At 52.8% G+C, this 57671-nt stretch carries 57 protein-coding genes and 2 pseudogenes (1 of these 59 running past the window's edge); 18 read left to right on the top strand and 41 right to left on the bottom strand.

All coding sequences use genetic code 11. The features are described 5' to 3' along the window. From tynA to INF58_RS06580, 3 genes are all read left to right on the top strand, one after another. Positions 1 to 903: the 3' portion of a primary-amine oxidase gene (gene tynA, locus INF58_RS06590; protein ID WP_193527306.1), read on the top strand. It extends 1374 nt beyond the left edge of the window; only the last 903 of its 2277 coding nucleotides appear in the window; its start codon lies off the left edge, out of view; its stop codon occupies positions 901 to 903. A 165-nt stretch (positions 904 to 1068) separates the two neighbouring features. Then, the gene (locus INF58_RS06585; RefSeq protein WP_193527305.1) at positions 1069 to 3042 is read left to right on the top strand and encodes an alkyl/aryl-sulfatase; all 1974 of its coding nucleotides are present in this window, start codon (positions 1069 to 1071) and stop codon (positions 3040 to 3042) included. A 52-nt stretch (positions 3043 to 3094) separates the two neighbouring features. Further along, positions 3095 to 4201 (top strand): GGDEF domain-containing protein, encoded by a 1107-nt coding sequence (locus INF58_RS06580; RefSeq protein WP_193527304.1) that lies wholly within the window; start codon positions 3095 to 3097, stop codon positions 4199 to 4201. A 70-nt stretch (positions 4202 to 4271) separates the two neighbouring features. On the opposite strand, the gene INF58_RS06575 is transcribed toward INF58_RS06580, so the two are convergent. After that, entirely contained in the window at positions 4272 to 5771 is a 1500-nt protein-coding gene (locus INF58_RS06575; protein WP_193527303.1) for an aldehyde dehydrogenase family protein, read from the bottom strand. A gap of 241 nt (positions 5772 to 6012) precedes the next feature. Here INF58_RS06575 and feaR point away from each other — a divergent pair, with 241 nt between their 5' ends. Continuing rightward, positions 6013 to 6921, top strand: a complete 909-nt coding sequence (gene feaR / locus INF58_RS06570) for a transcriptional regulator FeaR (protein WP_193527302.1) — start codon at positions 6013 to 6015, stop codon at positions 6919 to 6921. Here feaR and INF58_RS06565 read toward each other — a convergent pair whose 3' ends face one another. The 3 genes from INF58_RS06565 to INF58_RS06555 are packed head-to-tail and all read right to left on the bottom strand — an operon-like array spanning position 6922 to position 10074. Continuing rightward, entirely contained in the window at positions 6922 to 7239 is a 318-nt protein-coding gene (locus INF58_RS06565) for a YdbL family protein (RefSeq protein ID WP_063451434.1), read from the bottom strand. Between the two features lie 7 nt (positions 7240 to 7246). Further along, positions 7247 to 7438 carry a YnbE family lipoprotein gene (locus INF58_RS06560; protein WP_003857369.1) on the bottom strand — a complete coding sequence of 64 codons (192 nt, stop codon included), beginning with the start codon at positions 7436 to 7438 and terminating at the stop codon, positions 7247 to 7249. After that, positions 7435 to 10074: a YdbH family protein gene (locus INF58_RS06555; RefSeq protein ID WP_193527301.1), complete on the bottom strand. Its 2640-nt coding sequence runs from the start codon at positions 10072 to 10074 to the stop codon at positions 7435 to 7437. Before INF58_RS06555 ends, INF58_RS06560 begins: the two co-directional genes overlap by 4 nt. A 210-nt stretch (positions 10075 to 10284) precedes the next feature. On the opposite strand from INF58_RS06555, the gene INF58_RS06550 reads away from it, so the two are divergent. Further along, positions 10285 to 11274 (top strand): 2-hydroxyacid dehydrogenase, encoded by a 990-nt coding sequence (locus INF58_RS06550; protein WP_063866805.1) that lies wholly within the window; start codon positions 10285 to 10287, stop codon positions 11272 to 11274. A 271-nt stretch (positions 11275 to 11545) separates the two neighbouring features. Further along, positions 11546 to 12382 (top strand): alpha/beta fold hydrolase, encoded by an 837-nt coding sequence (locus INF58_RS06545; RefSeq protein WP_112792258.1) that lies wholly within the window; start codon positions 11546 to 11548, stop codon positions 12380 to 12382. 96 nt (positions 12383 to 12478) lie between these two features. Here INF58_RS06545 and INF58_RS06540 read toward each other — a convergent pair whose 3' ends face one another. Beyond that, on the bottom strand, positions 12479 to 12652 hold the full coding sequence (locus INF58_RS06540) for a GnsA/GnsB family addiction module toxin (RefSeq protein ID WP_064718041.1): 174 nt from the start codon (positions 12650 to 12652) through the stop codon (positions 12479 to 12481). Between the two features lie 294 nt (positions 12653 to 12946). Beyond that, positions 12947 to 13225 carry a DUF1471 domain-containing protein gene (locus tag INF58_RS06535; protein ID WP_063451437.1) on the bottom strand — a complete coding sequence of 93 codons (279 nt, stop codon included), beginning with the start codon at positions 13223 to 13225 and terminating at the stop codon, positions 12947 to 12949. 251 nt (positions 13226 to 13476) lie between these two features. Between INF58_RS06535 and INF58_RS06530 the strand changes: the two genes are divergently transcribed. Then, on the top strand, positions 13477 to 14067 hold the full coding sequence (locus tag INF58_RS06530; RefSeq protein ID WP_102750664.1) for a DUF4142 domain-containing protein: 591 nt from the start codon (positions 13477 to 13479) through the stop codon (positions 14065 to 14067). Positions 14068 to 14145: 78 nt separating this feature from the next. On the opposite strand, the gene INF58_RS06525 is transcribed toward INF58_RS06530, so the two are convergent. Both INF58_RS06525 and INF58_RS06520 read right to left on the bottom strand, forming a co-directional pair. Then, positions 14146 to 16242, bottom strand: coding sequence for a pyrroloquinoline quinone-dependent dehydrogenase (locus tag INF58_RS06525; RefSeq protein WP_193527300.1), 2097 nt, complete (start codon positions 16240 to 16242; stop codon positions 14146 to 14148). 10 nt (positions 16243 to 16252) lie between these two features. After that, a complete protein-coding gene (locus INF58_RS06520; RefSeq protein ID WP_063866809.1) occupies positions 16253 to 16618 on the bottom strand; it encodes a hypothetical protein in 366 nt (121 codons plus the stop codon). Positions 16619 to 16997: 379 nt separating this feature from the next. Between INF58_RS06520 and INF58_RS06515 the strand changes: the two genes are divergently transcribed. The 3 genes from INF58_RS06515 (at position 16998) to INF58_RS06505 (ending at position 22076) form a co-directional block, all read left to right on the top strand. Continuing rightward, positions 16998 to 17408 (top strand): GNAT family N-acetyltransferase, encoded by a 411-nt coding sequence (locus INF58_RS06515; protein WP_193527299.1) that lies wholly within the window; start codon positions 16998 to 17000, stop codon positions 17406 to 17408. Between the two features lie 73 nt (positions 17409 to 17481). Next, the gene (locus INF58_RS06510; protein WP_193527298.1) at positions 17482 to 18447 is read left to right on the top strand and encodes a magnesium and cobalt transport protein CorA; all 966 of its coding nucleotides are present in this window, start codon (positions 17482 to 17484) and stop codon (positions 18445 to 18447) included. A gap of 320 nt (positions 18448 to 18767) precedes the next feature. Further along, positions 18768 to 22076 carry an autotransporter domain-containing protein gene (locus INF58_RS06505; protein ID WP_193527297.1) on the top strand — a complete coding sequence of 1103 codons (3309 nt, stop codon included), beginning with the start codon at positions 18768 to 18770 and terminating at the stop codon, positions 22074 to 22076. 86 nt (positions 22077 to 22162) lie between these two features. Here INF58_RS06505 and INF58_RS06500 read toward each other — a convergent pair whose 3' ends face one another. The 3 genes and pseudogenes from INF58_RS06500 to INF58_RS06490 form a co-directional block, all read right to left on the bottom strand. Next, entirely contained in the window at positions 22163 to 22924 is a 762-nt protein-coding gene (locus tag INF58_RS06500) for an OBAP family protein (protein ID WP_107535275.1), read from the bottom strand. Between the two features lie 222 nt (positions 22925 to 23146). Next, positions 23147 to 23398 (bottom strand): annotated as a pseudogene (locus INF58_RS06495) (integrase); the annotation flags it as partial. A gap of 167 nt (positions 23399 to 23565) precedes the next feature. After that, the gene (locus INF58_RS06490; protein WP_193527296.1) at positions 23566 to 24450 is read right to left on the bottom strand and encodes a LysR family transcriptional regulator; all 885 of its coding nucleotides are present in this window, start codon (positions 24448 to 24450) and stop codon (positions 23566 to 23568) included. Positions 24451 to 24648: 198 nt separating this feature from the next. Between INF58_RS06490 and INF58_RS06485 the strand changes: the two genes are divergently transcribed. Continuing rightward, positions 24649 to 25629, top strand: coding sequence for a nitronate monooxygenase family protein (locus tag INF58_RS06485; RefSeq protein ID WP_193527295.1), 981 nt, complete (start codon positions 24649 to 24651; stop codon positions 25627 to 25629). A gap of 108 nt (positions 25630 to 25737) precedes the next feature. Here the strand turns inward: INF58_RS06485 and INF58_RS06480 are convergent, their stop codons facing one another. Beyond that, on the bottom strand, positions 25738 to 27006 hold the full coding sequence (locus INF58_RS06480) for a Y-family DNA polymerase (RefSeq protein WP_193527294.1): 1269 nt from the start codon (positions 27004 to 27006) through the stop codon (positions 25738 to 25740). Position 27007: 1 nt separating this feature from the next. Further along, positions 27008 to 27427, bottom strand: a complete 420-nt coding sequence (locus INF58_RS06475; RefSeq protein ID WP_063866815.1) for a translesion error-prone DNA polymerase V autoproteolytic subunit — start codon at positions 27425 to 27427, stop codon at positions 27008 to 27010. Positions 27428 to 27753: 326 nt separating this feature from the next. Between INF58_RS06475 and INF58_RS06470 the strand changes: the two genes are divergently transcribed. Together INF58_RS06470 and INF58_RS06465 are read left to right on the top strand one after the other, a co-directional pair. Continuing rightward, positions 27754 to 27993 carry a DinI family protein gene (locus INF58_RS06470; protein ID WP_006808847.1) on the top strand — a complete coding sequence of 80 codons (240 nt, stop codon included), beginning with the start codon at positions 27754 to 27756 and terminating at the stop codon, positions 27991 to 27993. Between the two features lie 826 nt (positions 27994 to 28819). Beyond that, positions 28820 to 29491, top strand: a complete 672-nt coding sequence (locus INF58_RS06465) for an SOS response-associated peptidase (protein ID WP_063866816.1) — start codon at positions 28820 to 28822, stop codon at positions 29489 to 29491. Between the two features lie 195 nt (positions 29492 to 29686). Here the strand turns inward: INF58_RS06465 and INF58_RS06460 are convergent, their stop codons facing one another. Then, entirely contained in the window at positions 29687 to 29989 is a 303-nt protein-coding gene (locus INF58_RS06460; RefSeq protein ID WP_255510363.1) for a M3 family metallopeptidase, read from the bottom strand. A gap of 322 nt (positions 29990 to 30311) precedes the next feature. Here INF58_RS06460 and INF58_RS06455 point away from each other — a divergent pair, with 322 nt between their 5' ends. Then, a complete protein-coding gene (locus INF58_RS06455; protein ID WP_193527293.1) occupies positions 30312 to 31001 on the top strand; it encodes an SOS response-associated peptidase in 690 nt (229 codons plus the stop codon). 37 nt (positions 31002 to 31038) lie between these two features. Here the strand turns inward: INF58_RS06455 and cspF are convergent, their stop codons facing one another. After that, positions 31039 to 31251, bottom strand: a complete 213-nt coding sequence (gene cspF / locus INF58_RS06450; protein WP_227415033.1) for a cold shock-like protein CspF — start codon at positions 31249 to 31251, stop codon at positions 31039 to 31041. 282 nt (positions 31252 to 31533) lie between these two features. Here cspF and INF58_RS06445 point away from each other — a divergent pair, with 282 nt between their 5' ends. Next, positions 31534 to 31752: a cold shock domain-containing protein gene (locus INF58_RS06445; RefSeq protein ID WP_022651253.1), complete on the top strand. Its 219-nt coding sequence runs from the start codon at positions 31534 to 31536 to the stop codon at positions 31750 to 31752. Positions 31753 to 31998: 246 nt separating this feature from the next. Here INF58_RS06445 and INF58_RS20920 read toward each other — a convergent pair whose 3' ends face one another. Further along, a complete protein-coding gene (locus INF58_RS20920) occupies positions 31999 to 32163 on the bottom strand; it encodes a YnfU family zinc-binding protein (RefSeq protein ID WP_370552644.1) in 165 nt (54 codons plus the stop codon). A gap of 149 nt (positions 32164 to 32312) precedes the next feature. On the opposite strand from INF58_RS20920, the gene INF58_RS06440 reads away from it, so the two are divergent. From INF58_RS06440 to INF58_RS21080, 3 genes are all read left to right on the top strand, one after another. Continuing rightward, entirely contained in the window at positions 32313 to 32540 is a 228-nt protein-coding gene (locus tag INF58_RS06440) for a hypothetical protein (protein ID WP_032645629.1), read from the top strand. Between the two features lie 204 nt (positions 32541 to 32744). Beyond that, positions 32745 to 33083 carry a hypothetical protein gene (locus INF58_RS06435; protein ID WP_022651254.1) on the top strand — a complete coding sequence of 113 codons (339 nt, stop codon included), beginning with the start codon at positions 32745 to 32747 and terminating at the stop codon, positions 33081 to 33083. Between the two features lie 302 nt (positions 33084 to 33385). Beyond that, positions 33386 to 33493, top strand: a complete 108-nt coding sequence (locus INF58_RS21080) for a YnaM/YnfT family protein (protein ID WP_350188533.1) — start codon at positions 33386 to 33388, stop codon at positions 33491 to 33493. A gap of 4 nt (positions 33494 to 33497) precedes the next feature. On the opposite strand, the pseudogene INF58_RS06430 reads toward INF58_RS21080, so the two are convergent. The 25 genes and pseudogenes from INF58_RS06430 to INF58_RS06310 form a co-directional block, all read right to left on the bottom strand. Next, positions 33498 to 33752: pseudogene (locus INF58_RS06430) on the bottom strand (helix-turn-helix domain-containing protein); the annotation flags it as partial. Between the two features lie 11 nt (positions 33753 to 33763). After that, positions 33764 to 35089, bottom strand: a complete 1326-nt coding sequence (locus INF58_RS06425; protein WP_193527291.1) for a phage tail protein — start codon at positions 35087 to 35089, stop codon at positions 33764 to 33766. A gap of 63 nt (positions 35090 to 35152) precedes the next feature. Further along, entirely contained in the window at positions 35153 to 36124 is a 972-nt protein-coding gene (locus INF58_RS06420) for a DUF6453 family protein (protein ID WP_193527290.1), read from the bottom strand. 4 nt (positions 36125 to 36128) lie between these two features. Next, entirely contained in the window at positions 36129 to 39737 is a 3609-nt protein-coding gene (locus INF58_RS06415; RefSeq protein ID WP_193527289.1) for a host specificity protein J, read from the bottom strand. A 55-nt stretch (positions 39738 to 39792) separates the two neighbouring features. After that, positions 39793 to 40386, bottom strand: a complete 594-nt coding sequence (locus tag INF58_RS06410; protein ID WP_193527288.1) for a tail assembly protein — start codon at positions 40384 to 40386, stop codon at positions 39793 to 39795. Next, positions 40374 to 41105 carry a C40 family peptidase gene (locus INF58_RS06405; protein WP_193527287.1) on the bottom strand — a complete coding sequence of 244 codons (732 nt, stop codon included), beginning with the start codon at positions 41103 to 41105 and terminating at the stop codon, positions 40374 to 40376. The genes INF58_RS06410 and INF58_RS06405 overlap by 13 nt, the downstream gene beginning before the upstream one ends. 12 nt (positions 41106 to 41117) lie before the next feature. Further along, positions 41118 to 41888: a phage minor tail protein L gene (locus INF58_RS06400; protein WP_193527286.1), complete on the bottom strand. Its 771-nt coding sequence runs from the start codon at positions 41886 to 41888 to the stop codon at positions 41118 to 41120. Beyond that, positions 41888 to 42238 (bottom strand): phage tail protein, encoded by a 351-nt coding sequence (locus tag INF58_RS06395; RefSeq protein WP_193527285.1) that lies wholly within the window; start codon positions 42236 to 42238, stop codon positions 41888 to 41890. Before INF58_RS06395 ends, INF58_RS06400 begins: the two co-directional genes overlap by 1 nt. 32 nt (positions 42239 to 42270) lie before the next feature. Further along, entirely contained in the window at positions 42271 to 45216 is a 2946-nt protein-coding gene (locus INF58_RS06390) for a phage tail tape measure protein (protein WP_193527284.1), read from the bottom strand. A 37-nt stretch (positions 45217 to 45253) separates the two neighbouring features. Continuing rightward, entirely contained in the window at positions 45254 to 45502 is a 249-nt protein-coding gene (locus INF58_RS06385; protein WP_060460419.1) for a DUF1799 domain-containing protein, read from the bottom strand. A 62-nt stretch (positions 45503 to 45564) separates the two neighbouring features. Continuing rightward, the gene (locus tag INF58_RS06380) at positions 45565 to 45915 is read right to left on the bottom strand and encodes a phage tail assembly chaperone (RefSeq protein WP_193527283.1); all 351 of its coding nucleotides are present in this window, start codon (positions 45913 to 45915) and stop codon (positions 45565 to 45567) included. A gap of 44 nt (positions 45916 to 45959) precedes the next feature. Continuing rightward, complete coding sequence (locus tag INF58_RS06375; RefSeq protein ID WP_193527282.1) at positions 45960 to 46640, bottom strand: phage tail protein; 681 nt, start codon at positions 46638 to 46640, stop codon at positions 45960 to 45962. 65 nt (positions 46641 to 46705) lie between these two features. Then, positions 46706 to 47116 (bottom strand): DUF4128 domain-containing protein, encoded by a 411-nt coding sequence (locus INF58_RS06370; protein ID WP_193527281.1) that lies wholly within the window; start codon positions 47114 to 47116, stop codon positions 46706 to 46708. Beyond that, positions 47113 to 47697 (bottom strand): hypothetical protein, encoded by a 585-nt coding sequence (locus tag INF58_RS06365; protein ID WP_193527280.1) that lies wholly within the window; start codon positions 47695 to 47697, stop codon positions 47113 to 47115. Before INF58_RS06365 ends, INF58_RS06370 begins: the two co-directional genes overlap by 4 nt. Position 47698: 1 nt before the next feature. After that, positions 47699 to 48049 (bottom strand): hypothetical protein, encoded by a 351-nt coding sequence (locus INF58_RS06360; protein ID WP_193527279.1) that lies wholly within the window; start codon positions 48047 to 48049, stop codon positions 47699 to 47701. 3 nt (positions 48050 to 48052) lie between these two features. Beyond that, positions 48053 to 48313, bottom strand: coding sequence for a hypothetical protein (locus tag INF58_RS06355; protein ID WP_032654540.1), 261 nt, complete (start codon positions 48311 to 48313; stop codon positions 48053 to 48055). A gap of 1 nt (position 48314) precedes the next feature. Further along, the gene (locus tag INF58_RS06350; protein WP_193527278.1) at positions 48315 to 48797 is read right to left on the bottom strand and encodes a DnaT-like ssDNA-binding protein; all 483 of its coding nucleotides are present in this window, start codon (positions 48795 to 48797) and stop codon (positions 48315 to 48317) included. Then, positions 48794 to 49390, bottom strand: coding sequence for a hypothetical protein (locus INF58_RS06345; RefSeq protein WP_193527277.1), 597 nt, complete (start codon positions 49388 to 49390; stop codon positions 48794 to 48796). The genes INF58_RS06350 and INF58_RS06345 overlap by 4 nt, the downstream gene beginning before the upstream one ends. Continuing rightward, positions 49372 to 50829 (bottom strand): glycosyltransferase family 2 protein, encoded by a 1458-nt coding sequence (locus INF58_RS06340; RefSeq protein ID WP_193527276.1) that lies wholly within the window; start codon positions 50827 to 50829, stop codon positions 49372 to 49374. The genes INF58_RS06345 and INF58_RS06340 overlap by 19 nt, the downstream gene beginning before the upstream one ends. Positions 50830 to 50971: 142 nt before the next feature. Continuing rightward, positions 50972 to 51919 (bottom strand): major capsid protein, encoded by a 948-nt coding sequence (locus INF58_RS06335; protein WP_193527275.1) that lies wholly within the window; start codon positions 51917 to 51919, stop codon positions 50972 to 50974. A gap of 12 nt (positions 51920 to 51931) precedes the next feature. Beyond that, the gene (locus tag INF58_RS06330) at positions 51932 to 52702 is read right to left on the bottom strand and encodes a hypothetical protein (RefSeq protein WP_193527274.1); all 771 of its coding nucleotides are present in this window, start codon (positions 52700 to 52702) and stop codon (positions 51932 to 51934) included. 86 nt (positions 52703 to 52788) lie between these two features. After that, entirely contained in the window at positions 52789 to 53880 is a 1092-nt protein-coding gene (locus INF58_RS06325; protein WP_193527273.1) for a phage minor head protein, read from the bottom strand. 1 nt (position 53881) lies between these two features. Next, positions 53882 to 55270, bottom strand: a complete 1389-nt coding sequence (locus INF58_RS06320; RefSeq protein ID WP_131636760.1) for a DUF4055 domain-containing protein — start codon at positions 55268 to 55270, stop codon at positions 53882 to 53884. A 1-nt stretch (position 55271) separates the two neighbouring features. Next, the gene (locus INF58_RS06315) at positions 55272 to 56579 is read right to left on the bottom strand and encodes a terminase large subunit domain-containing protein (RefSeq protein WP_193527272.1); all 1308 of its coding nucleotides are present in this window, start codon (positions 56577 to 56579) and stop codon (positions 55272 to 55274) included. Then, entirely contained in the window at positions 56557 to 57543 is a 987-nt protein-coding gene (locus INF58_RS06310) for a terminase small subunit (protein WP_193527271.1), read from the bottom strand. The genes INF58_RS06315 and INF58_RS06310 overlap by 23 nt, the downstream gene beginning before the upstream one ends. Between the last annotated feature and the right edge of the window lie 128 nt (positions 57544 to 57671).

Here is a 57671-nt window from a genome sequence, read left to right as displayed (position 1 = left end):
ATTTTTGAGCGTTACGCCGGGCCAGAATATAAGCACCAGGAGTTAGGTAAACCCAACGTCAGCACCGAACGCCGCGAGCTGGTCGTGCGCTGGGTCAGCACCGTGGGTAACTACGATTACATCTTCGACTGGGTGTTCCATGAAAACGGCACCATCGGCATTGATGCGGGTGCCACGGGCATTGAAGCGGTAAAAGGCGTACAGACAAAAACGATGCATGACGCCACCGCGAAAGATGACACGAAATACGGGACGCTGATCGACCATAACATTGTCGGTACCACGCACCAGCACATCTATAATTTCCGTCTGGATATGGACGTGGATGGTATTAACAACAAGCTGGTGGCCATGGATCCGGAAGTCAAACCAAACGCCGCTGGCGGCCCGCGCACCAGTACCATGCAGGTTAATCAGTATGATATTGATACCGAACAGCAGGCCGCCCAGAAGTTCGACCCGGGCACCATCCGCCTGCTGAGCAACACCCGCAAAGAGAACCGCATGGGCAACCCGGTTTCGTATCAGATTATCCCTTACGCGGGGGGCACCCACCCGGTGGCGACGGGCGCGAAGTTTGCTCCGGACGAGTGGATTTACCACCGCCTGAGCTTTATGGATAAACAGCTGTGGGTGACCCGTTACCATCCTGACGAAATGTACCCTGAAGGGAAATACCCGAACCGTTCCACCCACGATACGGGCCTCGGGCAGTACAGCAAAGATAACGAGTCGCTCAACGACCAGGATAACGTCATCTGGATGACTACCGGCACTACCCACGTCGCCCGCGCCGAAGAGTGGCCGATCATGCCGACGGAATGGGTGCACACGTTGCTCAAGCCGTGGAACTTTTTTGACGAGACGCCAACGCTCGGCAAGAAAAAAGCCGAGCAAAAATAAGCAACCGCCGGGCGCAATGCCCGGCTTTTCATCCGCTTACTTGCTGAATCCCCCTCCCGAATTATAGTTAATGTTACTTCGCTTAATCCTTTTGCAACTCTTGAAACATTTTGCAGCAACCGAAGTTTCCACAAACGACGCGAAACACCATCGAGAGGTTTTAGGATGAAAATCAATCAGATAGTCAGAGGACTGGTGCTGGCAGGATGTGTTGCATCCGCAAGTTCAGCCTGGGCAGCCGAAGCACCCAAGGACGCAACCGCAGCAACGCAACAGGCCAACAACGCACTCTTCAACCAGCTCCCTTTCTCCGATAACACCGATTTTACGAACGCCCACAAAGGGTTTATTGCCCCTCTTCCTCAGGAAATGATCAAAGGTGAACAAGGCAACACCGTCTGGGATCCGAAGCAGTACGCCTTTATCAAAGAAGGCGATAAAGCGCCCGATTCGGTTAACCCGAGCTTATGGCGTCAGTCCCAGTTGATTAACATCAGCGGCCTGTTTGAAGTCACCCAGGGCGTCTACCAGATCCGTAATCTCGACCTGTCAAACATGACCATAATCGAAGGTAAAGAAGGCATTACCGTCGTTGACCCGCTGGTTTCAGCGGAAACGGCCAAAGTCGGGATGGATCTTTACTATAAAAATCGCGGCAAGAAACCTGTCGTCGCCGTGATTTACACCCACAGCCACGTTGACCACTACGGCGGCGTGCGCGGCGTGGTGGACGAAGCCGACGTGAAGGCCGGCAAGGTCAAAGTCTACGCGCCAGCCGGATTTATGGAGGCCGCCGTCGCGGAAAATATCATGGCGGGTAACGTCATGAGCCGCCGCGCCAGCTATATGTACGGCAACCTGCTGAAGCCGGATGCGAAAGGCCAGGTCGGCGCGGGTCTCGGCACCACCACCTCCGCCGGGACGGTAACCCTGATTGCCCCGACCAATATCATCGAGAAAGATGGACAGAAAGAGGTCATCGACGGCCTGACCTACGATTTTATGCTCGCGCCGGGCTCCGAAGCACCTTCCGAGATGCTCTGGTATATTGAAGAGAAAAAGCTGATCGAGTCTGCGGAAGACGTCACCCATACGCTGCATAACACCTACTCCCTGCGCGGCGCGAAAATTCGTGAACCGCTGCCATGGTCGAAATACATCAACCAGGCCATTGTACGCTGGGGTGATAAGGCCGACGTCATTATGGCGCAGCACCACTGGCCGACCTGGGGCAACGAAAATGTGGTTAACCTGCTGAAAAGCCAGCGCGACCTCTACCGCTACATCAATGACCAGACCCTGCGCATGGCGAACGAAGGGCTGACGCGTGACGAGATCGCCGCCAACTTCAAGCTGCCAAATTCTCTGGCCAATACCTGGGCCAACCGGGGCTATTACGGTTCCGTCAGCCATGACGTCAAAGCCACCTACGTGCTCTATTTAGGCTGGTTTGACGGCAACCCGGCGACCCTGGACGAACTGCCGCCTGAAGAAGCCGCGAAGAAATTTGTGGAGTATATGGGAGGCGCGGATGCCATCCTGAGCAAAGCCAAAACCGACTTTGACCAGGGGAACTACCGCTGGGTGGCTCAGGTTGTCAGCAAAGTGGTCTTTGCCGATCCAAACAATCAGGCTGCGCGAAACCTGGAAGCGGACGCGCTGGAGCAGCTCGGTTATCAGGCTGAATCAGGCCCGTGGCGTAACTTCTACCTGACCGGCGCGCAGGAACTGCGCAACGGCGTGGTGAAAGGCCCTACCCCGAACACCGCCAGCCCGGATACCGTGCGCGCAATGACGCCAGAAATGTTCTTTGACTATCTGGCGGTGCACATCAACGGCGAAAAAGCGGCGGACGCTAAATCGGTGTTTAACATCGACCTCGGCAGCGACGGCGGCAAATACAAGCTGGAGCTGGAAAACGGCGTGCTGAACCACACGGCGAACGCCGAAGCGAAAGACGCTGACGCGACCGTAACCCTCAACCGCGATACGCTGAATAAAATTATCCTGAAAGAAGTGACGCTAAAACAGGCGCAGGATAACGGCGATATCAAAGTGACCGGCGATGCCGCCAAGCTCGATGCCATGCTCGGTTATATGGATAAATTTGAATTCTGGTTTAACATTGTGACCCCGTAACGGCATGCACACGCGGGCGGATCTTCCGCCCGCTCAAGGAAAATTCTCTTTAATGGAAAAAAGACATCCAACGACACCCGAGCCTGCGACATGGTCTACCCGTAAATCAATGGTTGTCCACGGGCTGGCCGTGAATCTGCCCTGGCTCGCCTTTGTCAATGCGAGCTTTGCGCTGATGGTTCTGCTGCGCAATTCCCTGTTCGGCCATTTTGACGCCCTCTTGCACATCAACCCGCCTCTCAGACAGATGATTGACGCTTCCATGCTGGGAGTAGTCATTCTTTCCGTGGCGCTGGTCATCATGGCCTGGCGCCACATCCGCGGCGTCAGCGCCGTGCTGTTTATGTGCAGCCTGCTGTGGTCGATAAGCTGTTACTGGTTTATCACTGTGATCCAGCTTCCTCATCCCTGGCCGGTATTCGTTACCCTGCTGATGGCCGGTATGACCGCGCTCTATTTTCATCCTGTGGGGCTGGTGTGCTTTATCGCGCCGCTGTGGATCACTCTGCCCGTTGCCAGCATGCTACTGAATCACGAGATTAACCTTCGCTTTGTCGGGCTGTGGGTGGTCTTCACCTTCATTCTCGTTTGCGGACGCTACATCCTGTTGAGCTGGTTTGAAGAGGCATGGCGTCGCAACCAGCAGAATCAGCGTTTAATTTCACGGCTGGATGCGCTGGCCCACCAGGATCCGCTGACGAGAACGGCCAACCGCCGGGCGATGGAGCTGGTGCTGGAAAACGCGGTGGAGCAAGGCAAACGCTTTGCGGTGCTGATGCTGGATGTCGACTACTTCAAGCTCTATAACGACACCTATGGTCACCAGGCAGGAGACGATTGCCTCGCGCGGGTTGCAGAGGTGCTGAACGCCTCGGTGCGTACCCCGGAGGATGTGGTCTCCCGCTACGGTGGCGAGGAGTTTGTGGTGATCCTCTTTGACTGCGCGGAAAACGTTGCTGAAAAAGTCGCTGCGCGGATCCAGGAAGGCCTGCGCACGGCAGCCATTCCGCACGGTGCGTCGAAGGTCAGTGAATATGTGACGGTCAGCATGGGGATTGCCGCCCATAGCACAGGACTTGCCGGTCCGGAAATCATCGCCCGCGCCGATGCGGCGCTATATCGGGCGAAAGAGGCCGGGCGGGACCGGTGGTCGCTGTAAGTTACGCCGGGTGGCGGCTACGCCTTACCCGGCCTACGGGATCGGTTTCGTAGGCCGGTAAGACGTTTTTTTAATACCGCACGCACACCGACTTGGTTTCACACCAGCCATCCAGCCAGTCGGGGCCGAAATCGCGCCCGGTGCCGGACTGCTTCATGCCGCCGAACGGCAGGTTGGCGTCGATCAGCGTGTGGCTGTTCACCCACACGGTTCCGGCCTGTAGCCTGTCGGTGTACTCCAGCGCTTTGCTGATGTTCTGCGTCCAGACGCTGGCCGTTAAGCCATATTCAGTGTCGTTCGCCAGCTGAAGCGCCTCTTCCCCGTCGGCAACCCGGACAAGGTTGACCACCGGCCCGAACACCTCTTCACGCGTCAGGCGCAGATGATTATCCGGGTTGACCACCAGCGTTGGCGAAACGTAATAGCCTTTGCCGTCTGGTCCCCGGTTCCCGGCGATCAGCTCCGCATTGTGTGCCTTTGCTTCATCCAGGAACGCCTGGACCTTATTGCAGTGGGCGCGCGACACCAGCGGATTGATAAACGCCTCGGGCGACATGCCCGGCCCGACGGTCAGGGATTTCACGGCCTGTTCAAACCCGCTGACCAGCGTGTCAAACAGCGGGGCCTCAATATAAATGCGCGAGCTGGCCGCGCAGACCTGCCCCTGATTCAGGAAGCTGCCGGTCATCAGCCCTTCAATCACCCACGCCGGATCGGCATCTTTCAGCACGATGGCCGGGTTTTTGCCTCCCAGCTCCAGCGTCACGCCCGTTAGCGTATCCGCCGCCGCGCGGGCTATCTGCTTGCCCGTCGCCGTCGAACCGGTAAAGCTCACTTTGGCAACGCGCGGGTGCGAGGTCAGCGCCGCGCCGCAGACAGCGCCACTTCCGGTTACGACGTTGAACACGCCATCCGGGACACCCGCCTCGCTCGCCAGTTCCGCCACCCGTAACAGGGTGAGCGGCGTGGTTTCGGAGGGTTTGATCACGATGGAACAGCCCGCCGCCAGCGCGGGCATCACTTTCCACATGCCAATCATCAGCGGAAAGTTCCACGGCACAATCCCCGCCACGACCCCAACCGGCTCTTTGCGCGTCCACGCCTGATAGCGCGCGCCCTGCGGCAGAGGAATAGAGAGATCGAGAGTTTTGCCGGCAATTTTGGTGGTCAGCCCCGCCGTGTAGCGCATCCAGTTCAGGGTACAACCCACCTCAAAGGCGCGGGAAATATTGATGGATTTCCCCTGCTCCAGGGTTTCGAGCTGCGCCAGCTCTTCGCCGTGCTGTTCCACCAGATCCGCAAACCGCAGCAGGATGCGTTCCCGCTCTGCCGGCAGGCGCCCGGCCCAGCTTCGGGCGACAAAGGCGCGCCAGCCGGACATCACCGCACGATCGACATCGTCGACGCTGGCATCGGCGGTGGAGGCAATCACCTCTCCGGTTGCCGGGTTGTAGACGTTCAGACGCTTTTCGCTGTCGGATGCCGCCTGACGCCCTTCAATCCACAGGCCGTGCTGACGGTCTAAAAACTGCTGCACGCCCGGCAGGACGGCGACGTGTGATTCGGACATAGGGTACTCCTTCGTTATGCTTCGCAGGGTGTGTAAGCAGTCTAAGAGGGGTTTCGCCTTCCTGCTTTTGTCTGTGTGACATTCGCTTTGCCAGCTGTGACAGGCTCCGCAAATCGTGATAATTCCCGCTTATAACGCTGTCACCGGTAAGCGTTCTTTCCTATAGTCAGCCTCGTAGCCCAGACAAAATGCAACATAAATGCAACAATGCGAAAACGGTGACGGTGCAGCGAGAAAAGCAATGGCATGTGCAAGCGAACAGGACAATTTTCAGCAGTGGCTGGCGCAAATTAACCAGGTTTGCGGGCGCTTTGCGGCGCGTCCGTTAGAGGGAGCGTTTCTCGGCGAACTGGAAACCAGCTACACCCAAAGTCTGAAGTTGAGCACGGTAACCACCGCAGGGGTTAACCTGTTTCGCACCCGTCAGGAGATCAAAAGCGGCAATGACGCCTGGTTCTACACCGTATTTCAGCTGGAAGGCAGCGCGGGAATCGAACAGGACGACCGACGCTCGGTGCTGAAAGCCGGGGATATCACGCTGATTGACGCCTCCCGCCCGTGCTCCATTTACTGGCAGGAGCGCTCCCGCCAGATTTCGCTGCTGCTACCGCGACAAATCATTGAGCAATACGCACGTTTTCAGGAAGTACGCTGTGCGCTCCCCCTCTCCCGCAGCCTGCCTACGGTGCAGCTGAGCTACCGTCTGTTGCAGGAGAGTATGGGGAATGCCGATCTGAGCGTCAGAGAAAGTGAAGCGGCGCTGGAGGCAATGGTGTGTCTGCTGCGTCCGGCGTTCCAGCAGCGTGACGAGGCGCTGCCGCGCAAGGAGCGTCAGTTCCTGCATGTTCTCTCCCTAATTGATGACCACATTCAGTCTGAGGCGTTAAGACCGGAATGGATAGCCTCAGAGAGCGGCATGTCCGTGCGCAGCTTGTACCGCATGTTTGCCGAGAAAGGGCTGGTGGTGGCGCAGTACATTAAGAACCGTCGCCTCGATTTGTGCGCGCAGGCGCTACGTGGCATCAGCGACGATGAAAAGCTGGCGGGAATTGGCTACAGCTGGGGCTTCACCGACCATAGCCATTTTTCCACCGCGTTCAAGCAGCGTTTCGGGGTTTCGCCGGGCGAGTACCGTAAGCGTTACCGCTAGCTATTTTTTCAGCCACTTGCCGTTAATCCCCTTTACGTACTCGCCCGGCTGGGCGCGCGCCACCAGCTTTTGTCCCGCCATTTTCGCCACCTCGTCGACGGGCAAATTATTATCGTCAGCCAGCTGCTGATAGCTTTCCGTACGCGCGGCGTTGATACGGTTCACCAGCGCCAGCGTTTCAGCGTCGTGCTGAACGGGTGCCAGATAGCCGCTCAGGGTTTCCCCTACGCGTCCCTGGGCGCGCGCATCGTTGAGCGTCAGCGTGGCGGCGTGAACGTTCATCCCCAGCGCCAGTAACATCAGAACTAATCGTTTCATGGCATCCTCAGAACAGATCGCTGCGGGACTTCAGCAGGGCTTCAACGTCTTTATCCACTTTGATATGGATTTCATGCTCGATTTTCACGTTCATGTTGATGGTGATCGGCTCCTTGGGCGCCGCCACTTCAATGCGCGGCGTGCAGCCTGACAGCAGCGCGACGACGGCCACGGTGAGTACACCAGCCCTCTTTTTCATCGTTGTTCCTCACTTTCCTTGCCTGTCGCACTGCGGAGAAGAGGTATCGCCGCATGTTGCTCAAACCATGTTTGCAAATTGTCCCCAAAGCGCAGACTGCGCCAGAGGGTAAAAATATTCTCTTCATGGGTGTAATTCAGGTTCACGAAGCTGCTTTTGCCCTCGACGTGGCTGATGCCTTTGATGGCCGCCTGCATGGTCAACACCCCCAGATTATCCACATTGAGCTTCGTCCACGACTGCGAAATTTCCATATAGCGCAGCCAGTTGATCGCCGCCCCGGCAACCACGTTGTCTTTCACAATGGCATCCGCCGTGTCCTGGTCGATGCGCAGCGTCATCGGCCCCGGGTTGGTCAGCCAGCCATCTTTAATGATCCATTTTTCATTGTCCAGCCAGAACGGCAGCGCACCGCTCACCGGGCCGGACATGGCAAACTGCTTCGGATTTACCGCGCTTATCAGTTCGCTGGAGGAAATATTATCCACGCGCAGCAACGCCGGATCGTGCTGCGGCATTCTCAACTGCTGCATGGTGATTTTCCCGCCGAGCGCTTCGACCTTCACGTTGGTGAGCAGGAGCGGGTTTGCTTCGGTCCACGGATAATCGCCCTGGAGATCCGCAGTAATATTTCGGGCCGTGACCAGGTTTTTCACCTCGCTGATACGTAACGTTACCGGCCCCCGCGTGCCCAGCGACCAGGTGCCCTGGCTCAGGCGGAACGGCAGGACAAAGTCAACGCCGTTAATCTCGTTATCCGGCATCCACGCGCTGCCCGCTTTCAGCACCCCGTGCCCACCTGCCTCAAAGCCCTGATCGGGCGCCGCCGAGAAGGCCACCTGAGCGTACATTTCACCGCCGCGCAGGGTCATTTTCCACTCTGGCGGGATCAGCGGCTGGAACACCGTAAGGGACTGTTTTGGCCACCAGGCCTGACCGCGAAGGCGTTCGCCATCCCAGCGGCCATTTACCCGTACCGGGCCGATGTCGTCCGCGTGAAGATCTCCTTTAAACTGGAACACCGTCGGGTCTGTCCCCTCAACGCTGAAGGTCAATACGGACGGGGGCAGCACACTTCCGCCCGAGAAGCTCGTTTTCCCGGCATTGAGCGCGAGCGCGCCGCTGAAGCCAGGGTTAGCCGGGTCGCGCGACCAGCGCACCGGGCGATCCAGCACCAGGCGCGGTTTGCTGACCAGCATCGTGCCGTACTGCAATTTGTCGAACCCCGTGGAAAGATCCGTCAGCTCAATAACGTTGTCGCGCCACTCCCCGGTTCCCCGGACATCCCAGCGCGCGTTCATCGGCGTGAAGTTCCCTTTCCCCCAGTAGCGCCACTGCCACAGACCATTATCGGGTAAAAAGTCGTTAGCCTGGCCGTCCAGATGCAGTTCAAAATCGCCCATTTCGTTTTCATGCGCCCGCAAAATGGCTTGCAGGCGTCCATCCACGCCCTTTTGGGTCAGCTTCACGCCCGCCAGCGGCCAGCGGATCTCATCGATATCCAGCGAGTCGATGATGCGCCCGCGCGAGCGCAATAATGCGCCGGGCTCAAACGTAAGCTGCGGATCGTAAAGGCTGCCGGTCAGTTTCGCCGGGAGTCTGGCATACAGGATCAGATCGTTTTGCTTGGCTTCCCCGCTCAGATGCAGCGGCATCGCGCTGTTTTCCATGCTGAGTGAGCCGGGACCGATATTCAGCACCGCGTTGCCCTTACCCGCATCCCCCTGGGTCAGCACGTTGAGGCGCCCCGTGAAGGTAGCTTTCTCCAGCCCCTGCTGCCAGTTATCCACCTTCAGACCGACGCGTCCGCTCATCGGCATACCGGAGGCTGACAAGTTCCAGCGTCCGTCGCTGATCGTTAGCTGCTGGGCGGTGATCTGCCACGGTAAATCGAGCAGCGGCTCGGGGTTCTCCCGCGCCATCACCACCAGCTGGCCCTGATTGCCCTCCCAGTCCAGATCGGCATCGACCAGCGAGGATAACTGTGGCACGTTAAAGGTGGCGACCGTATGCCCCTTCACCGGCACGCCGTCCGGCACCAGCGGCAGGGTAAATTCACCCACCAGCTTCACGGGCTGAGGCTGGTCCGGCAGCTGTACATCGAACTGGCTTACAGAAAGCGTCTGGCCGCGCAGCTGCCCCTTAATACTCACCTGCTCCCCCTTATAGGTGATGTCCTGGCGGGCTGGGGTCAGGGAGGCATGCAGCTCACCTTCCCACTGCTGCCAGGGGGAAAGAGTAAAGCGGTGGATGGTCAGCCAGGTGTTGGGCAGGATGGCCTGCCACTGTGCCAGCGTTTTCGGCGCCACCGTCGAAGGCGCTGATTGCGGTAGTTTGCTCAGGCAGACAGAGTTGAGTTCAAGCGCGCCAATATCCAGATCCCAGCGGCTTGGGTGTGACAGGGTCACGTTTTCGACGCGGGCAATTTCGCACTCTTCTACCAGATAGCGAAGATCGGGGATAATCAGGGCGTGGCGCGTTAGCCGCGGGCTTTTTTCAAACGCGATGCGCGTTCCAACGGGAAGCCAGATCCCGGCGAGTGTGGGCACCCACTGGGCGAGCGTCATCAGCAGCGTCAGCGGCACGAGTAACAGCAGCAGTAATAGCGCGATTGCGGCTTTGTATTTACCCTTCATGGGCAGTTAATATCCTGATTTTGCGAAATAAATAAGCCGTTCTTGCCGCTCATTGTCGCATGTTTAGCCAGGCAGTTGAAGGTTATGCCATTTTTAAGAGTAGATGCTCTACAATAATTCATAGAACTTATTGATTTCAATGAATTTTGAAAAATTGTAAGATAATTTTAAACATGCTAACGTGGTTCCAAAATCACTGGAGAAAGTCTTATGAAACTCGCGGTATATAGCACAAAGCAGTACGACAAAAAGTATCTGCAACATGTTAACGAGACGTACGGTTTCGATCTTGAATTTTTCGACTTTCTGCTGACTGAAAAGACGGCTAAAACCGCCCACGGCTGTGAAGGCGTATGTATCTTCGTTAACGATGATGGTAGCCGACCGGTGCTGGAAGAGTTGAAGAAACAGGGCGTGAAATACATAGCCCTGCGCTGCGCGGGCTTTAACAACGTCGATCTTGATGCCGCCAAAGAGCTGGGCCTGAAGGTCGTGCGCGTCCCGGCCTATTCTCCGGAAGCGGTGGCAGAGCACGCCGTTGGCATGATGATGTCGCTCAACCGTCGTATTCACCGCGCCTATCAGCGGACCCGTGACGCTAATTTCTCTCTGGAAGGGCTGACCGGCTTTACCATGTACGGTAAAACCGCTGGCGTGATCGGTACCGGCAAAATCGGCGTGGCCGCCCTTCGCATCCTGAAAGGTTTCGGCATGCGCCTGCTGGCGTTCGATCCGTACCCAAGCGCCGCTGCGCTGGAGTTGGGGGTGGAGTATGTCGATCTGAAGACGCTTTTCTCCCAGTCGGACGTCATCTCCCTGCACTGCCCGCTGACGCCTGAAAACTATCACCTGCTTAACCAGTCGGCGTTCGACCAGATGAAAGACGGCGTGATGATCATTAACACCAGCCGCGGCGGACTGATCGACTCTCAGGCCGCTATCGAAGCGTTGAAAACGCAAAAAATCGGCGCGTTGGGTATGGACGTGTATGAGAACGAACGCGATCTGTTCTTTGAGGATAAATCTAACGACGTGATCCAGGACGACGTATTCCGTCGCCTGTCGGCCTGCCACAACGTGTTGTTTACCGGACACCAGGCGTTTCTGACCGCCGAAGCGCTGATCAGCATTTCGGAAACCACGCTGGGCAATTTACAGCAGCTTGATAAGGGCGAACCGTGCCCTAACGCGATCGTTTAAGCCCGTCAGGCCGGGCGGCGGTGACCTCTGCCCGGCCAATAATAAGCCCATCGGAAAAATAACAGTGCCCCGGCATGTATAGGGGCTATTTCGTTTAAAATTTATAATGACCTTATAAAATAAACCTATAACTGTTTTCAGGAACCCTTCTACACTTTAAGCGGATATATCGGTAATAAGGTTAATATAAGTCAATTTTATTACGTTCTTAAATGCTGGGCTATTTACTTAGCCTTCACACATTTTTGCCATTAGCAGAGGAGTCTGAAATATGGCATTCGTAACAACGAAAGATGGTGTCAGTATTTATTACAAAGACTGGGGTCCGAAAGAGGCGCAGCCTATTGTTTTCCATCACGGCTGGCCGCTGAGCGCCGATGACTGGGATAACCAGATGCTCTTTTTCCTTGCCGAAGGCTTCCGCGTCATCGCCATCGACCGTCGCGGTCATGGTCGTTCCGATCAGGTGAGTGAAGGTCACGATATGGATCATTATGCCTCCGACGCATCGGCCGTGGTTGAAAGCCTCGATCTGCGTAATGCCGTGCACGTCGGCCACTCCACCGGCGGAGGCCAGGTCGCCAGATACGTTGCGAAGTACGGTCAGCCTCAGGGGCGAGTGGCCAAAGCGGTACTGGTTAGCGCCGTTCCACCGCTGATGGTCAAAACCGACGCTAACCCCGGCGGAACGCCCATTGAGGTGTTCGACGGCTTCCGCCAGGCGCTGGCAGCTAACCGCGCCCAGTTTTACCTCGACGTCGCCAGCGGTCCGTTCTATGGATTTAACCGGGACGGAGCTGAGGTTTCGCAGGGCACGATCCAGAACTGGTGGCGTCAGGGTATGATCGGTAGCGCCAAAGCCCACTATGAAGGCATTAAGGCGTTTTCAGAGACCGACCAGACGGACGATCTCAAAGCCATCACGGTTCCTGTCCTTGTGTTGCAGGGCGATGACGATCAGGTCGTACCGTATAAAAATGCCGCCCTTCTACAGGACAAGCTGCTTGCGAACAGCGAACTTAAAATTTATCCAGGCTTCCCGCACGGGATGCATACCACGCATGCCGATACCATAAATGCCGATATTCTGGCATTTATTCGCTCATAAAGACGTTGATTATCCATAAAAAACCGGGCGCTATGCCCGGTTCTCTTTTACGGTTATAGAAAAGGCCACATGAGCGACCATTTCAGGAAAAGACGATTACAGGAGTTTGATTTTTACCTCATACCCTTCAAGGCCTGTCATGGCCTCACGCGCAGTAAACTCAATTTCAGACACTTCCTGCCCTGTTTTTTTTCGTAGCTCTGCAATTTTTTTGGCTATAAGCGCTGAAATTTCTTCTTCTGCCTTTTGCGTCATTGCGTCAACTTTCATGTTTACCTCTTGCGACCGTTTACTGTTTCCATTTTCTAACTGGCTTTTACCATAAGCTTATGTAAAGCGTAGACTATCTGCGTTACGTCTGCTGCCTTCGCCTCCAGCTGAGCCTTGCATTTAAAATATGCATTTAGATTGCATTATTTCTTCAAGGTGTTATTGTCCCAACGCCTTAGAGCACATAAACATAAGAAAAGATTTGACTCAAACTCGCCCCGCATCAGGGGCATTTTTTTGGCAGTAAATAAGCAAAAACCCGCCATAAGCGGGTTTGCATGTTAATCGTGAAGATTATTTGAAAACTTCCGCTACGGCCTGGAAGTTCGGACCATGCTCACGAGCAGCAATGATGACGTAGTATTTCCCGCCCTTCTCGTCTGCCAGTTTTGAGAGTTTTTCATGAAGATCTGAAGGTGAAGAAATTTGCCCACCTGAAGCCCCTACAGATACGTTACCCAGATATTCCAGTTTGAAGTGGTGCGCTTCATCCTTGGAAATCATATCTGCCGCAGATGCGCCAAAGCTTGCTACCGTTAAAGCCAATACAGTCCCTAATAGTGCTTTTTTCATATCATTCCTCCTGTTGATGAATTTATATATTTAACATTAGCACCAAATATGTAAATGATCCGTATCAATTTTGTAGAAGAATTGAGCAATAAGAAGCGCGCCATTGATCATGATTACCGGCCATGCTGACGCGTAAACTGCGGGCGCAGCAGGTTCATCTACTATACTGACCGGGGTAGTTATCACTTATCTGCCCGGTTGCGCATAAAGCAACTCAAACTCACCTGTACCATGACCATCAGGAGAACAATATGCACACGAGTAAAACCCTGAAAAGGCTGCTAGCCGTATCAGCAGTTGCAGCAATGTTCAGCACCGTTGGCGTACACGCTCAGACGACAGGCGCCGCGCAGACTAGCGCTGCGGGCCAGGCTCAATCAGACGCTAAACTCAGCGCCGGCGACGAAAATGCGTTGAAGGACATGGCGCAGGCAAATATCAATGAAGTTGCCGCCGCCAGGCTCGCCCTCGACAAGGCTCAAACCAGCGACGTGAAAACATTCGCCCAGAAAATGGTCGACGATCACGGCGCCGCCCTGACCAAAGTCCAGGCCGTGGCCCAGAAAAAGGGCGTAGAGCTGCCGACCGAGCCCGACGCCGCGCATAAGGCCCTGACGTCGAGGCTGGAAAACCAGCGCGGTGACGCCTTTGACAAGATGTATATGGAATACGCCGGTGTGAAAGACCACCAGAACGTGCTGTCGAAGCTACAGAGCGACGCCAGTAAAATCAGCGATCCGGATGTGAAGGCCCTGGCCAACGAGCACACTCCGGTCGTTGAGCAGCACCTGAAGTCCGCAGAGCAGATGTCCACCCGCGCCGGGGCATCAGCCGATAAATAAGCGCGCCGGTAAAACGGCAGAGGCAAAATAAAGTGGGGCCCGCAGGCCCCACGCTTATTTCCCCCTTCCCGGGCAACATTATTCAGGCAGCGCGTAAACCACTACCTGGTCTCCTACCTGGTCCTTCAGGATCGTGTTTCCGCCCGCCACGAAGGCCACGTACTGGCGGCCTTTATATTCATAGATGGACGGGTTCGCTACCGCCGGGGCTTCTGCCTGATCGGACCACAGCTCTTCACCGGTTTCTACCGAGTAGGCGCGCACTTTGGCATCCATAGAGGCACCGATGAAGATCACGCCGCCCGCCGTCACGGCCGGGCCACCAATGGTAGGCGAACCCCAGCTTTCCGGCATGAAGAAGCCATACTGCTGTGAGGCGCCAACCGGACGACGCCATTTCACATCGCCCGTGTGCATATCCAGCGCCACGATTTCGCCAAACGGTGGCTTCCAGCACGGCATGCCCAGCCAGTTGCTCGCCACCAGCAGACGCATGCCGTACGGGGCGCCTTCCTGTGGGGCAAAACCGCTTTCGTTGCCGGAGTCTTTGTCCGCGTTATCGTAATCTTCACGGCTGTAAAGCTTCACGTACTGGACGATATGCGAAGTATTGACGATGGCGATCTGTTTTTGCGGATCGAACGCCACCCCGCCCCACTGCACGCCGCCGGCGCTATCGGGATAGGTAAGCGTGCCTTCGCCTTTGGTGGTCGGCGGGGTGTACATTCCCTCATAGGTCAGGTTATCCCACAGGCGGGAACACTGGCCGCCACCGACGATATCCGCCAGCTTCCAGATTTCCGGCTTTTTCGACTGGTCGAGCAGCGGCGCAGGTTTGGTTGGGAACGGCTGCGTAGGCGAGAGCACTTCGCCCTGCACCGAACCATCGCCCTGCGGAACCGGACGCTCTTCGATAGGCCATACGTCCTCTCCCGTCAGGCGGTTAACCACAAACAGGAAGCCCTGCTTGGTGGCCTGAACCAGCGCTGGGATCTGTTTGCCGTCTACGGTGATATCCATCAGCGTTGGCGCGGAGTTGATGTCGTAGTCCCAGACGTCGTGGTGTACCCACTGGCGAGACCAGACCACTTTACCGGTGTTGATGTCCAGCGCGGTGGTGGAGGTGCCAAGCGGAATAGCGTCGACGCGGTTACCGCCCCAGTAGTTGGGAGACGGAGACGAGACCGGGAGATAGACCAGGCCGTTGGCCTCATCGGCAGACATGTGCGTCCAGACGTTGGCCGTACCGGTACGCTTGCGGATTTCTTCCGGGATCGCGTCAAAAGTCCATTCACGCTCGCCGGTCTGGGCGTTGAATGAAAATACGGTGCCAGGAGGCGCTTCGGCATAGGCCCAGTCTTTCCCGGCCCAGCCTACCAGCAGATGGTTGCCGACGACGGTTGGCGGTTGCAGGACAGAGAGCGGATACTTGGCGTTAACGGTGTTCCACTGGTTCAGATCCAGCACGCCGTTGTCCGCAAAGTCGCTGCACGGTTTGCCTGAATCGGCGTCCAGCGCAAAGAGCTTGCCGTCAACGGTGCCCATATAGACGATTTTCTGGCATGCCTGACCGTTCACCGGTTGTTTTGCCTGCCAGTAGGAAACGCCGCGGTTTTTGAGCACCGGCTGGGTCAGCGCCTTGCGCGACGATTTGGTGTCATAGTGCCACTTCTCTTTACCCGTGCCCGGATCCAGCGCAATCAGGCGATCGAAAGGGGTGCCGATATAGAGCGTGTCGTTAGCGAAAATGGGCGTTGCGGACCATACGGTCGCCGGCGTATCGCCTTTGCCATCCGAGACGTCGCCGGTATGGAACTCCCACACTTTCGTTAATTTACCGACGTTATCCGCCGTGATCTGGGTTAATGGGCTGTATTTCTGCGCGTTAAGCTGCCCATGGAAGCTGTCCCAGGTGGCGGTGCCGGGCACCAGCGGCGTCGCTGGCTGGTTCGCCGAGGCGACTTTTTGCCCGTCACCGTTGCCGGTTGAGGCATCGTCTGTGGTTTTTGTGGTCCCGGGTGCCTGCTGATCGGCGGCATCAATGTTAAGCGAGTCTTGGGTTCCCTGAGAGGCCTCAGCGGCTTTATCCTGCGCCTGAAGCGCGAACGGAGCGACCAGCAGCGCCAGCGCCGTCATGCCGACTTTTATGAAGGGATAATGCTTATCGTTATGCACGGGCGGCTCCTCAGGTTCGGACGGAATGTTTGTAACGGGCGGAATTGCTGCTCAGCATAATCAGACCGATCAGGCCGACCACCATGGCTGCCGTTATGATGTACTGGTGCAGCAGCGCGGCGGCAAAACCAATACCCACTAACACGACCAGGGTGATAATCATCATGAAAACACGCGCCCCGCGCCCCGATGCCGCACGTAACATAAAGGTCAGTATCGCCAGCACCGCGCTGGCAATGGCCACGCCCAGTGCGCCAATGGTGCCTGTGACGCCGGTGAGCGGCGTCCACCAGGCGTATAGCGCCACCGCGAAGCCTATTATCGCGGCCAGCAGCAGCAAAATACTGCCGACGCGCGAAGATTGAGAATGCAACATACCAGGGATCCCCCTCTAAAAAATGCAAAATGGACCAACGTAAAGCGTTTTCGTGGATATATGCCCCTGCTGTTCGCGCGTACAATCGCTATTAAAACAATGCGGCGTGAAGAACGGCGGCATATTTCACTAAACGTTACTGAGTATAGAAGAGGATTTTTTTAAGGGACGTTTATCCGACGCGTGAACATGGCCTTCTGAGTATTTGCAGGGTGTTTTCCGCGGCTGGCACAAAGTGGGCAGGCTCATGCTGAAGGTCCGCTATGAGCGAGAAGCGGAGCATCAGTCGCGATATGTTGTCATTATTCCGGTTGGCAGACTTTATTAATGCATGACTTGTGTTAATTTCAATTATCCCTGCTACTGCTTAGGTTAAATTATGCAATCAAACTATGAAGTAATTGAAACAGTACCTCTTCCAGAAGATTTTTGCCGTTTACGCATCATCGCCGGATTGACTCCCCGACCACTTGAATTGGCAAAACGCGCACTTCCTGCAAGCTGTTATGGAGTACACATTGTGTGTGCCGGAAATGCTGTAGGGATGGGACGTATTGTTGGTGATGGTGCCCTGAACTTCGAGATCGTTGATATTGCTGTTGACCCGGAGCATCAGGGAAAAGGTTTGGGACGAGAAATCATGCAAAATTTAATGTTATGGTTTGAACAGCATGTGCCCGCCGGTGCCTATATTACCCTGATAGCCAATGTTCCCGCGCTATATGAAAAGTTCGGTTTTAAGAACGTACGGCCTGAAAGCGAAGGCATGGCTCTGATTTGGGGACACTAGAAGTCATCACCATTTGGAAATTTAACGGAAAGGGTTAAGCTTCTCAGAACATGCTTAAGGGATAGCCAAAAAAATGATTGTTAACTGTATGGTCTACCGTTCAGGCCGCCCTGCCGAAACCGTGGATATCGAGGATATCAGCGAAATCATCCAGGATACCGATGCGTTTATCTGGCTGGGGCTTTGGCAGCCTGAACCGGCGTTTATGTATAAAGTCCAGGAGGAGTTCGGTCTGCACGATCTGGCCGTTGAGGATGCGCTTAACGCACATCAGCGGCCTAAGATAGAGCGTTATGGCAGCTCGGCATTTATCGTTGTAAAGACCGTCAGTGGACAGGGTGACAACATTGAGTTTGGCGAAACGCATTTATTTGTGGGGCGCAACTTTCTTATTACGGTGCGCCACGGTGCTTCAGAGAGCTATGCGCCTATACGCGCCCGTGCTGCTGACGCCCCGGACATGCTTTCGTACGGTCCGGCGTATCCGCTTTACTGTATTCTGGATTTCATTGTAGACAGTTATGCAGAGCTGACTGCGCGCCTCAACACCAAAATTGGTGATATAGAAGCGACACTTTTTCACAGTGAATTTGACCGTGAAGCTATTCAGGACGTGTATTCCCTCCGCCGTAATCTGCTCGGGCTTCGCAACGCCGCTCAGCCAGTAGAAGAAATCTGTACCGAGCTTATCCGCATACATGAAGAACTTATTCCAAAACCCCTCAGGGCGTATTTCAGAGATATTCAGGACCACGCAAGCCATGTAGTCACGGATGTAAATGACATGCGTGAACTGCTTAGCAGCGCGATGCACGTTAACCTGGCACTGGTTTCAGTGCAGCAAAACGAAGTTGTGAAGAAACTGGCCGGCTGGGGGGCCATACTCGTGATCCCGACGGTAGTCTTCAGCATGTATGGCATGAACTTCGACAATATGCCGGAACTGAAGACGCTCTATGGCTATCCGGCTACGATCGCTGTCACGCTGGGCGCCTGTGTATTACTGTGGCTACGACTTAAACGCTCTCGCTGGCTTTAATTGATAAGCCGTCCGATCGTTTTTGGTGCCGTGGAGTAACGTAAAGCCTCACGCTTATGTCGATTATGCCACGGCACCAGACCCTATCCGTTAATTCCCCTGCATATGTCGGTACATTTCTGTTTATTGCGATCCGGGATCGCCCGCTCCACCGTTTATAAAATCCTGAAAAACGAGGCTATAACAGGGTAAGGTCACTCGTTATTATAAATTATCAAGCCACATCGATAATTATTATATTCGTTTATGCTTTATTGAACTCAGGTGTGAATTTATATTGAGGGACGTAAGCAATACTTTTTTAGACAAGGATGATTAATATGAAAAGGGTTTTTATGACGGCTGCATTAACGGGTTTATTTGTCAGTAATAATCTGTATGCAGGCGAAAGCTATCTGGTCTATAACCCACACAATATTGCGGTATTTGAAGTGCGTTTCTTTAATGTTGGCGACGGCCCCTTTATGCCGGACTGGCCGAATGCGTCTGAGTCAACCTGGGATCTTGGCCAGCAGCAAAAAGAAAAAATACTTGATGCCATGCGTTACTGGGCTGAGGTTATTACCCCCAGCCCAGGGCAACTGCCCGCCATTATCAATGTGGGGACGTTTAACGATGAGAATGCCGCAGGTTCCAGCGATTCAGTTACCGACGGCATCATGAGTCTGACGCAGTTGCAGGGAGCATTGAACGGCATTGATACCGGAGAGCTGACCTTTGGCTCCCATGCCCAGTTCATCATGGGCAAACTGGATTTTGATAACGTTCCCTATGTGCCTTCGCAGTTGCCGCGCACTGGAAAGGCCGATCTGGTCAGCGTCGCTGTTCATGAGCTGGCCCATGGCCTGGGAATATCCAATATGGTTACCGATCTGCAAGGCAGTGGGACATTCACGCCCGCTTTTGATACCGTGCCTTTTGGCTCCTGGACCAGCCATCTGCGTGATGACCGTGGCAATCCTGCCCGACCAGGGCAGGTAATATTGTGTAATGGATGCAATAACACCTGGGATCCACAAGGCTTTGATGTACGGCGCGATAAAGGCTATTTCACCGGCAGGCACGTGGATGAAGTACTTGCAGGCGCCATGCCTGGCGTACCGGTGAAAATGTTAGCAGACGACGGTTCCGTCGATGATAACTACATGAGCCATATCGAGCTGAAAAACAGCATGATGAGCCATCAGAACTACCGCAATTACACAACGTTTATGGAAGCGGAACTGGCATTGCTGCAAGATATGGGATATCAGATTGACCGTCGTAACTTTTTCGGTTTTTCGCTGTATGGCAACGGGCAAACTCTCATTAACCGCAATGGATATTTTCTGCGTAATCAGCAGGCGGATGGCTATCTGGCGGGGCAATATAATACCGCTAATCTGGGGGTTGGCCTGCATGTGTATGGCAGTAATAACCATATCTTTCAACAAGCGGACCTGATGACATCAGGGAGTGGCGGCGCGGGCATCCGTATAGATGGGCAAAATAACACCCTGAGCATTGAACCCGGAGTACGGGTATATGCCGATGGCGAAAATGGCCGTGGGGTGATGTTTGCCTACGGTAAACAGCACAACCTTATTCAACGTGGCGACGTTCAGGCACTGGGAGCCCGTGGCGTCGCTATCAGTTTTGACTTTGGCAATAACCTCCTGGGTAACGACGTGGATTACCGTGGATCCTGGCTTCATATCGTGGACGGCTATTACGATGCGTTATTACCCGAGTTGCAGGGAGCGCTGGTAGATAATGCCGACATCAGCGGACGGGTTGCCGGTAAAGGCGCGGCGATTTATATTTCACCGAACGCGCTGGTCGGTAATATAAATATATTAACGGGTGCCCGGCTGGAAGGTGATATTTATTCGGACTACGCCCAGCGGGATGACGATGGCCAACAGCGGTTAACACAGCTTACCTTCGGTCGGAAGGCCAATGCGTATGGGCAAGCGACGGAAGCTGCTGATGCTGATTTCAGCTTTACTTACCGCGGAAACATTGAAGGTATCAATAATCTGGCACTGGACGCGCACGGAGGGAAAACCTCGCTTAATGGCGATTTTCAGATTTACAGCATGACTATCGCGCCAGGGGCCAGCCTGTCCGGCAACGCCAGCTACACGCTTAATGAGGAAGGCCGCTTTGTAAATAACGGGATCCTTGCGCCGGGTAATTCCCTTGGGCAAATCACTCTATCCGGTGCTTATCAACAGGGTGATACCGGACAGTTGTTGTTGGAAGTCGACGGGCACGGCAGGCATGATACTCTGCGTGTGAACGGTCACGCACAATTTGACGGTCAACTGACGTTTGCGCCGCAGCCGGACTGGTACGCCACAAACTGGCGTCTGAATACGCAAGATTTGCTAAAAACAGACTCTTCCGGCGGCAATTTCAGTGCCGTGAACAGCGTGCTCCGCTCACCCACGCTAACGCTGCAAACCACGCCTCAGGGAAAGAATGAATGGCAGCTCTCAATGCTGCGCGCTTCAAACGCATACAGCCGGTATGCGCAGGACGCTAATGCGCGGCAGGTAGGGCAAGCGCTGGATAAAATTGTGGCAGAAGCCAAGTCGGATATTCAACCGCTGTACCGTACTCTGGATTTCTCCGCCACTGATGGCGGGAGTATCAGCAATGCCTTGCCGCAACTTTCTGCGGGCGCCTACAGCGCCATGTTCGCAAGCTCCCTTCACCGTGAACAACAGATAGCACGGATCGTTGGCGGGCCGAATCCTGTGGCTATGCCGAAGCAACTGGCGGCAGGCGAATGGCGCAGCTTTGCCATCCCCTTTGGCGGCGGCTTCTGGCAACAGCGTCAGGGTGACAGTGTAGGATATGACGCCAGCAGTTATGGCATTGTATTCGGTGCTGAAAAACAAAACGATCAGAATCTCAACTGGATTTATGGCTTCCATGGTGCGATCAGCGGCCAGTCGGTGACGGTGAAATCACCGGAAACCGCAACCGGAAAAACCACTGCTTTCGATCTGGGTATTCATGCTCGTTACGGCGCTGAAAGGTCCGAAGGAATGTATTTATTCGGCACTGGCCGATTGGGTATTGAAGACAGCTGGCTGGACAGAAACATTCATGTAGAAACTTACGGAGCAAGCCACCATGCCACCTGGACCGGATTGTCAGGCTCTGTTACGGCCGGCGGGGGCTATCGATGGGCGCTAAATAATAATGTGAACGCCGGACCGGTAACTTCATTGAATTACACCACATTACATCGTCCCGGCGTGAAGGAAAGCGGCAATGACGGCAGCCGACTGATGCTGGGTTCGCAGACCTTCGATTCTCTGAGATCAAGTATCGGGATGAATAGTAACTGGAATGTCCCCCTCGCTTCAGGGGCGTCGATAGCAGCTGAGTTGCAGCTTACCTGGGATCATGAACTGCTTGATGGCAACGTAGTGCAACACGCCTCTTTCGCCAACTATCGAAGCACAGGGTTTAGTTCCAGGAATCAGGTGACTGGCCGTGACGCTCTGGGCGTTAAGGCAGGTATGAGCTATAAAATCAACGCTGATGTCGAATTGGGCATCGGGGTTGAAAGCGAAATGTTTCGTTCTGGCTATGACTCGATCGCAGGTAATCTTTCAGCCACCTGGCGTTTCTGATGTCTGAGGACGAGAAAATAACAGGGCTGGTCATTTAACTCACCGTAACCCCGGCGTTGCCGGGGTATACCTAAAGGTTATTGATATCAGAAATGGCTTGTGTCTCCCTGGCCATGCTCACCTGAGCCTTCAACCCGCTTAAGCTGGATCTCTTCACCACGTTGCCAGGCATCAGCTCCCTTAGCAACGGGGTGCGCCACAATACCCTCACGTTCTTGTTTGATGGCTTGCGTGCTTACGTCAAAGCGTCGATCTCTGTCCGCAAGGAGTTTGGGGTCTAACTGCCCTTCCCCGGTAAAGCCCATCATCAGAGCCGGAATGCCGAGCGGCAGCTTTTTATCGCGGTCGGTGTGCCAGGTATGCCAGGTCTTCCCGTAGGTATTCACAATTTTGCTCATCAATGCTTTGTCAGCCACTGCCGGTAAACCGGGAGCAATCAGACTGCCGGATTTCACTTCATATTGATGGCTGTGCCATAATTTTTTTTCTTCCGGCGGCAGTGTGTTAAACAAACGCTCACTAATGATGTACTCAACGCCCATTAAACGGGCATCTTTGGTGTTTCCGTCGTAGATCACCGCCTGCATCACGTCTTCATTCAAGACGGTTACATAATGATGGGCTTCCATCTGGCCATTTTTATCCCCGCTATAAAAATGGAAACCGTCCAGGTAGGCACTCATTGCATCAATGGGCGGACGGGACTGGATAAGCTGCGCACCGGCTTCAAGCGTGCTCGTCCCGACGGAGGTTTTTACACCCGGAACAGGCGTATTTGAAGGGGTGTTGTTCGCGCCGCAACCCACTAAAGTCAGGCTCGACAATAATAAAAGCGATAATGGTTTCATTGACCCTCCCTGTAAAAGTCACTTTACTGAAAGTAGTACATTAGCGCAGACACGCCAGGCGAATTTTTATTAAACCATCGGGCTAACTGGCGTACCTTCCGTTTAAACTGATTTTCTGAAATAAATAATGTAGAGCTGTCAGTGACCCTACGAAAATAAACATCATGCGTCATCTGTTCAGGAATGCATCGACGGCGTTCTCTTGTGAATGTCCTCTTATGGCACAGGGCTACCGGTTTTCTGTTGCAGCACCGTTGCTCTACTGGAAACCGAGCTACTATATGCAACATCAGATACTTTGAGGTTGACCAGATCACAGCCTCGTAGCTTACTGTCCAAAGCCATATTGAACAGAGCCAAATCGCGCGTCTTACCTTCTAGTTCAAGCCTGATTCGTATTCCCCAGATATGAGATATCTGAAGTGGTCTTTTTTGGCCGACGATACGGTCTTTGTTCCACGGTGACGTGTTCATACTCGAATCTCCTGCAATATGGGAGATTTGAGTATGGTTGTCTCTTATGAGCGAGGAACGGACATGGATCTCTAAGGAGACTCACCTTAAATTTGGAACGTTTCCTCAATTTTCAAATTATTCATTTTACCGACAGTTTATGTGACGTCTGGACGCAAAAAACTTTTTCACAATAAGCTTTCTAACCATTCAGTAAATACACGTACCCTGCGTGAAAGATGGCGGTGTGGATAAAGAAGTGACAAGTTGCGGTCAGGAGAGGGATAGCTGGGCAATACCTCAACAAACTGCCCGCTATCAAGATAGGGCTTTAAAAAGACGTTCATTCCCTGAAGTAACCCCAGACCAGCAAGGCCCGCAGACACGTATGCCTCGGAGTTATCTACGACAAGTTTACTTGGCAGGATTATTTCCTCGATCCCCTTTGGCGTCGCAAAGGTCCACGGCATAATTTGCCTACTGCTGCTGTTAACCCAGTTGATGGCCTGGTGATTTTTCAAATCCTCCAGCGTTTCCGGCTTGCCATATAGCGCAATATAGCCACGACTTGCACAGGTCGTCATTTTGATATCGCCCATCCTGTGAGCAATGTAATCACCATCTTCCAGTTCTCCCACCCGGAGTATGCAATCCAGACCATCCCGCAACATATCCCGACGACGGTCTGAACTACTCAGAATGATTTCAATTCCCGGATACGTTTTATAAAAGTCGGGCAACCGGGGGATGACCAGCAGCGCTGCAAGCGCGATAGGCATATCTACACGTAGCTGGCCGTGCAACACTTTGTCGCTGCTGAAGGACTCCAGCAATTCATCTGCCTGTGCCAGCAGGGGTTTACTACGACGATAAAATTCTTCCCCGTCGGGCGTAAGATTGATACGGCGCGTAGTTCGCTGCATCAGACGCGTGCCGCTGTGCCGTTCAAGCAACTGTAGCGCTTTGGTAACGGCGGGACGATGAATGCCCAAATTCTCTGCCGCCTGAGTAAAGCTTCCAGACTCAACTATTTCTATAAAAATTCTAATAGATTCAAATAGATTTATTTGCATAAGGATATCGTTCTTCTGCTACCTGGCAAGGCATGCGGGTTAGATTGTTACTGATTTTATAACAGTGATGAATAATTTTAGCTATTTTTCTAACTAATATTCCTGCTTACACTTCCCTTCATTCGTTACGCCGTTTCGAAAAAGTAAATATCAGGCCGCCCGATCGGAGCGGCAAGCTAATATGAAGGAAATTTCATCATGAAAGATAACCGTGTCTGCCAAATCCTTGGCATAGAAAAACCTGTCATCCAGGGACCTTTATCATGGCTGACCGATGCTCGTTTAGTTGCAGCCGTAAGCAACGCTGGCGGGCTGGGCGTGCTGGGTCCGAACGCTGGCTTAACCGCGGAAACCGCTGTTTTCACCCCTGAAGAAACGGCAGAAAAAATGCGTGCAGAAATTCGCAAAACCAAAAAGCTCACCGAAAAGCCATTCGGCGTAAACCTGATACCCACGCCTGAAAATGACATCTGGACTCAACCTATTTTGCAGGTGATAAAAGAAGAAGGCATCAGGGCTGTGGTATACACCGGGTATGGTGAAGGGGCAGTGATACCCGAATTATTCAACGAATTAAAAGCGGCGGGTATTGCCGTAATTTACAGGGATATCAACCCAACGCCTGAAAATACCCGGCTTGCTGAAGAAGCTGGAGCCGATATCATCGTTGCTACAGGTTTTGACGAAGGTGGGACTCTTCCGGGTACTGCACTGGGTACCTTTTCAATCGTGCCACTGATTGCCGATTCCGTGGTGAATATTCCCGTAATGGCTGCTGGCGGTATTACCGACAGCCGCACCGCAAAAGCGGCGCACGCGCTCGGCGCCGAAGGGGTCTTTGCCGGTTCGGTCTTTATCGGCACCGAAGAAAGCCGCGTACCAAAATCTGTCAAAGATAAAATCATTGATTCAAACGGGCTGGACCTGTTGCTGTTCCGTACGCTGCCTCACTATTACCGCTCGTTACCGGGCAGGCTGTCAACAACGCTGGTATCAATGGATAAAGCCGGAGCAAGTAATGAGGAGTTAGGAAAAACGATGGGAGGGCTGCGCGGCCTGCGTATAGGTATGCTGGAAGGTAACACCGATGAAGGTTATATCTCACTCGGGACGGGCATCGGCAATATTCGCAGCGTTAAAAGCGTAGCGGAGGTAGTGGACGAGTTAACCGTAGGGTGAATGCGGTAACACCGTTAAAATAAAAGAGACAGGCAGTTCGTCGTCTACCCGAACTGCCTTTCTCTTTGTATGTAACGTCCGCTTTTGGCACAAAACAGCCGTTAACATTCATCGGACCCTCAGTAAATCTGAATAGCGGGTCGTGTACCGCGGCGAAAGCATTTCACGCTTCATCTGCCATTGCTGCTGTATGCCCTGCCCGGCAAAGTAAAGCGTTCCCTTTCCATCTTTCGCGTTCAGACGATCCAGCACTTCCATCAACTTTTCACTTCCGGCACGCGGCGCGCTGTTGTCAAACAAATTGAGCTGGGCAACCCCCTGGCTGAAGAAGTCTCCGAGCATAATGCCGGCTTTCTGGTAGCGGTGCCCCTCCTTCCAGATTTTGTCGAGGCACTTTACCGCAGCGCTGATAATGTCGCGGGAATCCTGAGTGGGCGTGAGAAGCGTCATTGAGGCACTGTTGCCGTAATAGGGTTCGTTCAGCGCGAATGGGGAGGTCTTAACGAACGCCGAGATAAAGCGGCAATACTGATGCTCGCCGCGTAACTTCTCAGCGCCACGAGCCGCATAGCTGCATATAGCCTGACGCACCTGCTCATATTCTGACACGCGTTCACCGAATGACCGGCTACAGACGATCTCCTGCTTTGCCGGTGCAAACTCTTCCAGGTCGAGGCACGGCTCGCCGCGCAGCTCCCGGACCGTTCGCTCCAGCACCACATTGAAGTGCTTGCGGATAATCCACGTGCTCTGCTCTGAGAGATCCAGCGCCGTTTTGATGCCCATCGCGTTGAGCTTCTTGCTGATGCGCCTGCCCACGCCCCACACGTCCTCTACAGGCACGATAGCCAACAGCCGGCGCTGGCGGTCGATATTGGATAAGTCAACTACCCCACCCGTCTGCTGCTGCCATTTCTTCGCCGCGTGATTTGCCAGCTTCGCCAGCGTCTTCGTCTGGGCTATACCCACGCCGATCCTCAGGTGCGTACGCTTCAAAACCGTTTCGCGGATCTCCTTGCCAAAATCAGTCAGGTCCCGGCAGTTTCGAACCCCGGTGAGGTCACAAAAGGCTTCGTCAATGGAATATATTTCGACGCGCGGGCTTATTTCCTCCAGCGTGGTCATAACCCGGCTGGACATGTCAGCGTAAAGTTCATAGTTACTGCTGAAGCAAACCACGCCGGCGCGCCGGAACAGGTCTTTCTGCTTAAAGTATGGCGCCCCCATGGTAACGCCAGCGGCTTTGGCCTCTGCGCTGCGCGCTATCACGCAACCGTCGTTATTTGAGAGGACAACCACCGGTCGGCCTCTCAAATCTGGCCTGAATACCGTCTCGCATGATGCATAGAATGAATTCACATCACAGAGCGCAAACATATCAGCTGGCCGATTTAACAATAAAAGTGACCACGCCAAAGACGTCCAGCGTGTCTTCACTGCCAACGATAATCGGCGAATAAGCGCTGTTCATCGGATTGAGTTGAACATGAGGCCGCAGTTGCAGGCGCTTAACGGTAAATTCCCCTTCTACCGCGGCGATAACAATATCTCCGTGCTCGGCCGTTCGGGAACTATCGACCACCAGCAAATCGCCGTCGCTTATTCCTCCTTCAATCATCGAATCACCCGCGGCTTTAACGAAATACGTCGAGCTGGGGTGGGCAACCAGAAGTTCATTAAGATCAATGCGCTGCTCCACATAGTCGGCAGCCGGGCTTGGGAATCCGCACTGAACTAAATCGCTGAAAAGTGGAAGCGCGACAATCTCACGCAGTTCTGTAGGTCTGATAAATTCCATTACGCATACCTCTACTACTGTTTTTATATACAGTAGTTTTGTTTTGAAGCGCACGCAAGCCAGCTGAACCGTAGCGACTGTTTAAACCTTCACCGTTTCGTTTGTAAGTTTCTCTCTGCCTTCAAATTATAGTTTTTGTAAATTTTACGATTAAACGCTTCGACTGCTCGTTTTAAACGCTAAATGAATAGATTGTCATCAACTCAGACAAAATGAAGAGCGGCATGGCATTTCTTTAGCCAGAATGCCGTTTGACTGTACCCATATACAGTAGTATTTTTACGTGCGGGCAGAATCGCACAATTAATATTCATAGGGAAAAAATAATGTTTGTTGAACTGGTTTATGACAAGCGAAACGTACAGGGGCTGGAGGGAGCCAGGGAGATAATTCTGGCTGAACTGACAAAACGTGTGCACCGGATTTTTCCTGATGCCAGCGTGACGGTTAAGCCGATGCAGGCGAACGGCCTGAATAGCGATGCCAGCAAAAGCGACCGGGAAAAGCTGAACCGTATGCTTGAGGAGATGTTTGAAGAGTCGGACATGTGGCTGACGCAAGAGTAACCAGCGTTTAGCGACAGGGAAACCCGCTATGGCATATGGCAGGTCTCCCTGTCATCAACGTACAATAACGCAGGGCAGGAATTTATTAATATCGCTTCATTGTGTTGACTGGCGCCCTTTCTGACCAGTCAGGCCTTTCTCCAGACATAATGGCACGCTGTTGTGATGGCGTCACAGACTGGGTTATTTCAGGCATTGATTTATATTCAGGTTGTTCAGGAGAGCTGAGAACCAGATCAGAACTACAACCTGACAGAAGGAAAAAAACGAATACAGATGAATTAAACTTAAACACTTCAACCCCTTCCAATGGGACACGTTTTGCAGACAGAATGCAGTGTCTCCCGGCGACTTTGCCCCATTCAGCAAAGACACGCGCATACCCGCAGAGAGCCTGTAACGCCCCTTGGCACAAACATTCATTACAAGAATAAAATTATGCCGAAATTATTTCCGCAGTCAATAACTCATGGCAACGAGTTCACGCTGCACGGGGGATAACAAAAAGACTGTCAGATGACCGACTTATAAATTCAGAGCGTCCTCAATAGCACCTGTGCCATTTATTGCCGAGACTCTCCGTATCGATATAGCTGGTTTATTACTCGCTGGCTCTGCCCGCGCCCAGAGGTAATGTGATTTGGTATGGGTACGCACTGGCGTTATCCATACCTTTTCTTTGATTGCTAATTAAATGGCAGAGAAAGACAGCTTACCTAAAAAAATTCTGTGGCTGTCCGGTAGGGTTTTAATAAATATATTGTACTACCTGAATCCTTCTTTTATCCATGCCCTATACTTTCAGTCTGACTGACTGGAGATTTCTATGTGTGGACGTTTTGCACAAGCCCAAACTCGTGAAGAATACCTGGCCTACCTTGCCGACGAAGCCGATCGCGACATCGCATATGACCCGGAACCGATTGGACGTTACAACGTGGCGCCCGGTACCAAAGTGCTGCTGTTAAGCGAACGCGACGAACAACTGCACCTCGATCCGGTACTCTGGGGCTACGCACCTGGATGGTGGGATAAAGCACCACTGATTAACGCACGGGTAGAAACCGCAGCCACCAGCAGAATGTTTAAACCTCTGTGGCAGCATGGACGGGCGATCTGTTTTGCCGATGGGTGGTTCGAATGGAAGAAGGAAGGTGACAAGAAACAACCCTACTTCATTCACCGGGCTGACGGGCAGCCGATATTCATGGCGGCGATCGGCAGCACGCCATTTGAACGTGGTGATGAAGCCGAGGGATTTCTGATTGTGACGTCTGCTGCGGATAAAGGACTGGTTGATATACACGATCGGCGGCCGCTGGTTCTGTCGCCGGAAGCTGCAAGGGAATGGATGCGCCAGGACGTAGGCGGGAAAGAAGCTGAGGAGATCATTGCCGACGGATCTGTGTCCGCAGACAAGTTTATCTGGCACGCAGTGTCGCGTGCCATTGGTAATCCCAAAAATCAGGGTGCTGAATTGATTGAGAATGTTCAGTGATATCCTGAGAGATATTACCAGAGTTTTACGCCTCCATCTGGCTACTTCCCCCCACAGGAGTCATGCCGTACACCTTAGTTACACATTTTTGTATGCCGTCTTTAAGATGCTTTACCTTTTTCTTGTCTGAATTATTCCGCTCAAAATAATTCACGGTGGATATTTTATTTTGACAATAGCGCAAAGGGGGAGCCCTTAAGCACTCAATCCACGGTTCTCCAGCATCGGTTCAATCTTCGGATCGTGCCCACGCCAGTTCCGGTAAAGTTCAGCTAAATCAGTACTATTTCCGCGCGACAAAATCGCCTCGCGGAATGTCTGCCCGTTTTCACGCGTCAGGCCGCCCTGCTCGACAAACCACTGGTAGCCGTCGTCGGCCAGCATCTGCGTCCACAGGTAGGCGTAATACCCTGCCGCGTAGCCCCCGCCAAAAATATGGGCGAAGCATACTATCCAAATGTCGTTTTTATTCTTTCTAAACAATAATTTAACTTGCAATCGAAGCGCTGATTTGTGCTATTTCCACCTATAATAGAACCTCATGCAATTCAGTAGGTTGCGTATCGTTTTGGGGAAGAAAATCACTCAAAAACTCCCTTTACCCACTCTAAAATCTCGTGTTTCGCACAATTAATAAACGATTACCGCCTCAAGACATAAGTTAACCTTGCGTAGCGTCTTCCAGTTTCGCGACGTGCCGCTTTACGCCCACATGTACCTCGGCATAATCCTCATAGATCCGATTGTAAGATTTATCCATTGCGCGCTACTTATTCTACCTGCCCTATACTTCCAGTAATGGATTTGACTGGAGGTTTTTATGTGTGGACGTTTTGCACAAGCCCAAACCCGTGAAGAGTACCTGGCTTATCTCGCAGATGAAGGTGATCGCGACATCGCATACGACCCTGAGCCTATTGGACGTTACAATGTGGCGCCAGGTACAAAGGTCCTGTTGCTGAGCGAACGCGACGAGCAGTTGCACCTCGATCCTGTGTTCTGGGGTTATGCCACAGGATGGTGGGGAAAAACGCCACTAATAAACGCCCGCGTCGAAACAGCGGCCACCAGCAGAATGTTTAAGCCTCTCTGGCAGCATGGTCGGGCGATCTGTTTTGCGGATGGGTGGTTCGAATGGAAGAAGGAAGGTGAAAAAAAACAGCCCTACTTCATTCACCGGGCCGATGGTCAGCCAATATTCATGGCTGCGATAGGCAGCACACCGTTCGAACGCGGCGATGAAGCAGAAGGTTTTCTCATCGTGACATCGGCAGCGGACAAAGGTCTGGTCGACATTCACGACCGCCGGCCGCTAGTTTTGTCGCCGCAAGCTGCAAGAGAGTGGATGCGGCTGGACGTTGGAGGGAATAAAGCGTTAGAGATAGCTTCAGACGGTGCAGTGCCCACCGATAAGTTCAACTGGCATGCGGTAACGCGTACAGTTGGAAATGTAAAAAACCAAGGGAGGAATTTGATAGAGCATATAACAATCAAATCTAATATCAGTTAGACCTGCACTTTTTAGCTAGTCTCACAATAGCATATTTTTAAGAAATAAATATGTTTGCCGCCATTGGACCACTGAGTCCATTTATACGATAGAACTCAACACGAACACCAGGACTTAACGTTTGGCTTTCGCTATTGTTTAATGCAGAGATGTGTAAGAAAACATCTTTACGCCCATCCGATGGTATAATGAACCCCTTCCCACTCTTGCAGTCAAAACTTTTGACAACGCCTGTCATTTTACGAGTCAAATAATTTCCTTTTGTGAAATCCAATTTGACTATACAGGAAAAATTTGGATTAGCTAATCTAATTTTCATAGCCTCCCAGATGGCTAAAATAAAATTTGCTAAATAGTTTAACACGTGCCTTAATGATCTGGTTAGTTCGATGCAATGTGAATCTGACTTTTTCTAAGTAATCCTCATAACCAGGTGCTATCTCTGATATCCCTTCTCTTGAGTCCATACGTATGCCATTATGCGTTTCTTTTCATGAAGTTGTAACTTCTTAAGTGTTCAAGGGGAGTTTTTATGTCTTCAAAAATGATAGGTCTTGTTAAGTGGTTTAACGAAGATAAAGGTTTTGGTTTTATCTCCCCACTCGATGGAAGTAAAGATATTCTTGTTCACTCTTCTTCACTACAGGGAGAGACATTCAAAACTCTTTTTGAAGGACAAAAAGTGAAATTTGTTATCATTGCCGGTACTAAAGGTCCGACAGCTGCAAATGTTACGCTCTGCGATAAATAACCCCCTCAAGGGCCGTTTAAGCTTATACGAATTAAAAAACAAGAAGAGTCATTTATCGTTTGCGAATATCATTACAACAGGCCAGCATATTTTCAGAACCGTCAAGTTTGCTGACCGATGTGATGAAATGCAGGACTGCTGCATGAATAGTCTCAAAGCAGAAGCTAACTGCTTATAAAATATTAAAGTGCGTAAGAGGTTAGGCAGCCTCCAAAAGCATCACTTCTTATTTATTGTATGAGTTTTTTAGTAACGTTCAGGGGCTTTGAACAAAGCATTACAGTAAGGGCATACTAATTGAGATCTCTTTTGTACACGATTGTAACTATGCTCCGAATCTTTTGAGCAGTTTGGACAAGGGCATTTGACTAAATAATTTCGGCGGAATTGATTGTTTTTACGTGCAGACACAGGCTTCTCCAGTTCAAATGGGCTACTACAGTACACGCTAAGGCAGAATATTGCTTGTTTTAATTTCGAAAAACAAACAATACATAGAAAAAAGCAACACTTACCGAACAGCCACGACCGCTAAAAATCGTTTGAATACATGGTGATATATGAAAAAAGTAATCATTTTCTTTAATGGTAAACCAAGTAAGGTTGTCACTGTGCTTAAAGGCGTAACATCAATACTCGAACAGTACCCTGGTGGAGAAGAGATCAATCTTCAGATAATGTCAGCCGGTTTCCCCTCTTTAACAGGGGACCATGAAGTTGTCTATGTTGCATCAGATCGAGAGCTAACCTCTCAGGAAATTTTTGATGCGGCACGAAAGTATCTATAAGCTTCGGTGTTTTTTACCAACATCGCGGAAGATATTGAACAAGAAGCATTATAAAAATAATTAGAAATCATCAGCATTGCCTACCTGGTGTAGGCTTTTTTTTATATAGCAGACGATACATTTCTTTAATGTTAAACAATACACATTGTCGTTATTTTAACCAACATACCGTTCACATGGTCTGAACCTACCCATGAGATTTCTATGAAAATCATAAGTTATACGGTGTTGCTAATGTTCGAAAGCAAGCCCTTCAATCAAATGGATAACTCCTTGATTGTAGATTTCTTACGTAGTCGTCAGTATTTGGAAAAATCTGGTAGTGGAGTGAGATTTCCTCAAAACACCTACATCGGAATTGAAAAACAAATGGTTTTAGATTGGGAGTCTGAAAAAGACGGCGCAGCCAAGTTAAAACAGCGACTTTATGGCATTCTCCGTAGGATTAAAAATTTAGAGCCTACGCCTATGGTCATTTTTTTGATGATATCACCAGAAGAAAAAACCCTTACATTTGTGCCCAGACTCAAAGGTAAAAAATGAAATAAATGGTGAGGTAGCTTCAAGGATATGGCCAGACTTTTGCGAATTCGCTGATATTTAAGAACTCTCAATTTTGTATGTATGTTTTCATCCCTCGGGTAATTGCTCATTATGAATTTTGTCCAGCCGATCATACTAACCTAAGTAAGCTAGTTTGATGCGGGATAGCCAGCCGCCGCACTCATTACATTCTATGTAGTACGGCATTCAATACCATCCTAACTTAAGTCACATATTTTTAACTGTTTGGAACATTTTTTGATTCACACAGTCTAAAAAATAAAATCATATAAAGGTCATTTATGATAACGCTCATAATCTCTACTATCGTCGTAATAGTTCTGGCATTGATGATATTCTGTCTGGTTAAAGTTGGGATCTGCACATCTAATAATCCTGATGATCTATAATCATTTACGTTTCGCTGATTCCCTTGAGGGCTGGGAATTTCTTATACAAAGTACATACGGCCACATCATAGATAATCGCTACCTGCTTCCTGTCCACGCCGTTTACAATCAGACGCCCCGCCTGCGCCCATTGCTCTGGGGTTAACTTCGAGCGCCTACCACCTACGCGCCCTTTCTCACGCGCTGCCGCCAATCCTGCCCGGGTACGCTCCACGATTAACTCCCTCTCCATCTCGGCCAGGGCTGACATGATATGGAATCAGCACGCGGCTATGGTTGAAGTCCCTGATTCATCCGCTGCATAAACAGTGAATCTGCCGGCATATCAAGGCGAACATCGATCCAGCTGTTCACCGGCACGTCCATCGGTTCCCCTTTCGTTTTGACGATCTCCCCGTTATCGCTCAGCATGTATTTCCGTTTGAACAGGCGGATAGTCAGTCCGCCGCTTTCGGTTTGCTCAGCTTCTACAACTCCCAACTCTCCCATGCCGCCAGGGTCCATTGGAGGTAGTAACTTCCATCCCTCAGACGCCAGGCCTGCCGAACCAGTCAGCACATAAACACCAACATCGAGCCGCGAGATTTTGATACCTTCAGCCTCGTCGTTCGCCGTACCACATCCACACCATGTGAATCCAGCTTCATCAATATCGGTGCGCTGGTTCTCCTCCTGAGATTTTACGATTCTGGCAATCGGAGATGCAGCCTTGAGCGTTCCGTCGCTGGCTTTCGTGGTGTTCTGCGTTGAATAAAGAGTATGCGTAGTAGAAAAACCAACGTTAGTTAGCCCGGAAACAGTGCCGTTTCCCTGACGATATTTCAGCCCCTGAGACGTTGAAGCTAACTGCCATGAAGTGTATCCGCCCCCAGTTGCATCATGCCAACCGCGCAGCGTTAACATGCCAGTGTAAACATCTACACCGCTTCCTCCGCCCCATGCATTCGCTCCCAGCTGAATGCCGAAAGACATTCCGAGCGGGTATTGAGTAATCAGATCATACGAAGCGAGTGGCCGGAAATCACGATGAACTTGGGCCATAACAGCGGCTCCGTTTATGTACGATGACACCGGGGCAAACTGACTATCAACGTCTCGTGTAGCGCTGTTTCCAAAACCGAGGTTTGTGCGAGCGTCAGCGGCATTCGTTGCCCCGGTCCCGCCGTCCGAAACTCCAACCGCTCCATTGCTCGCTTTCTGGACCAGTTTGCCGATCGCCGGAATGGTTACACGAGCGCCGTTGATGGTAACGGTGATGCTCTGGTTTGCTGAGGTGGTGGCGAACGTCTCCCACGCGCCGATGTTCTCGTCGTACTCGTTGATCAGCTGAGACATGCTCTGCGCCAGGCCGTCGACCGAGAGACTATCAGTAACAAGAATGCCGTACTTCTGGCCGCTCAGCGCCGGAGACGCGGCAGGCGTAACCGTCAGTGACGTCGCACTATTGATGGCGGTGATCTGAAACATCTGAACCGGGTTAGAAAGAACAAACAACGTCTGGCCAACCCGAATCTGGCTGGCCGGTGCCGTCCAGTTCGTGCCGGTGCCAGTGGCGGTATTTCCGTTAATGGCGATGGTGCCAGTGTTATAGAGCATATTTTCTCCAGACAATAAAAAACCCCGCCGGAGCGAGGTTTGTTGAATAACGAGTTGGATGAATTAAACGTACATGTCAGGAATTACTGGTAATGAGATAGGGGTAACGCCCTGGTTCGCCAACTGCCGATCGGCCCAGCCAACATAAGCTCCCCTGCCGACCCACAGGGTTCCGTTCTGCATAACCAACCCATAGTGATAATGGTTAATACGCTGACCCGAGCTGTAACTGGGTACCCTCAGCCCAAAGCGCCCCACCGGAACGTAGCCGCCGCCTGGAACAGTCTGTGCTGTTGTTGAGGGGGTCAGTTTATTCCCCGTAAACACAAAAGGTCTTTTGGCTGTTGAGAACGTACACTGTCCTGCCGCGTTATAAATATTGAGACCAGGATTCGCCGGTACCGGGGCCACCCCGCCAGCAAAAATAACGACATCCACCGTTCCGGTCATAGGCTGGTCAGTGGTGTTAGAACCATCATTCAGGAACATTAACCGGCTGCCGTTATAGTCCAGCGTATACGGGCTGTTCCATTTACAGCACACGAGATATTTACTGCGATCAAACCCGGAAATCGCAGGCGTATTCCATCCGGATGTCCCGACAGTAACCCTTGCCTTATAGATACACATACCCACGTTTGATGCGGTTGTAATTGACGTAAAATCCGTGCTGTTGGCAATGAGCAATCCGATATTTGAAGACTGACTGACGGGAAGAATCTGCCAGATCGTACCGGAGAAGGCCACTTGCGCCGGGTTGGGAAGACCAGGGCTGGATGCACCACTCCATTTCTGCGTCACCGTTGCGCCGGATATGGACACACTTTGCAGCATGAATATCCCGTAATCACTTATTACTGTTTCATAAGGTATGAACAGCACTGTTGAACCTGCAACATACCCCGAAACGGTGGCCGTAGTACTCTTCCCTACACCGCCCGTTATTGCGCCGCCATAAGACGGGCAGCGCAGTCCTGCGGTAATTTCCATGGGCTTACCGCCGTCATTAAGATCAATCAGAAGTCCTGAAGGCATAGCACTACCAGCTCCCAAGTACGATGCGGCCACCACCGGGAATGTTGACGGTTACACCGTTGCCATTGATCACCGTTGTGTTGCCGGAGCCATTGAAAGAAAAATTACCGTTTGTGGCGTAAATCGAGCCGCGAACGGTCACGTTGTTGAACGTCGCGTAGCCTGATTTGTTGATGTGCCAGCCAACGTTCCCGGTGCCGTCCCAGGTTGTCGACTGGATGTAGCTGCCGATTTTGAGGTTGCTGATGGTCCCGTTACCAATGACCGTATCCCGAATTATGGTCTGCCCATTCTGGATAACGAAAGGAAGGGTAACGGTCGCTCCGGCCTGGTGCGTTACGGCGAAGCGATCAGCGAGGAAGATAACCTGCGACTGCATGCCGGACGGCGTATTCTCCACGCCTATCCCCATCCCTGCGGCGTAGTACTGGCCGTTGCTGGATAACCCGACCTTGATGCTGTACATCGCCTTCAGGTCGCCGTTGACGTTCGCAATGGCCTGAGCGTTAGTGGTAATGGCTGAGGTATGTCCGTTGATGGTCGCTGTGATGCCGTTTATCTGTGTGGCCGTGGCCTGCTGGTAATCGGAGAACGTCTGGTTCAGGCTGTTGATGGATGCCTTATTGCCGTTCACGTCAGTCTGCAAACTCAGCAGCGAACGCGCCGTTGCCTCCTTCTCGTTGACGATCACCTCATCAATGCGGTCCAGCTGCGCGCTGTTACCGGCGACCGATGCCGACAGCGTTTTGCGCGCCGCTACCTGCGCCAGATTGCCCTGAATAATCGCGATGGCAGAGTTCTTCACTCCTCCCGTCATACCGTCCACAGACACGCTGATGTTATCGATTCGCTGACCCAGCGCGGTATCAGCGGTCGCCACTGTCTGCTCAAGCTCGCTCAGAGAAGAAGACACATTTCCGACCGTGCTCGACAGGTTTGTAACGCTGGTCTGAACTTTCCCAATATCCTGGGCGTTTTTGGCGATTTCCTGAGCCTGCTGCTCCAGTTCGTCATTGGCCTGTTTGATATCGTTAGCCATGCCAGCAATTTTTTCATTGCTGTCCACCGCGTTCTCGATCAGGTCCTTGAACGTATCGGAGCCTTTCATGTCCTCCAGGATTGCATCGGTGATATCGGATACATCGATGCTGGCCTGTCCGCGCACCCAGTCGGTCCACCCGCTCTGATTCCCGATCCTGTCGCCAAGCCGTGCCTGGTACCAGAATTCCTGCCCCGCCTTCAGCCCCATCTGCTGATAAAGTTTCTGCGGATACGGTACAGATGCCAAAAGCATAGGATTCGAACCGTCAGCGGCAATGCTGTATTGCAGCTCAGTGCTCAGGGTGTCGCCGGTATTCGCCGGGAATCCCCAGGTGACGTTAATTCCGAATACGACGTCTTCGGAGGCTTTAAGCCCGACAGGTTTGGGTACATCACCCGCGCGTCCCTTCAGATGAGTAAGCGCGGAAGTTGCCCAGAGACTCGACGCACCGCCGGAGTTGATCGCGCGTACACGGACCAGATAATCACCCTCGAAGATGCCAGGCACTTCGATATTGCGAAGACCGGTCTCCGGTACGTTAACCCACTCATTGTCGCCGCGCTTCCACTGCACCCGATAGGCTATGACATCCGCCTGTGGTTTGCCGTTCTTGTCGACCGGCGCATCCCAGGATGCCGTCAGGGTAGCCACTCGCTGCCCCTGGCGCACTGCGTCATAGCTCGATACCGCGATATTGGTCGGCTGGTTAACGAGGCCGGTTGGTATCAGACTGATTGGCGGCGTGTCCAGGCGGGCATTGTTGTCGACCGCATCATATTTTGATGCGTTATATTCGGCCCCGGTGATCGTGAAGGTGTTTTCTTCATCATCAAATCTCAGGTTCGTAACGCGGAAGTATTGCAGGCGCAACTGCCCGGCATCGATAACGAATACAGCGTTGGGTAACGGCGCTGCCGTGAAAGGCGTGGCGACCACCAACTGCGTGCCATTTACGGCCTGGATCACCCTGCTTTCAACGGTACCGCCCTGTGTTCGGATCATCAGTGTGTCACCCGCAACGGCATTGGTACCCCTATCGGTTGTCACGGCCTTCAGCCCGGCGTTATATCCCGTTATACGCCCGCCATAAACACGCCCTGAAAGGCGTTCGTCAGCAAATGCAAACACGGTACCAGGCACGTAGACATAGCCATCAAGCCCGGTCTGTAGCGTGATAATCCGGTCGAGTGAGTTGGAATACACCGCCCATCCGCCCCGGTGCTGTGCTTCGCTCTCGCGCGTACAGCCGATTGCGGTGATCTGCGTCTGCTTAAACTTGAACTGCTTGACCAGGTCCGGGAACATCACCGCTGTTGTGCGGTCCTGGTAGTGATTGTCAGGATCGCTGAAGTTAATCAGCGCGCTGGAGAAGCGGGTCTTTTCACTGCCGCTCGAGTAAACCGGTTTGCCCACCACCGAAGCGCGGGTAAGGATTTGCAGCTTCGACGTGTCCGCCGGCATATCAGAGACAACATTGAACATGTTGTTGCCCCAGAACGTCATGCCATTGAACCCCGCGGCGATATCCTTGATTACCTGCCACGCATCAGCCTGCGACTGGATATAAACGTCAAACATGAAGCGCGGCTCAGTACCGTCTCCCCCCTTCCCGTCAGGTACTTTCTGATCGCAACGCTGGGCGATACGGTAAAGCTCCCACTTATCCAGCATCTGCGCCGTGACGCGTCGGCCAAGCCCGAAGCGTGGCTCAGTGAGTACATCGAACCAGATCCATGCTGGGTTATTAGTCCATCCCCACTTAAATGTCCCGTCCCATGTGCCGCTATAGGTTCGGGCTATCGGATCGTAATTCGAAGGGATGCGGATAATACGCCCCTTTGGTTTACAGGAAATCTTCGGGATATTGTTGAACGATTTGGCGTTGAACGACACATACAGCAGCGCCGTGTGGGGATAACGCAGGCGCGCATCAATCACCTCAGTGATCGCCTGTACCTGCGTTTTGTTCTGCAACATCTGGCTGGTGCTGTCGTCGGTGTCGCGAACCACACGAATCTGCCAGCCCGTACTGGCTTTCGGAAGATTAATGCGATGGGTGAGTTCATAGAGCGAACTGAGTTTCTCTGTCACGGTCCTTGTCATGACCGTAGAGAACGCACCACCATCTACAGCAAGATCGATATGGTACTTTACGGTAGTGCCGACAATATCCCCGTCGTTTTCCTGTTGCTGCAAACCCGGGATACCAATGCGAACGAGAACTGCGTCAATCTGGGTGTTGCTCAGCGCGCGCGTCCAGGGCGTGACTTTTGTCAGCGATACGCCAACCGTAGTTTCGTTCTCCACAGCGGGAAAACCCAGAATCGGCGTCTGGGTCTGTGTGCCCGGCCGAAATTCCCAGGAAACGTTTTCAAAGTTCATCGTACCGTCGGCGTTTCCCAGCGGCGTACCGTCCAGGAAAATGCTGGTCGCATCCAGACCACCAGCAAACTCACCTTCCCCGAGCGCCAGCAGCATGCGGCAGCGCGCCATTGACTGCGCCGAATCAGGCTGTTCTACAGGTGTGTGCTGCTTCTGGCTGCCACCCTTTGCACCAGTGATCGCTTCCATATTACATCCATAAAAAAAGCACCCGACTGGGTGCTTGATATTCAGAAAGGTGTTATCAGATATCTTCGGCGACTATGCCCGCACTGATGATGGCGCCACCAATCTCGCGGTCACCATAAAGAAGCGCGACCGGGTTACCCATCGCAAGGGTATTCACCGAGCCACCGAAGGCATAAGAGGGTTTATTGTCAGGGTCGTCTCGCCCCTGTAACCCTTTGGGCTGGGGCGAAAGCATCTGGTAAATACCGCCGGCCATCATTGACGCGCCCGACATCGCAAGCCCTGTGCCAAAGGTAGCTAAAGCCCCGGAGCTAAAGTAAGAAATCGCGATGCCAGCCACCACCATCACAGCGCCCAGGATGGTCTGAAATACTCCGGCTTTTTTCGAACCTTCCATAATCGGCGCAATGCGGATATCACTGTCTCCTGTCAGCTCCTGGAAGTCCTGAGTGCCGATATTCCTTTTCCCGCGGAACACGGCGAAGGTCATGCCGTTTTTTTTGGCATTCATCAGATAGTCTTCCAGCCCGTCGAAATTGATGCACAGGGCTTTTACCGCTTCGGCAGATGTCTGCACTGCCAGTTTATGCACACGCCCGAAGCGGGCGCCCAGTCCGCCATACAGACGAATGGTGGTTAAACGCGCCATGGCTTTATCTCCTGCGGCAGGTCTTTGTGACGAACGCAGATCATCGTGCGGTCTTTGAAATAGCCTCGGGCATACGGGGTAATGCAGGAAGGCTGGCCGTAAAGGTGGTGGAGCAGTTCACCTTCTTCAGTGATGATGCCCGCGTGGTTCCACTTATCAGAATCAACCTGCATAATGACCATACAGCCAGGTGCCGGATCGCACTCGACGAACCCTTCCCGCTCCCACTTTTCGAAATAGAGGTTGTCAGGGTACTGGCTTTCCCACCACGGGTAGTCGACGCGAAAATCGTTCAGCTTGACGCCTTGGATGGCATGCCAGTCCATAATCAGCCCCCAGCAGTCATTCGAGCCCAGGATAAACGGACGCCCAATAAGCGGCACCGCCTCCGGCGTTATCTCGGCGTATTCATCGCTGTCCGGTGCGTAAATACCCCAGACCACGCCGGAGTTGTTGCACTGCTGGCGGTCAAAATCGGACGGAATGGGCCGGGCCCCATCGCCCGGGTGGGAGTGGATAACGCGAATAATCGTCCCGATATCTTCGGCGTTAGCCCAGTGCTCGCCGTCGATGCGAAAATGCTCTGTCGGATTTTCGTGGGTATTCGGCACGGGGATGTAGCGCTGGCGACGGCCAGACTGAATAACGAAGCCACAGCACTCACGCGGGGATTCCTCCCGCGCATGTGTCCGGATAGCTGCCATTATGGTTTTATTCATTGATACGTCCGGTTATCGTGTGAAGAGAACGGTTGCCGGGAAGCCACCAAAATCGAGGATTGCAGAGTTAGGATCGGTCAGGCCAGCGCCAAATCGTTTACGGCAGTCACTGAGACAACCGCCACAAACATCAAGGGCAGGATCTGACACTGGGTTTCCTTTCGCGTCAAAATACGCAGTACCGTTATAGGTGCATCCATCGCCGCTACGGTACTGTCCGCGCAGCGCCCATTCACAAAGCGATGTGATTTGTCTGGTGGGGATCACAAGGCTTTGCAAATCGGCCGGGCTACTGAGTGCCCAGGTAACCACCTCATCATCTTCGGAGGTTTTGGTATCAAGCCAGAAGGTCTGAAGCGTGAACATTGACGAATCAGCTGTAGGATTTACACCGCCAGGGTAATTCACGGCATCGAGATAAACCGCATAGGTATCGATAATGCTTACTTTAGCGTTAACCATGTCCTTAAATTGCAGGCACAGCGCAGTGATATGGCCGTCAAGGTTTGAGACGCTTAGAGTGGGCTCCGCCGCCTGTTCTGTTGATAGCTCCAGGCCTGAAACCTGAAACGGCCAAAAATCGTAGGTGTTGCCACCGAAGACGATTGGCTTGGGTCCGAGCTTTTGTTCATCTCCATTGGCAACATCGATCTCTTCGGGTGTATGGGGGAAAGGTGCGTAGTGGAATCGGTGGATCCCGCCACTGAACTCTGAGGCGTCAACTTCAACCAGGCGGACCCTGCCACCCGGCGCCAGCATCGCCGCCTGATCGACTAATGCCATTATGCGTACACTCCGTAAGCCCGTTTGATGGTGAACGCCAACTCAGCATATTTGCTGCTGATCTGCGTTTTACGAACCGAATCTGCTACGACGCGGTAAAGCCCCTTCTCCTCGCCTGGCGGCGTAATGATGAAAGCTTTAACGGTATGAGCAAGGAGAAAATCACGAATCCTGTCCACTTCCGATTCTGCGCCTGTGTGCTTCATAGGGATCTGAATAGCCGTGGAGTTAATACCGTTATCGGCCACCTGCTCATAGCCATCACCGAACTGCGCTGCGCGTACCGCCTGGCTATATTCAATCGCGCCAGCACCGAGCTGCGAGCGCCAGCTGTATGTTTCAACTGTCATATTTGCTCCATAAAAAAACCCGCCGAAGCGGGCTATCTACCTTTGCTGAAGGTGTAGATCATACCTCCCGGTTTAAGATGTTTCTGGATAACCCGGGTGGCTGCATTCTGCATTTCATCTGCGAGCGCTCGGCCCATAGCATCACCAGAACCATTAGTTTGAGCAGAAGCATTCCCGTTGGTCTCTACGTTTACGACTGTACTGATTACTGGCGCAGAACCGCCTGTTCCCGTACCGCTGTTTAGCCCATACATTGGCGCACGGCCAACGAACCCGCCATCTGCATAGCCCTGAGCATTACGCATTAGGGCATAAAGATTACCCACACCCAATGCAGACGTTGCCTCTTTGGTGAATACAAACTCACCGCCGTGAACGATGCCTTTTGGCTCGAATTTTCCGCCATCGCCAGTGTATCCGCCATCCCATTTCTGTTGTATCGGACCAACGAAACTTGGGCTACCTTCCCCGCCGCCTTGAGGATTGAATGAGCCAGAAATCCAACCAAGAGCTTTCTGTACCGCCCAAGCCACAAGCAATCGGTTAATGATCTCAACAATCATTTTGAGGATGGATGCCGCAAACTGTCTGAAAGATGCCGTTCCTGTTGTGACAAGGCTGGTCATCATGTCGGAAATACCTCCGAGGGCAGTTTGCGCTGCCTGCGACACTGAGGAATAAACGTTCTGCGCCGTCTGAAGATATTCATTCAGCCCATTGACAGCACCAGCTCGCCAGTTCTGTTCAAGCGAGTCCTGCGCTTTATAGGTTTTGCGCATTTCAGAAAGGGCTTTCGTCTGAGCCTTAGGATTTAGGGCATACTCTTTCTCGATACGATCGAGTTCCATCCATCTCTGAGCATCTCGAGATGATCCACCTGTAGCGAGTAAGGCAACCTCGGCACGTTTAGCCTCTTGCTGACGCTGCAACTTCTGTGCACTGTCCATCAGATCGTTCATCTTCTTCTGATGCTCAATCTGCCGGGATAAACTGGCCTCTTTCTCGATGCTCAGCCGAATTTCCTTTTGGTGCGTAAGAATAGATTTTTCATCAGCTGTGAGTTGTTTCTTCTCCTTGAGATCAGCAATTTGCTGATTGAAGGCCAACAATCGTTTTTCACCATCAGTCATTGATTCCGTTTGCAATGACTGTTGACGCAATACCGCCAGGCGTTGTCGAGACTCCTGAAGCATTCGGGTTGCGGCATCAATACTGATCTTATCAGCTCTTCCTTTTCTTTCTGATTCGTCAGCAAGCTTACTTACTGCGCTACGGGATTCTCTGTTGGCTCCCCCCTCTCCCGTTACACCAGAACCTCGAGCTTCAGCCTCATAATTTGCCTGTGCATTAGGTGCGGTGATGCGCTTCCACAAAATGTCATAGCGCTTTCTGTTCGCTTCAATTTCCTTATCAGCTTCTGCACCGGCCTTTTTCATAGCCGCGATATCCATGCCGAGGAAATTAGCTAAGGCGCCCCCACCAGGTATTTTTTCTGCCCAACCAGCGATCGTCCCGGTAAATTTGGCATCCAGAGAAGTGATGTTGAGGAATAGGTCGTTAATCGATGCTTTTACTAATTCAAAAATATCGATAACCTGATTGGCCCAGGCGCGAAGAGTTACCCCAATCTGCTCAAACACATTCGACGCAGTTGTTCTTACAGTTTTCCATGCTCTGCCAACATTATCTGTTGTTTCGACGACTTTTTTGCTGCGCTCCTCCATCACGGCAGCATAAAGTCTTACCGCCTCCGTAACTGCGGCCTGCTCTCCTTTAGTCTGTTTAAGTTGGATCAGATGTTTCATTTCAGCTTCTGTCAGGAAGCCGTATTTTTCATTGAGTTCGGCCAGCCCTTTAATTGGATCTTTAAGAATCTTACCAAAGTCTGCCATGGAGTCTTTGGTATCAATACCGGCGTCTTTCATCACCAGCATTGCCTTTGCGATCCGCTCCATTTCAGGGCCACTCGCTTTCCCCTGATTATTCAGGTCGATTAAGGTGTCAGTGACTTCTGAGACTGAATTACCGGTTTCCGATGCAACCCTCGCTGCAACTGAATTCAGTTGTTCAAGCGATTTGAAACCTGCGCCCCCCATCAGCAACACTGATGACGCCGCCCGATCGAATTGCTCGGATGATTTAAAAGCCACAGCCCCCATCAGTGCCAATGTTCCAATGAGTCCACCGATAGCGATGCGGGCAGGTGTTATCAATGACGTAACAGCCTTCAGCGCATTACCAACACCTCCAAAGGAGTCGCGGATCTGCCCCCCCTGCTGGATGGCCACCATATACACCGGCATACCTGAGGCGAGAGAGGTCACTACGTCGGTGATCTGCATCGGTAACTGGCGCATTGCATTACGGTACTGACCAGCGCTAATTTCACCATGCCTCCAGGCATCCTCCTGTTCCCGCAGTTTTGAAATGAACGGTGCAGACTGTTCAGCTACCCCCAACTGAGCAGCCTTCATCTCCAGAATTTCAGCGCGAGTTTTCCCTACTGCTGAAGCCTGCTCCTGCAATGAAGCAACGAACGCCTCTCCCGCCTGCGCCGCACGTTTCGCTGAGGCCTCCTGTTCGAGCAGCGCACGTCCTTCTTCCGTGAGAGTCATGTGCGTGCGTTGGAGCTTATTTCTGGTGTCGTCCAGGATCGCACCATAATCGCGGAATTGCTCGGTGGGCAGCAGACCTTTTTTATTAGCCTGCGTCAGCTGCGCGTAGATCTTATCAAGCTCTTCGAATGCTTTATTGGTGGGATTGATTCGGTTAAGGAGGTTCTGTAATTCCTGCTGCTGCTCCTTCAGGCTTTGGTTTTGTTGCTTACCCGACTGAGCGCCAGCCCGAAAAACACTGTTGAGATTATCCGCCTTTTGAGCAGCACCCGCAGCTGTTGCCTGAAAGTTATCAAGCTCCTGATTCCCTCGCTCCAGTTCACTGGTATTAACTTTCAGGGAGATCGTTGCAATATCAGACATTCGGTATCTCCGGGTATAAAAACCCGGATAATCCGGGTTAATGATTTTGATTTTTATGGATGGTTCGGAGGGCTGCGGCCTCCATTACCCTCACATCCTGTAAAGCGCCTGCCTCGTCGTCGATACCGTGAATCCTCATCATCCAGGGCAAGACGTTATAGTCCAGCCCGGTCACCCCACCGATACCAGTTCTCCATTGTGTAAACATGTCTCTGAAAATACAGAATGCTGGCCACACATCAGGGAGGACGTCTATTTCAACATCGTCCAGATCGTCCAGGGTCATGCTGAATGCAGCTAATTCTTCAGCGGAGGGTTCAGGCGTAAAACACGCCTCGGCAAGCGCTATCAGTTTTTTTCGCGGACGGCGTACAACTCTTTCGTGTAAGCGGCAACAATGGAGTCGAAAGCACGGGGATAATTTTCAAGCAACAACGCAAGATTATCCCGGTTGTATTCACTGTCGATATTCCAGCTTTCAATAATTTCAGCCAGATAATTCAGGGGAGCATCCACCTGATCGGCGCTGCCATCCACCAGTTCGGCGGCACGCTTCAGGTTATCTTCCATGTCTTTCAACTGCTTTCGGGTTTTATGGCGGACAATCAGAGCAACCACCCCGTCGTCTTCACCAGGGCGTGGAATGCTCACCGAAAGTTTAAAAGTTGGTTTCGGGTTTAACGTAAATTTTGTAGCCATAATAAAAATCCTTGAAGCCCCTTTCGGGGCTGGAAAGTGGATGGTTAGCTGCCTGGAGTGGTGTCTGCGTCTTTGTAGAATGTGGTGCCTTTTGACTGTACGGCAAACGCGACGGTGACTGTTTCAATCTGGTTAACTACAGGGTTTGGTTCACCAGAGAAGGATGGCACCACTGACCAGTAACGTGTTTCTTTTGCTTTAGGCACGTACATGTAAACAGCGATAGTGTCGCCAGCAAGATCTGCCTCTTTCAGAAGCGGGTAGAACGGCTGGTCAGAGTCATGGGCGACCGTATAAGTCTGCGTTTTTGCAGATTTATACGTCGGCAGGCTTCGCTGCGTGTCATCTTCCAGGAACTGGAATTGATAATACTGCTGCTCGCCCCCAGCAGCGGATACTTCAGTGATTTGAGGGATCTGCACCCAATCAGCAGACTCAACCATCCTGAGGGATCCAGAGCCAGAGCCGGTCGGGAAAATTTTGGTGTTTGAAGTGTTTACACCACCAATCGTTGCCTGCGAGCCGGAGACTACTGTTACTTTACCTACCAGATTATCCAGTGCGGTCCATGGGGAACTCAGCAGAACGACATCGCCTACTTTGACTGTTCCACCGTTGAGCGTTAATACAGCGTTTGCTGCGTTAGAAATATCCGTGATGGTAATTGGGTTGCCTGAAGCTGGCGCCACAAATACCGTTGCGCCATTTGGTAGATGGAAAGCCATCTTTTACCTCGCATATAAAAAAACCGGCCATTAGCCGGTTGTGGGTGAATAACAGAAGTTGAGGGTTAAGTGCTTATATCAGCACGGTAGTTGAAGCTTACGGGAACGGTGTAGGACACGGGTGTAGGGATGCCGCGGAATATGCCAGGCTCACTGCTAACCCAGCACGTAAAGTCATGACCTTCGATTTCCTGACCTTCGGGGAACAACTTCACCACTCTGCCCGCCAGAGCAATCACGGCGGAACGACCTGAACCGGCCGGCGCCACAACATTGATCTGGTACACGCCAGAATAAGTCCGGCAGCGCAAGCCGAGATCGATTGTTCGCGGCGTAACGGGCATATCGTGAACGACCAGGTACATCTCGTTAGCAGGGGGTGTAAACGGCACGTTCTCCCATGCAACCTGAATACCTTCTGCATCAGCCCATTCACCAAGCCTTGCGGCGAGTGCCGCGGCAATATCTGGAATCACCTGGGCACCTCTCTTACGGCTTCCTCAAAGAAGCGTTGAAACTCAGCGGCAGTTATGCGAACCATGCCGCCAGGCGCCTGTGTGGAATGCCCCATTTCAAGCGGGTAGGCATAGGGCACGTTGTTGCAGAAATAAATGGCCTTCATCCCGACTTTGAACAATGACAGCGTGTAGTTCCCGGCTGCTTTTGTCAGATCACCGGTTTTATCTACTCTTCCTGTTTCATCAGTTGTCGGAGCATCAAACGATACCTGCCAGTTACCGCGAAAGCGTCCGCCCGTATACCCTGGCGGTGCTTTGATATCCATCCCATCCACCAGCCGGGCTTTTTTCTTAAGCCGCCCGGTTTTGGTCAGGTTGTCGGGATTGGCCCGCTGCGCTTCGTTATGGTCGTAAACAGCGCGATTATAGGAAACAGCTGTCTGGTTAACCTCCCACAACTCCGGGTTGCCCACTGGAGACATCATCACCAGTTGGTTAAGTATTTTAATACCAACCGTGCGCACCACAGCTTCTTGATTCGCTTTGGCCTTATTGACGAAGGCTGTGATTTCAGCGAGGAATGCCGTGTTCTCGCCCATGTTAAGCCCTCAGTTGCGCTTTGTAGCAGAGTACCAGCGAGGCAGGTTTTGCAGGGTTGGGGTTCACAACGCGGTAGGCTGTGCCGTCTAGATCAACCACATCGCCGATTTTAATTTCCTGCTCTGCGGTAAAGACGATTCGAACATCACCGTTTACGATGACCGTTCCATCAATTTCGCCTGGCGCGTATTCGGTCTTCACGCCCACAGCAGTAAAACGGACCTCTTCAGTTTTATGCTCAACGCCGCCGATAACCGTTACCGAGCCTTTACGGGTGACGTTGTATAACGCTCCGTTCTGCCTGAGCATGCGCGTTGTTCTGGCCTGCATACGTAGGTAATCAATGGGCATTCGTCAGCGCCTCTCGATTTGCAGATTGATAAAATCAGTTTTGAGTGATTCGATGGCGCCAACCATAACGTACGGAAAACCACCGCTATGCCAGGCATCCATAACCGCACCGCTTTCATCAATAAGCAAAATAGCCATGCTACGATAATTGCCTTCGCGAGCAGCATGAAGCGCCTCTTCCAGAAGCCTAATAACCTCTGTTCGGTTATGTTCCAGATCAGCATCTTTTCTGCTCGCCAGGTTAATAACTTTCAGGTCCGGCATGTCATGCCCTCTCTGCAAATGCATTGATTGCGTAGCCACGACCACCAGCAAGATCGCCCAGCAGCCCCATCACAGCAGGATACGACGGTGTAAAGACTTCGCCATCTGCGACCGCATAGGTCATCGTGACAGCGCCTTCCACACGTTCAGTCTTCACTGCTGCCTCACGCACACTTGAGAGCAGATCACCATCAATAGCCTCAACTGCAAGCATGCACTGAGCTGCAATGACCTGCCGAGGCACCTCATCCACGGGGAGGTCGTAGCCGTCCATGACGACGTTCACGCGTGGCCAGGCCAATGGCTGGCGCGGGTTAGCTTTCTGTCCCACCCAGTCCAGTCCTTCCAGATAGTCCATCGCCTTAATTAGCAATGAGCCAATTTTTTTCGGTAACTCGATATCTCTCACTTCAGCGAAAGCGACTAAATCAGACTCACTGGCATAGCTGTTAAAACCCGGGTCTGTTGGGTCGGTGATAATCATAGTTCCTCCAGGGTGTCGGCTAATGACCACGCACGCCGGGCCTCAGTTCTGGGCTTACCATCCGGATGGCGTTCAACACTTGGCCCGTCTGCATGCTCAACCAGAGATTCGGACAGATAAACCACCTCCCGCCCCCAGGCTCTGCCGATAGCAAAATCGGCTGCGAGATGATGCGGCCAGCGAGCCAGAATACCCGCCAGCTCCTTCTGGGGGATGCTATAGCAAACACCGTGGAGCAGGGTTGGTAGGGTTAAGGTCTCCCTGCATGATGACAACTTTGCCGCAATAGTTGGTTGCCATTGCGGAGGCCTGCTGGTACCGAGATAGAAACTGATGAGAGAATCAGGGAATCGGGCCAGCCAGTCACTTATCTTGTTGATGAATCCGTGAACAGGTATCGCGTCGTCTTCCAGCACCACTACCCGGCAGGTTTGTTCTGCTGCCCACTCAAGCGCGCGGCGATGATTCCAGTTCGCACCGTGGTTACCGTCATCAATCAGCAGATGAGCATCCAGCAGCGCAGCAAGACGTTGTGCATGTCCTGTCCGGGCGTGGTGACCAACCACAACAAACCTCACTTGTGTTTCCACCACGCTGCCTCCTTACCGATGCCCTCAGTTTTGAATACCGTGTGAACCATAGGGCCTGTGATCAGCCTGTCAGCGAATGACTTCGCAACAATGCCGAACGCCATCATGTCGCCCACCGCGGCGCCAGCCAGTTCTTTCTTCCAGAAACGATAGCTCTCGATCCGGTAGTAAAGACGGATGATGCCGTGAGCGAACTCCATCACAACAGCGCGGGTACCCCCCAGCAGCCCAGCGTTAAGCATCACATCGTTGCGGTGCTCTTCAATGAACTCCTGATAGATGCGCTCCGGATGATTCTGCTTTGCCCAGGAATCGACGTAGGTCTTTGGTTCAGAACCGACGTACACCTTCCCTGCCTCCATTTCTTCCCACGGCGCGCGAAGCATTTCGACATCGGTACCATCGGTACACCAGACGAACCGGTATTCAGGGTGATCTCGCAGGTGCTGCCAGATGTGCAACCAGCGACGAAAGTAGACATTCATCTTCACGTCAGGAACGCGACATAGCTCGACATCTGCCGGGGCCGTCAGTAATTCATCCACCAACGCTATACGACCACACTGGCGAAGCGAGGCCGCCCATTTGCTCAGCATGTCAGGAGAGGCCGCCATTTTTGTGCCGCGCTGCGGGTCAGGCTGGCTGGTAAGCAGCGTTGTGATAACCACGTCGCGCTGCTGGCGGTATTCAACGTAACCAGTAAACCCGGCATCACGCCGTTCGTTGTGGATCTTCACGTTACGTTCCACCAGCGCCTGTCGGTCGGGACGCGGTACCGAACGCTCTACGGCTTCATGCTCATCGAGAGAATGGATCAGTTTTTCTGAACCGGCCACATCACCGTAAGCCCATGTCGTCAGGCCAGCATTATGGATGCGCAGCGCGAGGTCGCTGTGTTCGTACATGCCGCGACCGTAAACGGGATCAAAACCGCCAACCTTCTCGATAGCGCTACGGTGGTAATACAGCATCACGCCGCGCTGCCCGGTGTAAGCCACATGCTGATCGTCACGGTAAAGCTCCGAAAGGTCATTCAGCTTGTTCGTGCCAGCAAGATCTAGAAACTGGTAAGCCAGGTGCGGTTCGTGGGATTCGATATACGGCAGGTGCCAGTTATCAGCGATGGGCCAGGCGTCATCGTCCCAAAGGAAAAGATGCTCACACCCGGCGTCCATAAGCGCGGTTAAACTGGCGTTCTTCGAAGCAACAATGCCAAGTGATGTTTCATGGCGACGCAGCTGCACGCCGTCTGGTACTACGGCGGGAGGTTTAGAGCCGTCGTCGATAACCACCACCTGCGCACCGACAGGAAGATGTTTGGTATGCTGCTCAATGGCGCGCTTTAAAACGTCTGGCCGGTTATGGGTAGTTATGGCAATGCCAATCCGTGACGCTGAAGCGCAGGCAGGCACAAACGGGACACCATCAATAGTGACCTGCATTTGATTTCCCTTTTAGACGTGAGCCTGTCGCACGGCAAAGCCGCCGAAAGTTAACGGTTTGCCCAGGCTCACAGCTGAAAGACTTTCTTCGATGTGCGCGTGCGATGCGCATAAAAAAGGGGCCAAAGCCCCTTTGTGATGATTAGCTACCGCCGCCGAGCTTGATGAGAACGCCCGCAGTGGATTTGTTGCTGGTGAAGTGTTTCTTCCAGTTGCCCGCAGTGCCGATGGCGGTCAGGTCAGGGTTATCACCTTTGGCGGTATCCCAGCTGTAACCCAGCAGGTCAACGTTCACCACGCCTTCAGCGCGATAGCCAACCGCAAGGTTTTCCTGATCGTTGATATCGTAGGAACGGAAGCCCGGCGCCTGAGATTCGGTGACGGTAACCGCACCAGCTACCAGCCCAAGGATCGCATCAGCGTCCATGGTGTCGGTCACCAGCACAGGTTTACCCAGGGTGCCTGGCTGCCCGCCGTAAACCACCACGCCCGCTTCTTCGTAAATTTTGTTGGCAATCGCCTCATCCACAATGTCGAAGTAGGTCGCGGAGTGCATCACGAACAGAACCACGCGGTTAAACTTGTCGCCGTATTTGCGCAAACCACGCGTCAGGGTCTTTTTACCGTCGGTCTCAATGTCGGCGGTTACGACCATGTCGGCGTTAGCACCAATCGCCGCAGTCAGTGCTTTCAGGCCATATTTCACATAGCCTTCAAGCGTGGCATCTGCAACATCAACGCCGATCACTTCGGAGAACTCATCAACGGAGCGGCCACGGCGTTTAAAGGCCTCTTCCGTGGTTTCATACGGGCCGTATTTCCACGGTGCTTTAACGGATACCGCTTCACCGGCACCGATTTTTTTACCTGTGACTTTATCGACAGAGTTCACATTGCGCGACTCAATGGAACCACCAACTTTGTAGAAGGCACGTTTACGGAAGTCGCCTTCAATCAGTTCGTTATCCAGCAAAATCGCACCGTTGGAGGAAGCGTTGAACACTTCCAGATTGTCCTGGCGACGCTCAAGAAACGCGGTCTGCGCCAGATCGTCATAAATAACCAGGTCGGTATTAACAGTCGTTGCCATGGTTTAAAGCCCTTATTTCGGAAGTTTGAGGAAGGCCTGCTGGCCGTGTTTGCGGATGTAGTCCGCTTTGTCGCTGGCGCTCATTTCGGAACGTTTCAGGCTTCCACCGCCGTTTGGCTTATGTCCGCCCGCGCCCGTACCTTCTGCGCGAGGGAACAGATGCGGAGCCGTCTCCTTGAGTGACTCCGCCCACTCAAGCGGGCTTAGTGGAGTTTTGCCGTCTTTACCGAACAGAACATCGCCATTTGCATCAACCGCTACGGCCTCGCCTTCGTCGTTGAGCTGGAATGTGCCTTTGGCACGCAGAATCAGATCGTCAGAAGCTTCCGGCAGCGCGCCCGCTTTAGAGGCTGCTGCACGGATTGCATCCCCGAGGACCCGATCCCGGAATTTGTTGGAGAACGCTTCAGCTTTTTCCGCGCGCTCGTTCGCCGCTTTGATCTGCTTATCAACGTCGGCACGCAGGCGCTCGGTACGCTTATCCAGCACCTCGTCAATTTTTCCGGCGGCGATAAGCTTCGCCTCTTCATCGTCAGAAAAACGCTGGAGAATGCCGCGTACAGCGTCTGGGTCGATACCGTCAAAACGTGACAGGTTTTCTTTTTGCTGTTTGATGGTGCCCAGTAGTTCAGAGTTTTTCGATTTCAGGCCAGTGACTTCACTGGTCACACGCTCATCAATCAGCTTCTGGATTTCGGGGGTGATTTCGATACAACCGCCACCACTGCCCTCACCGCCGCTTTCAGATGCGTAATATTTCAGAAGCATGTTTCGAATTAACATAATTTCCCCTCGGGATTTTGTCGGGCCTCGCCCATAAAAAAGCCCCGGCGGATGCCAGGGCGTGTAGAAAGTGATGGTTGTCAGGTTCAAGGACCTGATAGCTGCTTAAGACGTTCCAGGCTGATCCACTCGCCTTTGTCAGTGAACATATCAGCCAGGTCGATTTCACCCGTGCGGAACAGACGGCCACGCTCGGCACCCAGAACCTGATCCTGGCGTTGTGCCGGCTGACGCGCGAGCCATTCAAGATACGTAGTTTTAGCAGGTACCTGTCCGTCCATGCTGGCGCGGGTACCATCGTCCATTTCATCGATATCGATACCGAGTTCGCGCCACGACTTCAGAATCAGGGTTTCGGTAGAACGGCAGCAGAAATGAATTTTCCCGGGTCCTTGCAGGTAAGGTACCTTATGCCCGACCGGTTTATTATCCAGGGTGTAGCGCAGCAGGTCGCGAATGATGCAGTCGTGGCTGGTTTTATTATCCAGCGTAGACAGCCACTGCTTACCCTTCATGATGTCGCTGTTGGCGCTGGTGAAGCTGTTGCGCGCGGTGGCAGCCAGATGATTAACGGCAGTTTTAGCGATGCTTGCGGCATTTGCCCTGCTCATCTGGAGCGCGCCGTCGCGATAGTCTTTATTGGCATGGCCGCGCACGCTTCGGGCGATGGTTTCAACCGTGTCGCCAGCAAGGTAGCCACGGCGTACAGCGTTTATGACCCGCGCCAGCCTGTCCGATTCCAGATTCTCCGCCCACTCACTCAGCAGGCGCCCCTGAAATGGCTGAGCCATCGCCGCAGCATAAACCATATCGGCGGTGATTCCCTGTAGCGGGTAGCGTGCCAGCACCTGTGAGGGAAGAAGGGAATCGAACAGGCTCAGCTGATAACTGACCTCGTTCCTGGAAAGCGCCAGCAGTTCCCCTTCCAGCCCGGACTGCATTGAAGCGACAGCCTGATGGTTAAGTTCGCGTACGCTGCCGAGCAAGCTTTCCAGACGTCTAACCGTGAAGCTATCAGCCGGAAGCCGATCCAGTGCATCCAGCAGACGGGCAGATAGCTCTGCGTCAGTCTCGTTAAGCAGCTTCACCATCCGGTTAGCGACACCTGTCGCATAGCGGCTAATCCAGACGGAATGAGCAATGGCCTCATCCCGCAAACTTTCGTTGACTGTTGCCATTTCAGCCCCCGGTCAATGAGGGCGCCTGATTGCGGAGCGCATCAATCACATCATCCGGGCTGTCTGCCGGGTTGATGAGGTCGAGTTTCTGAAGTGCCCGGATCATGTCAGTATCGCGCAGTGCGCCGGACTGCCAAGCGTTCACAATGGCGGTGACCATCCCGGATTCGGCAACCTTCGCTATAAATTCCTGGTTGATGATGTAAGCTGGCTCATCCCCATTAATGCCCAGGTACTTTGCACACCAGCCCAGCGCCAGCGTGTAAGCCTCAGAAACGTTCGAAACGCAGATACCTAGCACCGATGTTGATGATGTCTGCTCACCGCTCGCCTGGGTAGCAGTCTTGGCCGTGGCGTTCTGCTCAATCAGTCGGGCGCCCAGCTGCACCATGTAATCGCGCTTGCTGTCCATGGCCTCTTTAGCCAGCATGTTCGGCTGCGCCTGGGCATAGCCAAACGAGCCTTCTCTGGGAAGCATTAGCGGTGAACGGGAACCAATTTTTACTCCGGCCTTCTCAAGGTAATCGCGCCAGTTGGTATCAAGCCCAGTCATATACGGCTGCACCTGACCACAGAACCACACGCTGTCCTCATAGTCAGCGCTGTTTCGATAATGGCCATGGTTTATCTCCACCAGCGCGGCCAGCGGTGAATCATCGATAGTGGGATCGTTGTTCTGGGCGCCGACAAAGGTAAACGGAATTTCATCCCAGTAGTCCTTTCCTTTAGGCTTCGGATGATATTCGCTGTCGACGGTGTAGGTTCCGCTTGCTGTGCCATCAGCCCGGCGCCATACCCGGCATATGAACCGCCCTTCTTCCAGCGCCAGCTCCCGGTACTGTATTTCATCCTTGTAAGCATAACCATCCGGCTCTTCTACGCATTCACGCAGGACCACCAGCACCAGCTGATCGCGCCCGTTAATTCGCTTTGTCCGCCAGTTGATGATGTTCTCTGCCGGATAGCGGAGGATGATCGCTTCGTCGGATGCTTCTGCATAGTCAACATAAAGCCCCTCTCGCGCCACCTCCAGCACGTTCTCGGCCACCAGCTGCGACTGTTGATAGATGCTGGTACCAGCACCGTCAGCATTATCCAGCAGGTATTTCAGCTTTTCAGGACCGTTAAAGGTGGGATCCTTTCGATATGCCATGCCAAGCATGCCGATCTTCGTATTACCCGCAATGGCGTAAAATACAGCGCGGCGCAGATAATCTTCATTGCGTTTACGGTTGCGCGTGGATTTATCGGTTGGATCGAGATAAGGCAAATACTTATTGCCCGCCGCTTTTACGGCCTCAGCTCCTTTGCAAAAATCTCTATATTTCCGCCAGGCAGCAGAAGCCGCCCGGTGTTCTGGTCGAACCCAGGTGATGTCGTCGTTTGCCATATCAGAAAGTGGTGTCCATGGTGATTGAGTATGCGGGTTTCACGATGGGGTAATCCTTCACAATGAAGTACCCACCAGCATCATTGGGGTGATCGTTATCAGCTTTTTTGTCCGGCTCTCCGTTCGCTGCCCAGACCTGTTGTTCGAGGCTTTCGGTGTAGACCGGGCAATTCTGGACGTTCACCAGATAACGGCGCTCGCCGTTGGCGTTACAGAACATGGCGTTCATCGAGTTGATGCGGTCTTTAACCGGCGGGTTGGCATCATCAACAATGACGCTGAATCCGGCATCGTTGAGCTGAGCGATATCGGTCTTGCTGGCGTTCTGGGACTTGCGGGAGTCGCCAGAGGCATCCGGATAGATGTAAATCTCCCGGCTCTTCACGTAGCGACCATCCTCGTAGCGCCAGAACTCTTCCTGTATACGCTTAATCATCGCCGGCGTGTCGTAGACCTTCACCAGCTCGCGAACCGCTCGCGGTAGCCCGTTACGCTTTACGTGAACAATCGCGGCCATTTTTCCAACGTTGAAGTCCATACCGATAAACAGCGGATCCCCATCCTTAATCTCGTCAGAACAGTTGTTCAGCTTACGGTTAAAGGTGTGGTAAATGGTTCCGCTATTGAGGTTCGTGAACTTCCCGCGCAGGTATGCCTGAATCAGTTCATCAGGATAAGAACTCAGCAGCGACGGGATGTAATCCGGGGGCAGGTTCTTCGCGTTGTCGAACGTACTGGCCTGTATCAGACCGTACAGAGCAGAAAGCTCGGGGTTTTCACGCACCGCCTTCACGAACTGCTGGTAAACGAATTTGAAGCCTTCCGGCGTTGTGGTGACATCGATGCCGTTACGCAACCCATCGACCTTGTAACGCATACGGGCTATGATTTTTCGCCATGCCTGTTGCGCTTTGGCTGCCGCCATGACGTCCAGCTCATCAACCATCGCGTTACCGATTTTGAAACCGACTATCGAGACGGGCTTCTCCATTGAGCGGCAGATTGTGGTCCCGCGGTATCGTCGCCCCTCGTAGAAGTGAACCTCTTTGTTCCCCTCATTGATTATGACGCTCAGCCCCCAGTCAAAGGCCACCTCTTCGATCGTCGGATAGAAGATGTCACGAATCTGCGGGTAAGTTGGCGCGAAATAACCCTGGTTGATTTTAGGGTGCTCCCACATCCCCTTACAGATGCCCCCACAACCCACCCACGTCTTACCGGAACCGAACCCGGCAACGTAGGCTTTGAATTTGTGCTGCATCGCGAGGAAACGCGCCTGAGGAATGTTAAGTGTCGGGCTGATCCCCATCTTCCGCCCTCGCGTCCACTACGTTGATATTGATCTGAACTGGGGTCGGTTCGTCATCATCACCATCACCGGCCAGCTCTTTGCGGAGTTTTTCCACCTCCAGCAGCCGACGGTCGATTTCGATCTGCTGGAGACGCTGCGCGAATTCGCTATCCGCCAGGCCAAGCCGCTTCATTACCGCTTCGAACATTCGCTCACGGCTGATAGCTGTTATCTCGACGCCATTCTTCCCCAGCTTCACACCGGAATAAGCCAGAGCAGCAACAGGGGAGAGTTTCCGGGTGTCGGCGAAATACGGCTGGCCAATACCATCGCCGTTGCAGCGCGGACAGCCAGGGTTAGGCTCTCGAGTGTGATCGTAGCCATAGCCACCAACATCAGCGGGCTCGCGACTCTTCCGCTCCACCGCTTCGAGGCGTTTCTCTTCGAACTCCACCATATCGCGCCATTGGTACTGGTGACCGAAGCCCCAGCAGTAACGACACGCGCCACGACGATACTGCGAAAGTTGGTTTGCATCGAAGGTGGCAAGCTGCCACATCTGTGCGAGGACTTCATCGGCACTGCCAAGCGTGCGCTCAATGGAGGCTTTTTGCTGCTGCGCAATCGCCTGCGCAACGTTAGGATTCGCTATTAGCTGACGACCATAGTTTGGGTCACTATAGCCAGCACGTGCAGCGGCTGCCGTGGCGTTATTATCCTTCAGGTATTCAGCAATAAAGTGCTTTACCTTCGCGCTTAGCTTTATAGCCACCAGCTCGTCTGCGCTTTTATCATTCTGCGCAGTGCGCACTATCTTTTGCGGGTAAATTTTTGTATTTTGCGCAGCAGTTTTCTTGATATAGCGGCGAGCAGTTACATAATTAAGATTATGTGTCTCGCACCATTTCTTAGGGGATATGCCAGTAGCAGCGTGATCAGACAGGAACCGCTTCTGCAGCTCGCCCCAGTCCGGCTTAGCCATTGTCACCTCTAAACTAAATGAACTTTAGACGTCACTCACAGCTTCAGTGTTTGAAGCAAGGAAGTATTTTTCTCAAAGAAATCTTGAAATGAGGATTTAAGCTTATGAAATATGTATAACTATGATGA

Origin of the sequence: Enterobacter cloacae complex sp. P24RS, assembly GCF_014982165.1 — a bacterium.
GTDB classification, from domain to species: domain Bacteria; phylum Pseudomonadota; class Gammaproteobacteria; order Enterobacterales; family Enterobacteriaceae; genus Enterobacter; species Enterobacter quasihormaechei.
This window is presented reverse-complemented; position numbering and strand designations above follow the sequence as displayed.

Coding starts and splice junctions, on each gene's coding strand:
- INF58_RS06310 (WP_193527271.1), bottom strand. CDS start 57,543: ATGGCTAAGCCGGACTGGGGCGAGCTGCAGAAGCGGTTCCTGTCTGAT.
- INF58_RS06585 (WP_193527305.1), top strand. CDS start 1,069: ATGAAAATCAATCAGATAGTCAGAGGACTGGTGCTGGCAGGATGTGTT.
- INF58_RS06350 (WP_193527278.1), bottom strand. CDS start 48,797: ATGATTATCACCGACCCAACAGACCCGGGTTTTAACAGCTATGCCAGT.
- INF58_RS06380 (WP_193527283.1), bottom strand. CDS start 45,915: ATGGCTACAAAATTTACGTTAAACCCGAAACCAACTTTTAAACTTTCG.
- INF58_RS06325 (WP_193527273.1), bottom strand. CDS start 53,880: ATGGCAACAGTCAACGAAAGTTTGCGGGATGAGGCCATTGCTCATTCC.
- INF58_RS06410 (WP_193527288.1), bottom strand. CDS start 40,386: ATGGCGCGTTTAACCACCATTCGTCTGTATGGCGGACTGGGCGCCCGC.
- INF58_RS06320 (WP_131636760.1), bottom strand. CDS start 55,270: ATGGCAAACGACGACATCACCTGGGTTCGACCAGAACACCGGGCGGCT.
- INF58_RS06505 (WP_193527297.1), top strand. CDS start 18,768: ATGAAAAGGGTTTTTATGACGGCTGCATTAACGGGTTTATTTGTCAGT.
- INF58_RS06470 (WP_006808847.1), top strand. CDS start 27,754: ATGTTTGTTGAACTGGTTTATGACAAGCGAAACGTACAGGGGCTGGAG.
- INF58_RS06415 (WP_193527289.1), bottom strand. CDS start 39,737: ATGGAAGCGATCACTGGTGCAAAGGGTGGCAGCCAGAAGCAGCACACA.
- INF58_RS06360 (WP_193527279.1), bottom strand. CDS start 48,049: ATGCCCATTGATTACCTACGTATGCAGGCCAGAACAACGCGCATGCTC.
- INF58_RS06330 (WP_193527274.1), bottom strand. CDS start 52,702: ATGTTAATTCGAAACATGCTTCTGAAATATTACGCATCTGAAAGCGGC.
- INF58_RS06515 (WP_193527299.1), top strand. CDS start 16,998: ATGCAATCAAACTATGAAGTAATTGAAACAGTACCTCTTCCAGAAGAT.
- INF58_RS06375 (WP_193527282.1), bottom strand. CDS start 46,640: ATGGCTTTCCATCTACCAAATGGCGCAACGGTATTTGTGGCGCCAGCT.
- INF58_RS06335 (WP_193527275.1), bottom strand. CDS start 51,919: ATGGCAACGACTGTTAATACCGACCTGGTTATTTATGACGATCTGGCG.
- INF58_RS06520 (WP_063866809.1), bottom strand. CDS start 16,618: ATGTTGCATTCTCAATCTTCGCGCGTCGGCAGTATTTTGCTGCTGCTG.
- INF58_RS06545 (WP_112792258.1), top strand. CDS start 11,546: ATGGCATTCGTAACAACGAAAGATGGTGTCAGTATTTATTACAAAGAC.
- INF58_RS06550 (WP_063866805.1), top strand. CDS start 10,285: ATGAAACTCGCGGTATATAGCACAAAGCAGTACGACAAAAAGTATCTG.
- INF58_RS06500 (WP_107535275.1), bottom strand. CDS start 22,924: ATGAAACCATTATCGCTTTTATTATTGTCGAGCCTGACTTTAGTGGGT.
- INF58_RS06560 (WP_003857369.1), bottom strand. CDS start 7,438: ATGAAAAAGAGGGCTGGTGTACTCACCGTGGCCGTCGTCGCGCTGCTG.
- INF58_RS06395 (WP_193527285.1), bottom strand. CDS start 42,238: ATGACAGTTGAAACATACAGCTGGCGCTCGCAGCTCGGTGCTGGCGCG.
- INF58_RS06565 (WP_063451434.1), bottom strand. CDS start 7,239: ATGAAACGATTAGTTCTGATGTTACTGGCGCTGGGGATGAACGTTCAC.
- INF58_RS06405 (WP_193527287.1), bottom strand. CDS start 41,105: ATGAATAAAACCATAATGGCAGCTATCCGGACACATGCGCGGGAGGAA.
- INF58_RS06355 (WP_032654540.1), bottom strand. CDS start 48,313: ATGCCGGACCTGAAAGTTATTAACCTGGCGAGCAGAAAAGATGCTGAT.
- INF58_RS06555 (WP_193527301.1), bottom strand. CDS start 10,074: ATGAAGGGTAAATACAAAGCCGCAATCGCGCTATTACTGCTGCTGTTA.
- INF58_RS06420 (WP_193527290.1), bottom strand. CDS start 36,124: ATGCCTTCAGGACTTCTGATTGATCTTAATGACGGCGGTAAGCCCATG.
- INF58_RS06400 (WP_193527286.1), bottom strand. CDS start 41,888: ATGGCATTAGTCGATCAGGCGGCGATGCTGGCGCCGGGTGGCAGGGTC.
- INF58_RS06315 (WP_193527272.1), bottom strand. CDS start 56,579: ATGGGGATCAGCCCGACACTTAACATTCCTCAGGCGCGTTTCCTCGCG.
- INF58_RS06480 (WP_193527294.1), bottom strand. CDS start 27,006: ATGTTTGCGCTCTGTGATGTGAATTCATTCTATGCATCATGCGAGACG.
- INF58_RS06390 (WP_193527284.1), bottom strand. CDS start 45,216: ATGTCTGATATTGCAACGATCTCCCTGAAAGTTAATACCAGTGAACTG.
- INF58_RS06425 (WP_193527291.1), bottom strand. CDS start 35,089: ATGCTCTATAACACTGGCACCATCGCCATTAACGGAAATACCGCCACT.
- INF58_RS06540 (WP_064718041.1), bottom strand. CDS start 12,652: ATGAAAGTTGACGCAATGACGCAAAAGGCAGAAGAAGAAATTTCAGCG.
- INF58_RS06485 (WP_193527295.1), top strand. CDS start 24,649: ATGAAAGATAACCGTGTCTGCCAAATCCTTGGCATAGAAAAACCTGTC.
- INF58_RS06530 (WP_102750664.1), top strand. CDS start 13,477: ATGCACACGAGTAAAACCCTGAAAAGGCTGCTAGCCGTATCAGCAGTT.
- INF58_RS06510 (WP_193527298.1), top strand. CDS start 17,482: ATGATTGTTAACTGTATGGTCTACCGTTCAGGCCGCCCTGCCGAAACC.
- INF58_RS06365 (WP_193527280.1), bottom strand. CDS start 47,697: ATGGGCGAGAACACGGCATTCCTCGCTGAAATCACAGCCTTCGTCAAT.
- INF58_RS06340 (WP_193527276.1), bottom strand. CDS start 50,829: ATGCAGGTCACTATTGATGGTGTCCCGTTTGTGCCTGCCTGCGCTTCA.
- INF58_RS06385 (WP_060460419.1), bottom strand. CDS start 45,502: ATGACCCTGGACGATCTGGACGATGTTGAAATAGACGTCCTCCCTGAT.
- INF58_RS06440 (WP_032645629.1), top strand. CDS start 32,313: ATGAAAAAAGTAATCATTTTCTTTAATGGTAAACCAAGTAAGGTTGTC.
- INF58_RS06435 (WP_022651254.1), top strand. CDS start 32,745: ATGAAAATCATAAGTTATACGGTGTTGCTAATGTTCGAAAGCAAGCCC.
- INF58_RS06490 (WP_193527296.1), bottom strand. CDS start 24,450: ATGCAAATAAATCTATTTGAATCTATTAGAATTTTTATAGAAATAGTT.
- INF58_RS06455 (WP_193527293.1), top strand. CDS start 30,312: ATGTGTGGACGTTTTGCACAAGCCCAAACCCGTGAAGAGTACCTGGCT.
- INF58_RS06465 (WP_063866816.1), top strand. CDS start 28,820: ATGTGTGGACGTTTTGCACAAGCCCAAACTCGTGAAGAATACCTGGCC.
- INF58_RS06535 (WP_063451437.1), bottom strand. CDS start 13,225: ATGAAAAAAGCACTATTAGGGACTGTATTGGCTTTAACGGTAGCAAGC.
- INF58_RS21080 (WP_350188533.1), top strand. CDS start 33,386: ATGATAACGCTCATAATCTCTACTATCGTCGTAATAGTTCTGGCATTG.
- INF58_RS06475 (WP_063866815.1), bottom strand. CDS start 27,427: ATGGAATTTATCAGACCTACAGAACTGCGTGAGATTGTCGCGCTTCCA.
- feaR (WP_193527302.1), top strand. CDS start 6,013: ATGGCATGTGCAAGCGAACAGGACAATTTTCAGCAGTGGCTGGCGCAA.
- INF58_RS06580 (WP_193527304.1), top strand. CDS start 3,095: ATGGAAAAAAGACATCCAACGACACCCGAGCCTGCGACATGGTCTACC.
- INF58_RS06445 (WP_022651253.1), top strand. CDS start 31,534: ATGTCTTCAAAAATGATAGGTCTTGTTAAGTGGTTTAACGAAGATAAA.
- INF58_RS06575 (WP_193527303.1), bottom strand. CDS start 5,771: ATGTCCGAATCACACGTCGCCGTCCTGCCGGGCGTGCAGCAGTTTTTA.